The organism is Aquimarina agarilytica ZC1 (assembly GCF_000255455.1).
Lineage (GTDB): Bacteria > Bacteroidota > Bacteroidia > Flavobacteriales > Flavobacteriaceae > Aquimarina > Aquimarina agarilytica.
Map to the genome: position 1 here is coordinate 170640 of NZ_JH621246.1, position 57671 is coordinate 228310.

General features: G+C 34.5%; 46 protein-coding genes and 2 tRNA genes (2 of these 48 cut by a window edge). 22 read left to right on the forward strand and 26 right to left on the reverse strand.

All coding sequences use genetic code 11. From position 1 onward, the window contains the following. Positions 1-854: the 5' portion of a polyprenyl synthetase family protein gene (locus KQA_RS0200740; RefSeq protein WP_010177251.1), read on the reverse strand. Its footprint begins 124 nt before the window's first position; the window shows 854 of its 978 coding nt (coding positions 1-854); its start codon is at positions 852-854; its stop codon lies beyond the left edge, outside the window. A 248-nt stretch (positions 855-1102) separates the two neighbouring features. Here KQA_RS0200740 and KQA_RS0200745 point away from each other — a divergent pair, with 248 nt between their 5' ends. From KQA_RS0200745 to KQA_RS0200765, 5 genes are all read left to right on the forward strand, one after another. Further along, complete coding sequence (locus KQA_RS0200745; RefSeq protein ID WP_010177252.1) at positions 1103-1726, forward strand: TetR/AcrR family transcriptional regulator; 624 nt, start codon at positions 1103-1105, stop codon at positions 1724-1726. Further along, entirely contained in the window at positions 1723-3069 is a 1347-nt protein-coding gene (locus KQA_RS0200750) for a TolC family protein (RefSeq protein ID WP_010177253.1), read from the forward strand. Before KQA_RS0200745 ends, KQA_RS0200750 begins: the two co-directional genes overlap by 4 nt. A 13-nt stretch (positions 3070-3082) precedes the next feature. Beyond that, positions 3083-4240: an efflux RND transporter periplasmic adaptor subunit gene (locus tag KQA_RS0200755; RefSeq protein WP_010177254.1), complete on the forward strand. Its 1158-nt coding sequence runs from the start codon at positions 3083-3085 to the stop codon at positions 4238-4240. A 5-nt stretch (positions 4241-4245) separates the two neighbouring features. Beyond that, positions 4246-7752 (forward strand): efflux RND transporter permease subunit, encoded by a 3507-nt coding sequence (locus KQA_RS0200760; RefSeq protein ID WP_029209393.1) that lies wholly within the window; start codon positions 4246-4248, stop codon positions 7750-7752. 294 nt (positions 7753-8046) lie between these two features. Beyond that, positions 8047-10767, forward strand: coding sequence for an ExeM/NucH family extracellular endonuclease (locus KQA_RS0200765; RefSeq protein WP_010177256.1), 2721 nt, complete (start codon positions 8047-8049; stop codon positions 10765-10767). Between the two features lie 113 nt (positions 10768-10880). On the opposite strand, the gene KQA_RS20875 is transcribed toward KQA_RS0200765, so the two are convergent. After that, positions 10881-11012 carry a hypothetical protein gene (locus KQA_RS20875; protein ID WP_262482114.1) on the reverse strand — a complete coding sequence of 44 codons (132 nt, stop codon included), beginning with the start codon at positions 11010-11012 and terminating at the stop codon, positions 10881-10883. 157 nt (positions 11013-11169) lie between these two features. Between KQA_RS20875 and KQA_RS0200775 the strand changes: the two genes are divergently transcribed. The 3 genes from KQA_RS0200775 to KQA_RS0200785 all read left to right on the forward strand — a co-directional run bounded on the left by KQA_RS0200775 (position 11170) and on the right by KQA_RS0200785 (position 14662). Further along, positions 11170-12060 carry an RICIN domain-containing protein gene (locus KQA_RS0200775; RefSeq protein WP_010177257.1) on the forward strand — a complete coding sequence of 297 codons (891 nt, stop codon included), beginning with the start codon at positions 11170-11172 and terminating at the stop codon, positions 12058-12060. Between the two features lie 238 nt (positions 12061-12298). Beyond that, entirely contained in the window at positions 12299-14059 is a 1761-nt protein-coding gene (aspS, locus tag KQA_RS0200780; protein ID WP_010177258.1) for an aspartate--tRNA ligase, read from the forward strand. Between the two features lie 6 nt (positions 14060-14065). Then, positions 14066-14662 carry a hypothetical protein gene (locus KQA_RS0200785; protein WP_010177259.1) on the forward strand — a complete coding sequence of 199 codons (597 nt, stop codon included), beginning with the start codon at positions 14066-14068 and terminating at the stop codon, positions 14660-14662. A gap of 115 nt (positions 14663-14777) precedes the next feature. Here KQA_RS0200785 and KQA_RS0200790 read toward each other — a convergent pair whose 3' ends face one another. The 3 genes from KQA_RS0200790 to KQA_RS0200800 all read right to left on the reverse strand — a co-directional run bounded on the left by KQA_RS0200790 (position 14778) and on the right by KQA_RS0200800 (position 19493). Next, positions 14778-15686 carry a M57 family metalloprotease gene (locus KQA_RS0200790; protein WP_010177260.1) on the reverse strand — a complete coding sequence of 303 codons (909 nt, stop codon included), beginning with the start codon at positions 15684-15686 and terminating at the stop codon, positions 14778-14780. 556 nt (positions 15687-16242) lie between these two features. Beyond that, positions 16243-18609: a hypothetical protein gene (locus tag KQA_RS0200795; RefSeq protein WP_010177261.1), complete on the reverse strand. Its 2367-nt coding sequence runs from the start codon at positions 18607-18609 to the stop codon at positions 16243-16245. A gap of 302 nt (positions 18610-18911) precedes the next feature. Then, a complete protein-coding gene (locus tag KQA_RS0200800; RefSeq protein WP_029209394.1) occupies positions 18912-19493 on the reverse strand; it encodes a GNAT family N-acetyltransferase in 582 nt (193 codons plus the stop codon). Between the two features lie 225 nt (positions 19494-19718). Here KQA_RS0200800 and KQA_RS0200805 point away from each other — a divergent pair, with 225 nt between their 5' ends. Together KQA_RS0200805 and KQA_RS0200810 are read left to right on the forward strand one after the other, a co-directional pair. Beyond that, positions 19719-21497: a chloride channel protein gene (locus KQA_RS0200805; protein WP_010177263.1), complete on the forward strand. Its 1779-nt coding sequence runs from the start codon at positions 19719-19721 to the stop codon at positions 21495-21497. A 12-nt stretch (positions 21498-21509) separates the two neighbouring features. Next, entirely contained in the window at positions 21510-21767 is a 258-nt protein-coding gene (locus tag KQA_RS0200810; RefSeq protein WP_010177264.1) for a hypothetical protein, read from the forward strand. Positions 21768-21982: 215 nt separating this feature from the next. On the opposite strand, the gene KQA_RS0200820 is transcribed toward KQA_RS0200810, so the two are convergent. From KQA_RS0200820 to KQA_RS0200830, 3 genes are all read right to left on the reverse strand, one after another. After that, positions 21983-25819 carry an FG-GAP-like repeat-containing protein gene (locus KQA_RS0200820; protein WP_010177265.1) on the reverse strand — a complete coding sequence of 1279 codons (3837 nt, stop codon included), beginning with the start codon at positions 25817-25819 and terminating at the stop codon, positions 21983-21985. Between the two features lie 316 nt (positions 25820-26135). Further along, positions 26136-27632 (reverse strand): sodium/proton antiporter NhaB, encoded by a 1497-nt coding sequence (gene nhaB / locus KQA_RS0200825; protein ID WP_010177266.1) that lies wholly within the window; start codon positions 27630-27632, stop codon positions 26136-26138. A gap of 121 nt (positions 27633-27753) precedes the next feature. Further along, positions 27754-28824: an anhydro-N-acetylmuramic acid kinase gene (locus tag KQA_RS0200830; RefSeq protein WP_010177267.1), complete on the reverse strand. Its 1071-nt coding sequence runs from the start codon at positions 28822-28824 to the stop codon at positions 27754-27756. Positions 28825-28912: 88 nt separating this feature from the next. Here KQA_RS0200830 and KQA_RS0200835 point away from each other — a divergent pair, with 88 nt between their 5' ends. The 4 genes from KQA_RS0200835 (at position 28913) to KQA_RS0200850 (ending at position 31266) form a co-directional block, all read left to right on the forward strand. Then, entirely contained in the window at positions 28913-30055 is a 1143-nt protein-coding gene (locus tag KQA_RS0200835) for an acyl-CoA dehydrogenase (protein WP_010177268.1), read from the forward strand. A 90-nt stretch (positions 30056-30145) separates the two neighbouring features. Further along, the gene (locus KQA_RS20970; protein ID WP_394330912.1) at positions 30146-30520 is read left to right on the forward strand and encodes a DUF2752 domain-containing protein; all 375 of its coding nucleotides are present in this window, start codon (positions 30146-30148) and stop codon (positions 30518-30520) included. A 15-nt stretch (positions 30521-30535) separates the two neighbouring features. Continuing rightward, positions 30536-30703 carry a DUF2367 domain-containing protein gene (locus KQA_RS19760; protein WP_081483219.1) on the forward strand — a complete coding sequence of 56 codons (168 nt, stop codon included), beginning with the start codon at positions 30536-30538 and terminating at the stop codon, positions 30701-30703. Positions 30704-30717: 14 nt separating this feature from the next. Beyond that, complete coding sequence (locus KQA_RS0200850; RefSeq protein ID WP_010177270.1) at positions 30718-31266, forward strand: YfiT family bacillithiol transferase; 549 nt, start codon at positions 30718-30720, stop codon at positions 31264-31266. A gap of 4 nt (positions 31267-31270) precedes the next feature. On the opposite strand, the gene KQA_RS0200855 is transcribed toward KQA_RS0200850, so the two are convergent. Continuing rightward, positions 31271-31750 carry an Lrp/AsnC family transcriptional regulator gene (locus tag KQA_RS0200855; RefSeq protein ID WP_010177271.1) on the reverse strand — a complete coding sequence of 160 codons (480 nt, stop codon included), beginning with the start codon at positions 31748-31750 and terminating at the stop codon, positions 31271-31273. A gap of 230 nt (positions 31751-31980) precedes the next feature. On the opposite strand from KQA_RS0200855, the gene metE reads away from it, so the two are divergent. Next, positions 31981-34299 carry a 5-methyltetrahydropteroyltriglutamate--homocysteine S-methyltransferase gene (gene metE / locus KQA_RS0200860; protein ID WP_010177272.1) on the forward strand — a complete coding sequence of 773 codons (2319 nt, stop codon included), beginning with the start codon at positions 31981-31983 and terminating at the stop codon, positions 34297-34299. A 122-nt stretch (positions 34300-34421) separates the two neighbouring features. Here the strand turns inward: metE and KQA_RS0200865 are convergent, their stop codons facing one another. The 4 genes from KQA_RS0200865 to KQA_RS0200880 all read right to left on the reverse strand — a co-directional run bounded on the left by KQA_RS0200865 (position 34422) and on the right by KQA_RS0200880 (position 36910). Beyond that, on the reverse strand, positions 34422-35198 hold the full coding sequence (locus tag KQA_RS0200865; protein ID WP_010177273.1) for a zinc ribbon domain-containing protein: 777 nt from the start codon (positions 35196-35198) through the stop codon (positions 34422-34424). Between the two features lie 3 nt (positions 35199-35201). Beyond that, positions 35202-36317, reverse strand: coding sequence for a Nif3-like dinuclear metal center hexameric protein (locus KQA_RS0200870; protein ID WP_010177274.1), 1116 nt, complete (start codon positions 36315-36317; stop codon positions 35202-35204). 64 nt (positions 36318-36381) lie between these two features. Next, positions 36382-36675: a type II toxin-antitoxin system RelE/ParE family toxin gene (locus tag KQA_RS0200875; protein WP_010177275.1), complete on the reverse strand. Its 294-nt coding sequence runs from the start codon at positions 36673-36675 to the stop codon at positions 36382-36384. After that, positions 36665-36910, reverse strand: a complete 246-nt coding sequence (locus KQA_RS0200880) for an addiction module protein (protein ID WP_010177276.1) — start codon at positions 36908-36910, stop codon at positions 36665-36667. The genes KQA_RS0200875 and KQA_RS0200880 overlap by 11 nt, the downstream gene beginning before the upstream one ends. Positions 36911-37360: 450 nt before the next feature. On the opposite strand from KQA_RS0200880, the gene KQA_RS20425 reads away from it, so the two are divergent. After that, positions 37361-37756: a hypothetical protein gene (locus KQA_RS20425; protein ID WP_010177277.1), complete on the forward strand. Its 396-nt coding sequence runs from the start codon at positions 37361-37363 to the stop codon at positions 37754-37756. Positions 37757-37898: 142 nt separating this feature from the next. Next, on the forward strand, positions 37899-38909 hold the full coding sequence (lpxK, locus tag KQA_RS0200890) for a tetraacyldisaccharide 4'-kinase (RefSeq protein WP_010177278.1): 1011 nt from the start codon (positions 37899-37901) through the stop codon (positions 38907-38909). Positions 38910-38938: 29 nt separating this feature from the next. Here lpxK and KQA_RS0200895 read toward each other — a convergent pair whose 3' ends face one another. From KQA_RS0200895 to KQA_RS0200925, 7 genes are all read right to left on the reverse strand, one after another. Beyond that, positions 38939-40342 (reverse strand): response regulator, encoded by a 1404-nt coding sequence (locus KQA_RS0200895; RefSeq protein ID WP_232285829.1) that lies wholly within the window; start codon positions 40340-40342, stop codon positions 38939-38941. Positions 40343-40447: 105 nt separating this feature from the next. Beyond that, positions 40448-41446, reverse strand: coding sequence for a type I glyceraldehyde-3-phosphate dehydrogenase (gene gap, locus KQA_RS0200900; RefSeq protein ID WP_010177280.1), 999 nt, complete (start codon positions 41444-41446; stop codon positions 40448-40450). Positions 41447-41458: 12 nt separating this feature from the next. After that, positions 41459-42334, reverse strand: coding sequence for a lipoyl synthase (lipA, locus tag KQA_RS0200905; RefSeq protein WP_010177281.1), 876 nt, complete (start codon positions 42332-42334; stop codon positions 41459-41461). 128 nt (positions 42335-42462) lie between these two features. Continuing rightward, positions 42463-42597 (reverse strand): hypothetical protein, encoded by a 135-nt coding sequence (locus KQA_RS20880; protein ID WP_262482115.1) that lies wholly within the window; start codon positions 42595-42597, stop codon positions 42463-42465. A 4-nt stretch (positions 42598-42601) separates the two neighbouring features. Beyond that, the gene (locus KQA_RS0200915) at positions 42602-43171 is read right to left on the reverse strand and encodes an RNA polymerase sigma factor (RefSeq protein WP_040395936.1); all 570 of its coding nucleotides are present in this window, start codon (positions 43169-43171) and stop codon (positions 42602-42604) included. Between the two features lie 8 nt (positions 43172-43179). Further along, positions 43180-44247: a glycosyltransferase gene (locus KQA_RS0200920; protein ID WP_010177284.1), complete on the reverse strand. Its 1068-nt coding sequence runs from the start codon at positions 44245-44247 to the stop codon at positions 43180-43182. A 9-nt stretch (positions 44248-44256) separates the two neighbouring features. After that, positions 44257-44460 (reverse strand): hypothetical protein, encoded by a 204-nt coding sequence (locus KQA_RS0200925; RefSeq protein ID WP_010177285.1) that lies wholly within the window; start codon positions 44458-44460, stop codon positions 44257-44259. A gap of 1002 nt (positions 44461-45462) precedes the next feature. Between KQA_RS0200925 and KQA_RS0200930 the strand changes: the two genes are divergently transcribed. After that, complete coding sequence (locus KQA_RS0200930; protein ID WP_157366555.1) at positions 45463-48087, forward strand: galactose-binding domain-containing protein; 2625 nt, start codon at positions 45463-45465, stop codon at positions 48085-48087. A 110-nt stretch (positions 48088-48197) separates the two neighbouring features. On the opposite strand, the gene murB is transcribed toward KQA_RS0200930, so the two are convergent. The 6 genes from murB to proS all read right to left on the reverse strand — a co-directional run bounded on the left by murB (position 48198) and on the right by proS (position 52706). Further along, positions 48198-49208 (reverse strand): UDP-N-acetylmuramate dehydrogenase, encoded by a 1011-nt coding sequence (murB, locus tag KQA_RS0200935; RefSeq protein ID WP_010177287.1) that lies wholly within the window; start codon positions 49206-49208, stop codon positions 48198-48200. A gap of 28 nt (positions 49209-49236) precedes the next feature. Further along, complete coding sequence (locus KQA_RS0200940) at positions 49237-50430, reverse strand: pyridoxal phosphate-dependent aminotransferase (RefSeq protein ID WP_010177288.1); 1194 nt, start codon at positions 50428-50430, stop codon at positions 49237-49239. Between the two features lie 128 nt (positions 50431-50558). After that, positions 50559-50807 carry a 30S ribosomal protein S20 gene (gene rpsT / locus KQA_RS0200945; protein WP_010177289.1) on the reverse strand — a complete coding sequence of 83 codons (249 nt, stop codon included), beginning with the start codon at positions 50805-50807 and terminating at the stop codon, positions 50559-50561. A gap of 31 nt (positions 50808-50838) precedes the next feature. After that, positions 50839-50910 (reverse strand) — tRNA-Glu (locus KQA_RS0200950). A 67-nt stretch (positions 50911-50977) separates the two neighbouring features. Continuing rightward, positions 50978-51049 (reverse strand) — tRNA-Glu (locus tag KQA_RS0200955). 178 nt (positions 51050-51227) lie between these two features. After that, positions 51228-52706 (reverse strand): proline--tRNA ligase, encoded by a 1479-nt coding sequence (gene proS, locus KQA_RS0200960; protein WP_010177290.1) that lies wholly within the window; start codon positions 52704-52706, stop codon positions 51228-51230. Between the two features lie 100 nt (positions 52707-52806). Here proS and KQA_RS0200965 point away from each other — a divergent pair, with 100 nt between their 5' ends. The 4 genes from KQA_RS0200965 to KQA_RS0200980 all read left to right on the forward strand — a co-directional run. Continuing rightward, on the forward strand, positions 52807-53802 hold the full coding sequence (locus KQA_RS0200965) for a hypothetical protein (RefSeq protein ID WP_010177291.1): 996 nt from the start codon (positions 52807-52809) through the stop codon (positions 53800-53802). 14 nt (positions 53803-53816) lie between these two features. Further along, positions 53817-55391 (forward strand): OmpP1/FadL family transporter, encoded by a 1575-nt coding sequence (locus KQA_RS0200970; protein ID WP_010177292.1) that lies wholly within the window; start codon positions 53817-53819, stop codon positions 55389-55391. Positions 55392-55550: 159 nt separating this feature from the next. Continuing rightward, entirely contained in the window at positions 55551-56228 is a 678-nt protein-coding gene (gene folE / locus KQA_RS0200975; protein ID WP_010177293.1) for a GTP cyclohydrolase I FolE, read from the forward strand. A gap of 394 nt (positions 56229-56622) precedes the next feature. Next, a protein-coding gene (locus KQA_RS0200980; RefSeq protein WP_010177294.1) for a zinc-dependent metalloprotease crosses the window boundary here: on the forward strand, positions 56623-57671 show its 5' end (the start). It continues 1294 nt past the right edge of the window; 1049 of the gene's 2343 nt are visible here — the first part of the coding sequence; the start codon lies at positions 56623-56625; its stop codon lies beyond the right edge, outside the window.

The following is a 57671-nucleotide window of genomic DNA, read 5'->3' on the forward strand; positions in this document are numbered from 1 at the left end:
GTAGCTTCGGCTGCATTAGTTTCTATAAATAATTGCTTTGCATTTTCTATTTTACCAACAGCCCCCCCATCAAATGCATCTGAAAACAAGTATAATAATTCTTTTTTCTGCGAAGTCGAACCTAGCTCTATCGCTTTTAAATACAGATAGGTTTTTTTATTCTCAATAATATCACCTCCCACTTGCTTCCCAAAAGTTTCAGGATTTCCAAAAGCATCTAAATAATCATCTTGTAACTGAAATGCAATTCCTAATAATTTTCCATATTCATAAATGGCTTCCTGCTCTTTTTGATCTCTTTCGGCTACAATGGCTCCCATTTGAAATGCCGCCCCTACTAAAACTGCTGTTTTAAAGGTAATCATGTGCAAATACTCATCTTGTGTTACATCTGACCTGGTCTCAAAATCCACATCGTACTGCTGCCCCTCACACACTTCCAAGGCGGTCTTTGAAAACAATTTAGCCAATTGCAAAAATAATTCAGGCGCATAGGCCTCAAAATTTTGATAAGCCTGAATCAACATGGCATCACCAGATAATATCCCGGTATTTATATCCCATTTTGTATGTACTGTTGCTTTTCCTCTTCGCAAAGGAGCGGCATCCATAATATCATCATGTACTAACGAAAAATTATGAAATACCTCAACCGCTAATGCTGCCGGCAAAGCTTCTTCGGGCGTAGACCCAAAAATATCCGCCCCCATTAAAGTCAATATTGGCCGAATTCGTTTACCTCCTAAATTTAGAATATAATGTATGGGTTCATACAAATTAACGGGTTCTACTACTCGATTATTTTGAGCTAAATATTCTAAAAATTGTTGTTGGTACAGAGAAAGTTTATCCACAAAAAATATGTTTTCGTCAAAAATAAGCTATTTGTTTAGTCCTATGCAAACAACAAACTACAATGCTTCAAATTCAATCCCTAAAATCTGGCTTTAAAAATGTCAAAATTAGATTTTTGACCATACAAAAGCCTAATAACTGTCACTTTAAGCATGTTATATGAACACTAGCTTTTGGTAACGTTAAATTTTTATTAAAACTTAGGAAACTTTTATTGTTTTTTAAGTTTCCACTGTATGTTTGTACTATGAATTTAGAATCAAAACTACATCATCAAATTATTGAAAAAGCCGCTCAACTATTTCTAAGTCGTGGTTTTAAAAGCGTTACCATGGATGATTTGGCTAGTGAAATGGCTATTTCAAAAAAAACGATTTACACTCATTTTAGTACCAAAACAGATTTAGTTGCTAAGGCTTCTGAATTTACATTCAATTTAATTTTAGAAGGAATCATCAACATTAGAGCCCAGGAACTTGATCCTATAGAGGAACTGTACGTGATTAATGATTTTGTGCACGAAAATTTAAAAAACGAAGTTTCGGCTCCAGAATATCAATTATGTAAATATTATCCTGATATTTTTCACGAGTTAAACCAACGCAAATTTGAAGCCGTACATGATTCTATTATTACCAATTTAAAAAGAGGTATAGAAAGAAAAAGTTACCGAAGTGATTTACCCATTGAAATTGTAGCTAGGCTTTATTTTTTAAATATTACAGGTTTATGCAATCAAGAAATTTTCCCCAATGAAACCTACAACCCCAATTTAATTAATCATGCCTATTTAGATTATCATATTAGAGGAATTGCCACAGAAAAAGGGATTAACATATTAACCAACATTCAAAAAGAACGAAACTTATGAGACAAAAAACAAAACTGTTTTGCTTACTCTTTATCGCTTCCTTAGTAATGAATGCCCAGCAAAAAAAGTATACTTTTTCCTTACAGGAAGCCATACAATTTGCGCTGGACAGCAGTTACACTGCTCTTAATGCAAACAAGGAAGTCGCAAAAGCTTTAAAGCAAAAATGGGAAACCACCGCAATTGGGTTACCTCAAATTAATGGCGAAGCCACCTACACTAATCAATTAAAACAACCGGTTAGCTTAATTCCTGCTGAAATCACAGGAGGACCTGCAGGTACTTTTATTCCTGTCATTTTTGGAGTAGAACAACAAACTTCACTCACCGCTACACTTAGTCAATTAATTTTTGATGGGTCCTACCTCGTTGGACTCGAAGCCGCTTCCGTTTTTGTGGACTATACCAATACACAAAAGGAAAGTCAGGATTTAAAAATAATTGAAGGAATTACTAATGCCTATGGAGCCGTTTTGCTTACGCAAGAAAGTATAAACGTATTAAACCGAAACATTTCCAACCTGGAATCAAACCTAAACGAAACTCAAAAAATTTACGAAAATGGTTTAGGAGAAGAAGAAAGTGTTGAGCAACTCCAAATCACGCTATTACAGGTAAAAAATCAATTAAACAACACCCAACGTACCGAAGATATTGCTGTAAAAATGCTTAAACTCGCCTTGGGCATCCCCATTGAAAGCGAATTGCTTTTAACAGACAATTTAGAAAGTATTGCCACCATAAAAGCGACATCGGATACTGCTTTTAAACCATTCAATATCATTGGTAACAACAACTTTAAATTATCTGAATTACTTGTAGAACAACGCAGATTGGAATTTAAACTCCAAAAAGCTAAGAGATTACCATCGGTAGGCGCTTTTGTAAACCTCGGTACTACTGCATTTAGGCAAGGCTTTAATTTTTTAGATAGCGATCAACGTTGGTTTGCATCCTCGGTACTTGGGGCAAGTGTTAAAGTTCCTATTTTTACTTCGTTCAAAAATTCGGCGAGCACAAAAAAAGCTAAACTGGCTTACCAACAAGCACAAATTTCGCATACCGAAAACACCGAACGTATTCAATTGGGCTACAAACAAGCAAAAAGCAATTATGAATTTGCCATTGATAATTTAAATACACTAAAGCAAAACTTAGCTTTAGCCGAACGTATTGAAAAGAAAAATCAAATCAAATTTAACGAGGGCTTAGCCTCTAGCTTTGAACTAAGGCAAGCCCAAACGCAATTGTATAGCGCACAACAACAATACCTCCAAGCCCAATTAAAAGTAATTAAGGACAACGCCACATTACAATCCATTTTAAATGTATTCAACTTATAGCAAACAACGAATTATGAAAAATTTAGTATATCCATTCCTTTTCCTACTCGTAATAGCTTGTGGAAAAAAAGAAACCACCGTTGCCGATACTATTGCCTCAAATGACATTAAAAGTATTCGAGCAAAAAAGAAAGAGTTAGCTACACAACAGCAAAACATAATTGCTCAAATAAAGCAATTAAATACTGCTATTGAAAAGCTTGATCCAAACAAAAAAGTTCCTTTAGTAACTACATTTACAATCAAGGACACCTTGTTTAATCATTACATTGAATTACAAGGAAGTTTGCAAACCAAACAAAATTTAGTACTCACCCCTGAATATGCAGGAATTCTATCGCAAGTTTTTGTTAAAGAAGGTCAATATGTAAACCGCGGGCAAGTTCTAGCTCGTATTGATGATGGAGGTTTATCGCAGCAATTATCTCAAATGGAAATCCAAACACAATTGGCCAAAACCACTTTTGAAAGACAAGAGCGCTTATGGAATCAAAAAATTGGTAGCGAAATTCAGTATTTACAAGCAAAAACTGCTTATGAAGCCCAGGAAAAAGCTGTAGATCAAATGAAAAGCACCATTGCAAAAACAAGTATAAGAGCTCCTTTTAACGGACGTATTGACGATGTAATTACCGAAAAAGGTGCTGTAGTTGCTCCAGGACAAACCCAAGTTTTTAGAATTGTAAATCTAAGCCAAATGTACGTTGAGGCCGAAGTCCCTGAACGTTATGTAAGCACGATAAAAAAAGGCACTAGTGTATCTGTGGATATTCCTGTTATTGGAAAAACGCTTAACGCTAAAGTCCGTCAAGCGGGAAGCTTTATAAATCCTGCCAACCGAACTTATAAAGTAGAAGTAGCCGTACCAAATAAGGAGAAGAATATTAAACCCAATTTAACGGCTAAATTAAAAATCAACGATTACACCAACCCAAAAGCCTTATTGATTCCGCAAAGTTTAATTTCGGAAAATGCTGCTGGCGATCAATATGTTTTTGCTGTAAACAAAAACAACAAAAACGAAACCATTGCAACGCAAAAAACAATCATTACAGGTCTTACACAAGGGAGTTTAGTTGAAGTAATGCACGGTATAAAAGCTGGAGACATATTAGTTAGTGAAGGTGCACGAAGTGTGAAAAATCAACAACCTATCGAGGTTTTAAACTAAAAACTATGAATAAAAAGAAAAACGTCCACAAGGAGTTTATACTCTCATCATGGGCCATAGATAACAAGACTGTTATTTATGTGATCATGTTCTTATTCCTAGTATTGGGACTTTCGGCTTATTTTGGTATGCCGAGAGAAAATTTTCCTGAAATTATCGACACTAAAATTTTTGTTAGTTCGGTATATCCTGGAAATACTGCTGAGGATATTGAAAAATTGATTACTGACCCGCTCGAAGATCGTTTAAAAAACGTGAGTAATGTGGTAAAAATGAAATCCACATCGCAACAGGATTACGGTATTGTTGAAATTGAATTCGATGAAGGTGTTACCATTGAACAAGCCAAACAAAAAGTAAAAGACGAAGTTGATCAAGAAACCTCAAAGGAAGATTGGCCTACCTTTAATGGTGCTAAGGTGAAACCTACCGTTTTCAACTTAAGTATTTCCGAGGAAACTCCTATTCTTAACATTAATATTTTAGGAGATTATCCTGTTGAAAAATTAAAAGAATACGGTGAATATTTAGAGGATCATATTGAAGACCTGCCAGAAATTAAACAGGTAGATATTCGAGGTGCACAAGAAAAAGAGGTGGAAATTGCTGTAGATATTTATAAAATGATGGCGGCCAAGGTGAGTTTCGACGATGTATTAAATGCTATTAGAAATGGAAATGTAACCATATCGGCTGGTAATATTATAAGCAGTGGCCAACAACGAACCATGCGTATTTTAGGTGAAATTCAAGACCCGAAAGAATTAGAAAATTTTGTAGTAAAAACACAAAATGGTTCTGTGTATTTAAAAAACATTGCTACTGTTGATTTCAGAGAAGAAGATGCCACTACTTATGCCAGAGAATATGGAAAAAGTGTGGTGATGCTCGATATCAAAAAACGTTCGGGTAAAAACATGGTCGAAGCCGCTGAAAAAGTGCAAAAAATTGTTGCCGATGCCAAAGAAAACGTATTTCCATCTAACTTAAAAGTTAGTATTACAAACGATCAATCATCAAAAACAATCAATCAAGTAGATGACTTGGTAAACAATATTATTTTCGGAATTATCCTAGTTGTTGGTGTATTAATGTTCTTTTTAGGTTTCCGAAATGCCTTATTTGTGGGCTTTGCCATTCCCATGTCCATGTTTATGTCATTCATGATTTTAAACATGTTAGGCTATACCATGAATACCATGATCCTTTTTGGATTAATAATGGGACTTGGTATGTTAGTCGATAACGGAATTGTTGTAGTTGAAAATGTATTCCGTTTAATGGAAGAAGAGGGGATGACACGTATTCAAGCAGCTAAAAAAGGAATTGGTGAAATTGCTTTCCCTATTATAATCTCTACCTTAACCACGGTAGCTGCCTTTGTTCCTTTGGGGATGTGGCCAGGAGTTATGGGACAATTTATGATTTATTTCCCTGTTACACTTTCCGTAGTATTAGGCTCTTCCTTATTTGTTGCCATTTTTATCAATTCCATGTTGGTATCTGCCTTTATGGAAACTGGGGAGCGCGAAATAAAATTAAAAAACCTCATCATTTTAACGCTAATTTTAGTTTCTCTGGGGAGCCTTATGCTCATTATTGGCGGCCCTATTGGTGGCTTAGGTAGCTTACTTATTTTTACTGCCATTATGTTTTGGCTGTACAAATACATTATTAAAAAACTAGCCAATGGGTTTCAAAATGTAGTATTGGTTTGGCTCGAAAATTCATATAAAAAATTCGTCTCCTTCGCGCTAAGCAAATGGTGGCCTATTGTATTTACTGTAGGTACTTTTGGGTTGTTATTTTTTGCCTTTGGTGCTTTTGGAAATTCGATTGCAACCAAACGGACAAAAATTGAATTTTTTCCAGACAATACCCCTAATCAAATTTTTGTGTATATCGAGTACCCTCAAGGAACCGATATTGAAAAAACCAATCAAATTACGCGGAGTATTGAAAAACGAGTTTCTAAAATTATCAATAGTTCCGAGTACTTACTTGATGGTGAAAATGTATTGGTGGAGTCTGTAGTTTCTCAAGTTGGACAAGGAGCCGGAAACCCACAAACCGATGGAGGTTCCTCTGCCGAAATGCCTCATAAAGGAAAAATAACAGCATCCATGCGCGAATACAAATTCCGAAATGGAAAAGATTCTGAACTACTACGGGCTAAAATCCAAACTGCTTTAAAAGGTATTTATCCTGGAGTTTCTATTTCTGTAGAAAAAGAAGCTGTAGGCCCGCCTGCTGGACCACCTATTAACATTGAAATTGCAGGTAATGATTACAATCAATTAATACAAACTGCCGAAAAAATGCGTCAGTTTATTAATACCAAAAACATAGCTGGTATTGAAGAATTAAAAATTGATGTAAATAAAGACAAACCTGCCATGCAAGTTATTGTCGATCGTAAAAAAGCTGGGGAATTAGGTGTAAGTAATGGATTAATTGGTACTCAATTGCGAAGGTCTATTTTTGGAGAAAAAGCAGGAGTCTACAAATTAGATGGCGAAAATTACGACATCAACGTCCGTTTCAATAAAGATAATCGCTATAGTACTAGTGCATTGTTTAATCAGAATATCACATTTAGAGATCCCGCTACCGGACGCTTAAAAGAAATTCCAGTTGCTGCTTTTGCTACTCAAAAAAATGCCTCTTCCTATAGCGCCATTAAACACAAAAACGCCAGACGTGTAGTTACCGTATACTCTAGCTTAAAACCTGGATTTACCGATGCTGGCGCTATTGTAAGTCAAATAGAGGATGAAATGAGAGATTTCCCTAAAGTTAAAGGAGTTACTTTTGATTTCACTGGTCAAATTGAAGAGCAAAACAAACAACAAAGCTTTTTAATGGGTGCCTTTTTTGCTGGATTAGGTTTAATCTTTTTTATTCTGATTTTCCAATTTAGCTCTATTTCAAAACCTACGATTATAATGATTGCTATCTTTTTAAGTTTTATTGGTGTATTCGGAGGTTTAGTAATTACCGGAGCTCCTTTTGTTATTATGATGACCATGATGGGAATTATTTCCTTGGCAGGAATTGTGGTAAACAATGGAGTAGTACTCTTGGATTATACCCAATTACTCATAGACCGAAAAACAGTGGCAAAAAATTTAGAAATCGGTACACTTTTACCTAAAAATGATGTAAAAGAAGCTATTATTGAAGGCGGACGCGCTCGTTTGCGCCCCGTAATTTTAACCGCCATTACTACCGTACTTGGTTTGATTCCATTGGCTACCGGATTTAATATTGATTTCTTTTCTCTTTTTGCCACTGGTGATCCTAAAATTTATTTTGGAGGAGACAATGTTATCTTTTGGGGACCTTTAGCCAAAACAGTAATCTACGGGCTAATTGTAGCTACTTTTTTAACTTTAGTTATTGTTCCTGTATTATTTTATTTGGTACATCGCTTTAAACTGAAATTAAAAAGTTGGTTTGGTAAAAAAACTGTAATTGACGAAAACCTAATTGCAGCGAATACAAACCTGTAATCCTATTTAAACTAAAAGCAACACTCCACTGTTAAACTAATTTAATAGTGGGGTTTTACTTTTATTATACACTAATAAAACAATTCATTAACCTCGGTTTTAACACATAACTACGGTTACAAAAACATAAAGCACAGTAACAAAACAACTTAACACTTCTCTCGTTATTAAATTAATTCAATTTATATGACATTCAAAAACATGGATTTAGTAACACATTCCTAATATTAACTTATTAAAACCACAAAACTAGTTACTTAAATTGTATATCTTAATTGTTAACCAACTCGATTCATGATTACAAAAAAAATTAGCCTGTCATTTATTAGCTTATTACTCTACTCTGGGTTCATTCAAGCTCAGGATACTTCAAACTCGGTATTTATTAACGAACTACAAATTAACACCTCTGGTCTGGATTGGGAATTTATAGAACTACAAGGAATTCCTGGTACTGACTTATCATCATTTAGTATTTTAAGTATTGAAAGTGACAGTGGCAATAGTGCAGGAACTATTGACCAAGTAATTAGCCTTAATGGTCAAAGCATACCCGAAGACGGTTTTTGGGTAGCTATGAGTCCTGCTGCTGCAAGTGAATATGGAGTAACTGGCGATATGACTATTGATAATAATAGCTTTGAAAACAGTACTACTAGCTTTTTATTAGTCAGTGATTTTACAGGTCTTATTAATGACGACCTTGACAATGACAATGATGGAGTGCTTGATATTACTCCATGGAATAGTATTTTGGATAGTATTACTCTAAAAGATAATGGAGCAAACGATGTTGCCTATTCAAATACTGTACTTGGCCCATCTGGAAACTTTTTGCCATCTGGAGCTTTTAGGAATCCAGATGCACCTAACGGAAATTTTAGCACTACTTTTTTAAATTTTGCATTATCCGATGGAACACCCGGAAAAAGCAATACAGGCACCCCCACAGATCCCTCAACTCCAATAGGAACTATCCCTATAACTGCAATTCACAATATTCAGGGCAATGGAAGTAGCAGCCCTATGGAAAATAAAGTGGTCACTATTGAAGGGATTGTGGTTGGTGATTTTCAAGAAAATACCGTGAATGGTTTTTATGTACAAGAGGAAGATACAGATGCCGATACGAATGAAAACACTTCTGAAGGAATTTTTATTTTTTCTAGAAACAGCGATGTAAAGGTCTCTGTTGGAGACAAAGTAAAAGTTATTGGAAAAGTCAGTGAATTTTTTGAGCAAACGCAATTAAATGAAATTTCATCAATCGAAATTTTAGGTAAATCGGATGCCCTACCTACTATTACCACTGTAAAATTACCTGTCGCAAGCCCCACTTTTCTAGAACGTTATGAGGGTATGTATGTTAGCTTTACTCAAGACTTATTTGTAACTAATACCTTTCTTTTAGGAAGAGGAAATGAATTAACCTTATCAAGCGGATCATTTTTATTACAGCCTACTCAAATTGCTTTTCCGGGTATCGAAGCGACAAAACAATTAGAAGCAAATCAACTCAATCAAATTATTATTGATGATGCTAACCGAAGTAATAATTTAAGTCCCGTTATTTTCCCAGCCCCACAGCTTACATTTGACAATGAAATTAGAGCTGGATACAAAACCTCGGATGTTAAAGGAATTTTAACTTATAATGATGCTGGTTTTGAACTTGGAGGAAATTCCACCGCTGCTTACCGTGTATATGTTACCGAAATCCCTAATTTCAATTCGGCTACCAATCCGCGTACATCAAAACCTTCCGATGTGGGAGGCTCTTTAAAAGTAGCTAGCTTTAATGTATTAAACTATTTTAATGGTGATGGCTTAGGCGGTGGATTCCCATCATCGCGAGGCGCGGATACGCCTGCTAATTTTAAAAGACAGCGTGATAAAATTATTAGTGCTATTGCTGCAATTGATGCCGATATTGTTGGTTTAATTGAAATTGAAAATGACGGTTATGGAAACGAAAGTGCTATACAAGATTTAGTCAATGGCTTAAATGACAAAATAGGATCTAATGACTATAGCATTGTGAATCCTGGTGTTGCCCAAATTGGTACCGATGAAATTACTACAGGTTTCATCTACAAAAACACCACAGTTAGCTTACAAGGAGCTGCGGCTATTTTAGATGCGAGTATAAATCCAAAATTTAACGATAGAAAAAACAGGCCTTCATTAGCACAAACTTTTAAAGAGTTGGCCACCGATGGTTTAGTTACCATATCGGTAAATCATTTAAAATCAAAGGGATCTAATTGTGATGCCGAAGGTGATCCGAATACAGGTGATGGACAAGGAAATTGTAATTTAACGCGCAAAGCGGCAGCACAAGCCATAGCCGATTGGCTTGCCACTGATCCAACTTCTAGCGGAAGCGATAATTTTGTAATTATTGGAGATTTAAATGCTTATGCAAAAGAAGACCCTATTGTTGCCCTTGAAAATGCTGGCTACACCAACTTAGTGAGTACTACTTTTGGAAATGAAAGACACGGGTATCAATTTGGATCTCAATTTGGTACGCTCGATTACGCCATGGCCAATGATGCTTTATTACCCAATATTACAGGAGCTGATATCTGGAATATCAATGCCGATGAACCTGTATCATTTGATTACACCACACGCTTTAAATCTGAAGATCAACTCACCTCATTTTACAGCGACTCCCCTTTCCGTTCGTCTGATCATGATCCTGTAATTTTTGGTCTTGATTTAAGTGACAATACGTTATCAACTCCAAAAAACACTGCTAGTAACATAGCCAATGTTAGATTATTCCCTAATCCAATGAGTAGCGAATTAAATATAGTTTCTAATACTTTTAGTGGACCAACTGAAATTCATATGTACAACCTTGCTGGAAAAAAACTACTATCACAAAGTGTTGACTTTAAAAATACTACAACTAACCAGCTTAACGTATCTGAGTTAGCATCGGGTGTTTACTTGCTTTTAATTACAAACACTACACAATCGCACTACCAATTAATTACAAAGCAATAAAATACATTTTTTTTAAAACCTCGTTAGACTTTTAGTTTAACGAGGTTTTACATATTGCATCATTTATCGTTTAAAATTACAGTAACTAATTATAGTATTCTTGTTCTAAATTTTTAAATGGCAACAGTTACTTTTTCTTTCAAAAAACCAATCCACAACACACCTCCTTTTTTGTAATTACCTAACTCAAAACACTTCAACCAATTACTACTAATTTCTGCACCTAAACTTAGATTTTTTCTCATATTTAAAGCCTAATGTTTTTTCCTTACATTAATTATTCTGTAAGAAAAAAGAGTTTTTAGTAAGTTATTAGAAATTAAAGCGACCTTCATTTTAATTATTTACATTTTTTTAACTGAAACTCACACAAATAGATTACTAACTTTTAAAATCATAAAAATGAAAACATTAAACATTTTAACCAGCCGTAATGTAAAATTATTGGCAAGTCTTTTTGTAGGCTCACTAATGAGCTTTAACGCATTCGCATCAACAAATGAAGTTGCAATTGACGAAAATATTGCCGCTGTAAACAACTTTAATCCAGACAGACAATACACCATAAGAAATGTAGGGAATGATCAATTGGCTTCTACTGCATTTAATTCAAGATTTATTTTTAGTAGTCTTGTATACGCAAACAATCCAGTTATTGGAGAAGGGCAAGGTTTTCAAGTAAGAACGGCTCCAACAAGACCTCAAAGAATTTTGGATTTTCAAAAATGGCGCTTTGTAAACCTTGGAAACAATATTGTACAAATTATAAATATTCGTTCTGGAAGAGCTGTGGATGTTGCCAATGCTAATGCAACACCAACACAACAATCAATAAATGCTATTGACCGTGGTCAACAATGGAGAGTTAGCAGAGTAGGTAGAGGCGTAAGCTTTAGAAATGTACTTACAAACAGAGTATTATCGGCTAGCGGTAATGATCTTGTACAAGCAAATGCTTCTAGATTTAACAGAAACCAACAATGGAATGTTAGTATCACAGAATCATCTGCTCCTGCTGAGTTAGATGCAGTAGTTTTAAATCTAAGTTTTTCACCAAATCCTGCTAACAACGTTTTAAATGTTGTGGTTGATAGTCCTGTTAATGATGCTAATGCATTTATTCAAATTAGACAAAGAGGATTCCAAAATATTAGAAATTTCCCAATCAACTTAAGAAGAGGAAGAAATGAATTGACTATTGATGTAAGCTACTTACCAGTTGAATTCCATACAATAGCACTTAATACACAAGGAGCAGTTAGAAAAGCATTTACTTTTGCTGTAGCTCGATAACAATTAAATTGTAAAACCCTTAACTCAATTACTAAGGGTTTTATCCCTGTGAGAAAGAAAATAAAAAATGTAGTATTGATAATTAAATCCAAGATTTATTAAAATCTTGGATTTTTTTATGCTCCTAAGTTTGTACAAGATTACCTGTAGTAAATATTTTAAGAATAGAAAAGAGTATGCATTTCAATAAAACTGTTGTACTTAATTTAGTTAAATTTGCTGCATAATTTATTCTTTTATGTACAGAAGTCACACTTGCGGAAATTTAACTTCCGCCGATATTAATAAAACAGTCACTCTTTCTGGTTGGGTTCAAAAAACTAGAGATAAAGGTTTCATGATTTGGGTCGATTTAAGAGATCGTTATGGGATTACACAATTAATTTTTGACACCGAACGTACTCCAGCAGCAGTTATTGAATTGGCAAAAACCCTAGGGCGCGAATTTGTAATTCAAGTTACAGGAACAGTTATTGAGCGTGAATCCAAAAACCCTAACTTACCCACTGGTGACATAGAGGTATTGGTTACTGACTTGCAATTATTAAATGCTTCAAAATTACCTCCATTTACTATTGAAGATGACACAGATGGTGGCGAGGATATCCGAATGAAATATCGCTACCTAGATATTCGTCGTAACCCAGTTAAGAATAGCTTAATTTTTAGGAGTAAAGTAGCTAATGAGGTTCGTAATTATTTAGCAGAACAAGAATTTATTGAGGTAGAAACACCTTATTTAATAAAATCAACTCCCGAAGGAGCGCGTGATTTTGTAGTGCCTTCGCGTATGAATGAAGGGGAGTTTTACGCCCTACCACAATCACCACAAACTTTTAAGCAATTGCTTATGGTAGGTGGAATGGATAAATATTTTCAAATTGTAAAATGTTTCCGTGACGAGGATTTACGTGCCGATCGCCAGCCCGAATTTACTCAAATTGACTGTGAAATGGCTTTTGTTGAGCAAGAAGACATTTTAAACATATTTGAAGGTCTAACAAAACACCTATTAAAAAAATTACACAATTTTGATATTGAAAACTTTCCACGTATGACCTTTGATCATGCCATGAAAACTTATGGTAATGACAAACCAGATATTCGTTTTGGAATGGAATTTGGCGAATTAAATACGGTAGCACAACATAAGGATTTCAAGGTATTTAATAGCGCCGAATTAGTCGTTGGTATTGCTGTCCCTGGAGGTGCCAGTTATACACGTAAAGAAATTGACAAATTAATTGATTGGGTAAAGCGCCCACAAGTTGGTGCTTTGGGAATGGTGTATGTAAAATGTAACGAAGATAGCACATTCAAATCATCAGTTGATAAATTTTATGATCAAGATGATTTAGCCAAATGGGCTGAAGCTACTGGTGCCAAAGCTGGTGATTTAATTTGTGTACTTTCTGGCAACACTAATAAAGTACGTGCACAACTTAGCGCTTTACGTATGGAATTAGCAGAACGTTTAGGCTTACGTAAAACTAATGAATTTGCTCCATTATGGGTTATTGACTTCCCATTATTGGAATTGGATGAAGAAACAGGTCACTACCATGCCATGCATCACCCGTTTACCTCTCCTAAACCTGGTCAACTAGAGTTATTGGACACTGATCCTGGAGCTGTAAAAGCCAATGCTTATGATTTAGTATTGAATGGTAATGAAATTGGAGGTGGTTCCATTCGTATACACGATAAGGAAACACAAGCTATTATGTTTAAACATTTAGGCTTTACGCCAGAAGAAGCCGAAGCGCAATTTGGCTTTTTAATGGATGCTTTCCAATACGGTGCACCTCCACATGGTGGCTTAGCCTTTGGACTAGATAGGTTAGTTGCTATACTAGGTGGACAAGAAACGATTCGTGATTTTATTGCCTTCCCTAAAAATAACAGTGGCCGAGATGTTATGATTGATGCCCCTGCTGCTTTGGATAAAGAACAATTAAATGAATTGAGTATTGCTTTGAATATTCAAGAGAAAGCATAAGCTACTATGGAAAAACTAATCTTAGTCTTTCTTTTTCTTACTTCCTCAATTGGGTGTGCTCAATTTAATAGTGATATCCTTTATTTTATTGATGGAGATTCTATTGAGGGATTTGTAGAAATTAAAAAGAATAAGATCAAATTTAGTTTGTCTAAAGAAGCGCCCGCTGAAACTTGGGATTATTTAAGTGTTGAAAAAGTTAAAATTTGCAGTTTTAACCACTGTAATTCTTTTGAATATGTTCAATTAAAAAAAGGGGCTAAACCCATTTTAATTGAATTAAAAGAAAAAATTGGAGGCATTTCCTATTACCAGAGAGAAAAACGTATTTTGAAACCAATTGATACTGATTCAAATTCGGATTTTGTGAATATCGCCGACTTAACTAATGTGGATATTAAAATAATTGAGTATTTAAAAAAAGAAGGCCAATTATACCCAACTTGTGTTGACTGTGGTGTTCTTAAAAATTGGAAACGCTTTATGCTTAAGTATTTTTCGGATTGTGAATTTATTCAAAACGAAATTAAAGCCGATAATTTAAAGGAACACCAAATCATTGAAATTCTCGATTTTTATAACGACACTGATTTTTGTCCTTAACGCAATTCGGTTAACACTTATATTATTCATAACATACTTCTAAATCACATATTAAAAAGAGCCTTATAAACTAATTAAAGTGCATAAGGCTCTTTGTTTTCAATATTACTATTTTTTAACGCTTATATAAACTTCTTAAGGCTTTTTTATCTTCTCCTGTAAGGTTATACTTTCCTCTATAACATGTAGTCATTATAGAATTTTTAAAATTACCGTCTTTTGAAGTCCCTGGTATGTGCCAAGGAAAACCATCTATCGCATTTTGATCTCTTCTAGCCCTATTGCCTTTTGGACAACTAGAACCTGTTCTAAAATCAGAATGTACAATTCCTACTGAATGCATTATTTCATGCAGTAAAGTACCTCTAAATGTATTATTCCCAATATTTTTTCTAATTTGAATTCTTTTCTGAGGATTTCCATTTTTTGGACGATAAGCTGTTCCTAAAAACTCAAGTCCTCTAACTGCTTTAACTAACAATTGATTTCGACCATTCACGGCTTCTGGTTCAAAAAAGTCTCTCCCATTAAGTCTTATTTTTTTTGACTTTAGTTTCCTTGCTTTAAATTTTATTTTTAAATTCAAGCTATTAATACTGTTAATTGCCTGCTTTAAAATATTAAATTGTTTGTTGCTAAAATTTTCTGCAACTAATTCCAGATTGCGCACTCCTTTTTTAGGAGTCGAAAGTATTCCTCGAAACCTATAAGCCTTTGCTTCAATTTCATCTGTTGGCGGATTTTCAATTTCGGAAAGATGATCTTCCGGTATAATCAGATCGCCATCAATCCATGCTTTAGTGATGCTTCCATCTGGATTTTTTTGGTCATAACTTTCTACCGTATTGGGATTAACCCCAATAGCCCACATTTTTTTTGCTGTAACTGCATCAATTCCATTACTCGCTGTTATTTCAGACTCCTCTGACGAATTTCCTGCTGCATTTTCTACTGCTTCTTTTTGACATGATAATAAAACAGCACTAATTAATACACTCGTTGTGATTAACTTTAAATTTTTCATAATTATTTTTTTTAGCTATTTCCTTATTCCCCCTTTTCAAAACATAAAAAATCCTAGTTATAGCAAAATCAAACCATATGAATAAAAACTAGAATACAATACGCTTTGTTAAAAACAAGCAATAAAGAAACACCTCGTTAGTGTCTATAAAACATGTTAAATTAGATTTACCCTAGTCTAAAAAATTGTGTGCTATTTTTATTAAGATATCATTTGTACTATTTTAAATCTCAAAAAAAACTCCTGTAGGATTTAAATAAATCCTACAGGAGTTTTTTGATAACTGCATAAAAAGCAAACAACTAATTCAGACTGACCCGTTTTATTAATATTGCACTCTAAATTAAGCTTTACAGTCCGTAGAAGTAAAAAAAATGAATGACTATTCAAAATACTTTAACTATGAAATTAACCTTATTACATAACCTCCCTAACTTTTTATACTTAGGATAACTTCTTACATAAAAAAATAAGGCAACAAATTAAATTTGCTACCTTATTGTTCTTACTTATTGTAATATTTGTGTGAAATTGTCACATTTTTTTAAACCAAACTTTATTCTTGTTTCGCTTTTGTTTCTAATTCTTTACCAAACCTACGAGTGTATAGTCCCGAATTAATTTCTTTGGCTTTTTTAATCATAGGTGGATAAGGAATATCTGTAGTGGATACAAATCCTACATTGTAATTTTCACCATCATGCGCCCTACCTGTTAAAGGTGAATCCAGGTATTGAAACCAATGACAACCTACTAAGTAAGGATTATCAATCACAGAATTTGCATAGTCTTCCCACATTAGTGCTCTATCATTTTGATCCTTTGCATGTATTAAACCAGAATGCAACAATCCAGAATCGGGTGCTCCCATATGGTATTCACCAATTAAGGTTGGCATATCCACTTCTTCCAAAAACTCCCAATATTTTTTCCCAATACCTTCCTTATAATAATTGTAACTAAATACATCAACAAATTTAGCGGCAGACTTACGTACTTCGGGCGTTACACCCCAAACAGCAAAACGACAACCTAAATACATATGATTGGGCATTTTCTTTTCTAAGGCATCATGTACCACTTGGAAATACTTTGTAGCAAAAGCTTCTAACAATACTGAAAAATCAGCAATCATTTTTTCTCCAAAAACTTTTCCTTTTTTATAATCAACTCCTTTTTCTAAAGCTTCCCATGATTCGATATTTGTTTCCCAAGCCGTATTTAAACTAGCAATAGTTTTATGTTTTTTACGCAATATTTTCATAAACTCCTGCTTTAGGTAGCTATTTTTATCTTTTGATAAACCATCCAACACTAAACCATAATGTGTTCGGTGTGAACTTGGCGACCCCCAGCTTCTTTCATTATCAACAAACACTCCAATACACCATGGGTTGTTTTTAACTTCTTTAGATACTACATCAATAGACTTTTTTGCTCTTCGTTCAAATTCCGGATCAAAAGGGTCTGGCATTGGTCCCCAATAATCTACACCAGAATATACTTTTTGGAAATCTCCTATAATCCAACCATTAGCAAAATAAGGCAAATTATTTCTATCATAAAATGCTGGATCTATCCAATTTCCAAAAGAAGTGAACCCCCAATTACGCATTCTATTCTCAGTTACCTCCAACCATTTATCATTAAAAGAATTCGGATACTGCTCTCCGTATCTTCGTTCCAAATTAGCGCGATAAAAACTAAATGTTTCCCCATGCTTCACTGGTCCAAAATGAGACTCTCTCCTATAGCTATAATGATTAGCTAAAGGATCATCATAGGATGGCAAACCAATAAACATATCATTACGTAATTTATTAGAAACAAACCCAGTTTTTCGAATAGCATTAGGTATAGCTACAATCCCCTTAGAATCCTCGGGTGTTACATCCTCTGGATCTCGGTGTTTAATACTATCATCGGTATAATCAATTCCTGTAAATGTAGTAGAGTTTGCCATACGCACATTTGCCAATCCTATGGAAAAAAATAGGTTTCCTTCTGGATCGACTAACGCCCATTTTCCATTTACTTTTTCTTTACGGAAAAAACCTGTAGCTTTTAATTTTGGCCCATTTTTCCATCCTCCATATTGACTTCGGTCTGGCATTAAGGTGTATTCTGCCAAAGACTTCAACTCTTCATCCGCAATACGCTTTAGCTCCTCATCTGAAGATACTTTAATAGGAAAGTCCATTTTTGCATTTTGACCATATTTATCCACAATTCCTTTTAAAAAATTTGGATCACGATCAGGGCTTTCCATAATGCGAATATTATCTAAAAGTATCTTTTTATCATGTAATCCTTGTTCTTTATAAATTTCTATTGAAGCTACCTTAGTATAACTAGTTTTATACAACAGTCCACTAACTTTCATTTGTATGGCATCAGTTTTCCAAGCTTTAGGAGTATCTCGAAGTCCACTAGCCACATCTTGCTCTTGTACTGTAAATTCAAGGTAATACGATTTTAAGGCATCGGGATGAATATTTACTATTTTTCTAATCGTATTCCCCTTTTCATTAGCCATTCGAACAGCAATAAAAGTCGATTTACCTCCTAAACTTTTCGCATCAAAAACCAAACTATATTTTTTATTTGGATCTAATGTTAGTGAATCATTGGGTTTTATTTTTATGCCCGAAATTTTTTCATCCTTATAAAAACTAAGCTCCATTGCTTTACTAGCTCCATTGGGTACTATAGTATATTCGGATTTTACTTTTTCAATGCCATTTCCTGTAGCTGCGGATTCAAAATCATAAAGCATAACTTCTGAATTTGATTCCCAAACCTTGGCTATTTCTTGCTTAGGGGCTTCTTTTTTACCTGAACAAAAAGTAAATAAATTGACTCCAACCAATGCTATTGAGTAGCCAATAAAAATACTTCTCTTTCTCAACTTGTTTGCTTTCATAATTTTTTAAAAAAATTTATATAATTACAATAGTTCCCTAATAAAACAAGGAAACAACTAAAATAACGAAGGAGCTAATTTAAAAGGAATAAAACAACTTATAATTATTTATTTTCTTAATTATTTTATAATAACTAAATAATTTAAATATTTTTTACCGACAACATTAAAGTATTTTACAAAAAAGACTAAATTTATTAATGCGCCATTGAGAAATGGCAACATTAACTAATACGATTTACTGATAAGAATTTCGCATAAAATCGTATAATTAAACAACGAATAGTACCTATCGCCTCAACTTAATTCATTCTCAAAAAATACAAAGGAAAATCTTTGGTTTTAATTTCTTTAAACACCTCAAAACCAAAACGCTTGTACATTTTTAAATTTTCATCGGTAGTGGTTTCAATAATCACAGGCAATTCATTATCCGAATAATAATCAATCAATTGCTTAATTAAGCGCACTCCTATTCCAAAACCACGTACTTCATTTTTGGCCCCCATAATTACAGGATGAATATAGGGATCCTTAATATGATGCTTTTTTAATGTAGCTTGCCTTTTTAACACCTTATATACCCCACCTAAACCAATACATTTAAATGCTAACTTTACCTGCCATAATATATAATTTAGTGTCAATTTTTGTTTGTGCGGATACTTCAATAAAATACACGCATTTTTATTATCCGATAATAACACTTCGCCAAAAGCCATACAATCATCAAATAAATATTCCATGAGCACTCTAATGCGTTCACTACGCTTAGCATCTTGTTTAACAATAAAATTGATTGAATTAGGGTCATGAATAGGCTCAAAAGCAGAATGTAGAATAGCTACTATATGTTTTTTATCTGAATATGTCGCTTTGATCATTGGGGCAAATCTTGCTTTATTAATTTTTAAAATGTTGTTTTGACTCTTTTTCACTAAAAAATCAAACACGCCTCAAAAAAAGCTTCAATTATACAGCTTTTCTTTAAAAAAATAACATTCTAACACCTGTTTGTATGAAAATACAACAAAAAACTAAGGCCTTTCGGTGAAACCAGCTACAATTACTTTAAATTTGCGCTATTCTTTACAAGAATAAACTAATTTATGGCGAAAAAAAAGTACATCACCAGATTCTTAAAATGGAGGTATCGTCATATATCAGATAAAAATTTAATCTTTATTTTAAGTATTCTTGTTGGTTTTTTAGCGGGCTTGGTATCGGTGTTTCTTAAAAATTTTACGCACTTTATACATTCATTTGTTGAACGTGATGATTTATTTTTAGGGCAATCAGTTTATTTTATTTTACCTATTGCTGGACTACTCATTGTATTTGCATTAAACAAATACGTATTCAATAGATTCCCTAGGCATTCTGTACCAACAATTTTACATGCGCTTTCGCGAAGAAATGGTATTATTAAACGAGTGAAAATTTGGTACCCTCTAATTATAGCACCAATTACCGTAGGTTTTGGTGGTTCTGTTGGTTTATTAGGTCCCGCCATTTTATCGGGTGCTACCATAAGTTCCAATTTAAGCACCCTATTCCATATTGACAGTAAAACACGCACCCTACTTTTTGGATGTACCGCTGCCGCGGCTATTGCAGCCGTTTTTAACTCGCCCATTGCCGGAATTATTTTTGCTGTAGAAGTATTAAGCTTAGACCTTACTTTGACTTCATTACTCCCACTTTTACTGGCGTCACTTTCGGGAGTACTAACCTCCTATTTATTTTTAGGTGATCAAGTATTATTTCGTTTCAACGTTTCCGAAACTTTTAAAATCGTAGACCTCCCTTTTTACATTTTATTAGGCATAGGTACCGCCTTTGCTTCGGTATACTTTACAAAAATGTACTTTGGTATTTTTAAGTTATTCAATAAACTAAGCAATAAATTTCACCGATTTATGATTAGCGTAACCGCAATAGGAATACTCCTGTATTTTATCCCTCCTTTATATGGTGAAGGTTTTAGTTTTATTAATAATTTACTGACCAATAACCATCTAGCTGCCCTAGGTAAAACACCTTTTGACAATCATATTACTAGTGTTTGGGTGGTTATCGCCTTACTTTTTGGCATCACCGTTTTTAAAGCCATTGCCATGACCTCAACATTAGCAGCTGGTGGCGCTGGCGGAATTATAATTCCCACCTTGGTTATGGGAAGCGCCTTAGGCACTATAGTTGCCAAACTTATAAATCATTTAGGGATTGGCTTTCATGTTTCCGAAAGCAACTTTACCCTAGTAGGCATGGCTGGTCTTATTGCAGGAGTACTGCATGCCCCACTTACCGCAATTTTCTTAATAGCAGAAATTAGTGGGGGTTATGAACTTTTTGTTCCCTTAATGGTCACCGTAACTATATCATTTATTATTACCAAACGTTTTATTGAGCATTCTATTTACACACAAGAACTTGCCGAAAAAGGACAACTCATCACTCATAATAAAGATGAAATGGTATTGTTGTTAATGAAATTAGATCCTATTATTGAAACTAACTTTATATGCATTAAACCCGACGAAACCTTAGGGGATTTGGTACACAATGCCGTGGCAAAATCAACCCGAAATATTTTCCCCGTTGTGGATAATGAAACTAAATTATTAGGAATGGTACTATTGGACGATATCCGAAATATTATGTTTGATCAAAGTTACTACGATAATACCACGGTTCAAATGCTTATGAAACAAGTGCCCGAAATTATCACATACGAAACCGACAACATGAAATCTGTAATGAAAAAATTTCAAGATACTGGCGCCTGGAATTTACCCGTAATTAAAGAGGGTATGTATTACGGTTTTATCTCAAAATCCAAATTATTAACCGCTTATCGCCGAAAGTTGATTAGTTTTACAAGGTAATAGTTTAAAATAATGAAATACATAGTTCGCATATTAGTTACAGCTGAAATTATTGGATTAATTACAGGTTCTTATTTACTTAATACGGGTAATGAAGTATTAGGTAATAAAGTTATTGGATTTAGTGCGCTAGGCCTGGCTTTTATTGTTATGCCAGCATTTATTATTTATCGATTTAGTAAAAGTGATAAGAGTAAATCTATTTTTTCGCCTACAGAACAAAATGAAGAATTAGAAGATGTAATTAAAGGAAACAAGACTATCGATTAATTTTGCGATGATGGACGTGGCGGCGCGATTATTACTTTTAACAGTCCCAAAGCCAGTAGCGATGGTATTCTTAAATCAAAAAGTGTATGTAGCTCAAGTATCATTTCGGGGACAAAACATCAAAAAAACTTTTGCTTTACGTTAATTTAAGAAAACTAAAAAAGCATCATAAAAAATAACTTATGATGCTTTTATTTATAGTTCAATTACTACGATCATTCTTTTACCAAACTAAATATTTTTTTTGAAGATTCGTTTTCCAATGTAACAGTTACAATATAAAAACCACTAGGTAATGATGCTATTGAAATAGGTGTAGCTCCTTTGACCTTTGTAGATAATAAGTTTATCCCACTCAAATTACTTATGCTAACTAAACTAGTTAAGTTATCAATTCCTGAAAAGCTAATATATGAAGAAGCTGGATTAGGAAACATCGTGATCTCTTTATTGTCCACATCAAGACTAGCTACCGATAAAGTCGTAGCTACAATAGTTATTGGAGATACTGAAACCGTTTTTTGTTCCCCTTTACTATTTGTGAATTGCGCTAGTAAAAAATAAAATTCATTATTAGTTAAATCCGCACTAGGAGTTAACCCACTTAAAGGAATCGCTACCGATGACACCCCAGATTCGGTTCCTATAACTCCCTGATCGGTCACTACAATATCACTTATAACATTAAAGTCTTTATCTAAATGACGTAAAAAATAACGTACTCCTTGATCTGGAGTAGCCACTATGGTATTGCCCGTACCAGCATGATAATTAACTGACACATCCATATTTCCATTTACACTATAAGCGGTATTCGTATATATATCACGATCATCAAATGTAATACTTGCCGCAGTAAACCTCGCCACGGTAATAGTAGCTTCATCTTTAATTAATGAATCTGATGTTAATGCCGCAGTAATAATAGCGGTACCATCGGCTATTGCACTTACCAATCCATTTGTATTTACAGTTGCTACGGCTTCATCACTACTTGTCCAAGTCAATGCTTTGTCATCTGCATCGGCTGGTAATACCATAGCATTTAGTGTACTCGTATTTCCTTCAACAACAGTAACAGCTTCCACATCCAATACAACCTCATTAGCACTAATTGGAACAAAAGCCACTACATTTACTGTGGCAGTGCCAACAACACTAGTATCAAGCGTACTTGTTGCATTAATAGTCGTAGTACCCCCTTCTAAAATACCTGTTACTATACCATTTTGATCTACTGTAGCTACCGTTTCATCATCAGATGACCATATCACATCTCTATTTGCAAATATAGGAGTAACGCTTAAATCGGCTATACTTGTTGCTCCTGCCCTTACCTCAATTACATTTGGCGTAACTTCGATACTAGTAGGATTTATCTCATCGGTATTAAAAATTTGGTTTACTGCTTCATTAGTAAATGTAGCCTCTTCTCCATTTCGCCAGCGTACAGTTATAGTATCAATTGTTGTCGCATTTCCCAATCCAAAATGTACTATATTTAGTAAACTTTGTGAAAACACAGCTCCGCCAGAAGCGACTCTTTTGTACTGTGTCCCATTGGTTGTCGTAACGCTAACCTCAGCCGATATAGGATCTATATTTGATACTGGAGAATACCCCACCTTAACTGTAGCAAAATTTCCACTATTCGTATTTTCATTTCGATACAAATACCAGCTTCCAAATTCATCATCTCCATTTAAAATATCTACATCACCATCATTATCAAAATCGAAGGCTTGTCCCATATCTCCATGAGAAATTGTACCTCTACTATTTGCATCATGATTAGTAGACACTTCAAAACCGTTTCCGGTATTTAACAAAAGATAGTCTGATCTTCTACTTCTTATATAGGCATATCTATGTACCAATAGATCTTGCAAACCATCATTATTAAAATCACCTGTAATAGCTCCAGTATGTGTACCTCCTTTTGGGATATTCCAAGCTTCGGAAACATCTACCAACCCACCTCCGGTTGAAATGTCGTTTCTTAATAAAACATCTTGTATATTTCTATTACCTAAAGCTGGAGTTGTTCCAACAAGTTCGGCTACTCCCGCTAACGAAAAAGTAAGATTGAAAAATATATCTCCATTTCTTACGGTTTCAAATTTCCAATTATCATTTCCTAAATAACCAATGTAAATACCATTTTCGGTACGATCCACATCATCTGGAAAACCAGCTGCATTGGATTGACTAATTACTAACTGTCTTCCCGGATCGTCTGCTGCTAAAACATCATTTTCAATGGTTTCAACAGTATTTCTAGCTTTAGCACTTCCTAAAAAAATTGGATATTCCCCCGCAAATCCACCTTTACGCAATACATCAAAATCATAAAAACGCAAATCTCCATCGGCTTTAAAATCTATGGTTAATGTACCATCACTCCCCGAAGTTCGAGCATCTAAAATGGTAGTTTCTGGTTCAAAATCTAAAGAATTTCGATCGGCAATAGCGAATACGCCTAAACCTCCGGCAATGTATAAATCAAGATCGCCATCATTATCAATATCTAAATGTGTTGCTGCAAGGTTATTAAATCTATTGCGAATTTGACCTACAAATGGACTTGAAGCTGGTAACCAGTCTGCGGACATATCCGTAAATGAATAATCCCCGTTTCCTTTCCAAACTGTTAAAGGACCTATCATTAGTACATCGTCAATATGATCATTGTTTAAATCAGTAATCAACACTCTTTCTGCAGTAGCGTCTTCCAAACCTGGTACTGCTATAGGTGTAAATCTTGGTGATGCCTGGTCGCCATTATTTACATAAAATACATGACGCGTCGTATTAGGGTCTAAAGGTGTCGCATTAAAAAAGGCTAAATCTAAATCACCATCTAAATCAAAATCTACCCACCTAGGTGAACGTCCTCTTCCCAGTAAAGTAACCCCAATTTCCTCCGCAGAACTTTCTGTATAACTACCCTTGTTATTTGTATAAATAATTGGCGGAGTTGGATTTGCTCCATTTCCTCCTCCATTTGCTATAGCAATATCTAAATCTCCGTCATTATCATAATCTGCCGCTGCAGATCCGTGTAAATCATGTAATATAAACTGAGACAATTCCTGACTTCTTGTTACCGTTCCATCTCCATTATTCAAATACAGCACATTAGGTGCAAATTCATGTGCATTGTGATTATTTAATATAAAATCATAATCCCCATCATTATCAACATCTGCTATTGATGGCCCTCCATATTTAATACTATCTGGCTCATTCAAACCTGTATCATTATTGGCATTAACAAATGTCGGAAAATCAATTGCTACTGTATCTTCAATAGTAATACTGTTTAATGTAACATCATTACTTCTTACAAAAATATCAATAGAAGTATTTCCACTAGCAGGAAAGTTTACAATGAAATTGAGACTTTGCGGAATTCCCGAAGTGATATCAACATGATCAATTAAAATGCTATTCCCAACGGACATTCCAAAATTGGCATAGGGTCCATCTGCATCTACTTCAATAGTTACCTTTTTTAACAAACTCCCCGAAACAGCATAATCCAATGTAAAAGGAGTCATTATTCCTATTGCAACTGGAGCATTTAATAACCCGGAATCTCCTCCTGAATTTCCGTCTGTATCTGGATCATCCACCAAAAAATCAGACTGAATCTGACTAAGTGTTACGGCGGGTGTCTCATCTGTGGTTAGTTGCGTAAACCAAGTAGCTGTTTCTTCATCTGTAAGCACACCTCCTCCAAAAAATCCCCAACCCAATTGTGTAATATTGAATTCCATAGTCTCGGCTGTAGCTGTAAAAGGATTTCTTGCAAAACCAGCAAACTGTCCGTTTGTTGAATTTCTTAACTGATTAAATAATCTATAATTTTCACCGACTACTAAGTCTGTAAGTCGAACTACAAAATCAGTAGTTGATACTATTTGACTTGGTGGCATTGTAGTTCCTATAGCATCTGAATCTACAGTAGTTGGCACTGAAGTATGCATTGCTACTTGAGCCGCACTTATCATACAGTTGAGTGTGGTCAATAATAAAATAATTTTTTTCATATACATATTTAGCTTTGGGTAAAAGTATATTACTAAATCGTTTTCGCATTGTACAAAATACTTTATTTTTAATACAAATGTTTAATATTATACTATTGCTATTTTAACAAAATGAAAGTAACTCTCTAAATATAAGAATAATACTACTTTAAACAAGAAAAATTAAAAAAAAAATTAATTTCATCTATATTTTATAGCTTAACATCAAATAATTAACGATTTAAACTCCCAAGTTAAATTATAAAGAGCCTAAAAAAAAGTCATCAATTTACAAATTGATGACTTTTATATAGTTATTGTTTTTTTTCTAAATCAATTACAATATATAAAGTACACCCAATATACCTACACCTCCTAAAACAATAGTGTATGGCAATGCCATTTTAACCATTTTACCATAGGACAACCCAATTAATGGTGCAAGAGCTGAAGTTAATAAGAATAAGAACGCTGCTTGTCCATTTGGTGTAGCAACACTTGGTAAATTTGTCCCAGTATTAATAGCAATAGCTAATTTTTCAAACTGTTCTCTACCAATAACACCATTATCAAAAGCTTGTTTTACTTCACCTATATAAACAGTTGCCACAAATACATTATCACTAATCATTGATAATATTCCGTTGGCTAAATAAAACATTGAAGGTTGTTGAGAAGGCTCCAAAGTTAATGCCCAATCAATAATTGGCTTAAACAAATGTTGATCATGGATCATGGCAACTACTACAAAAAATACGACTAATAGCCCTGTAAATGGAAGTGCTTCTTCAAAAGCTTTTCCTAATTGATGTTCTTCGATAATTCCTGTAAAAGCAGTCTGGAAAATAATAAGTGCTAGCCCAATAAATCCTACTGGAGCCACATGCGTTGCCAGACCAATAATTAACAATATGGCAGCTACAGCTTGAACTTTTAATGCAAATTTTTGATTTGGTGTTCTTTTTTTATCTTCTTCAACCGTATAATTCTCAATAATTCTTCGTGCTACATCTGGTAGTTGATCTCCAAAACCAAAGCTTTTAGTCACCTCCAAAATAATAGTTGTTAAAATACCGCAAAACAGAACAGGAACGGTAATAGGCGCCATTCTTAAAAAGAATTCAATAAAATCCCATCCCATTTTTTCACCAATCAATAAGTTTTGAGGCTCACCTACAAGTGTACATACACCTCCAAGAGCTGTACCAACAACCCCGTGCATAATCAAGCTTCGTAAAAACCCTCTAAATTGTTCTAAAGTTTCACCACTTAACTCCTTACGATCTACTACTCCATCCTCATCGTAGTCCGAATCTACTTTTGAATGTATTTTATGATATACCCCATAAAAACCTACAGCAACACTAATTAATACTGCCGTTACTGTTAACGCATCTAAAAATGCTGAAAGTACCGCTGATAAAAACACAAATAGCACTGACAATACAATTTTGGAACGTATTTTAGTAAACACTTTACTAAATATGTACATCAATAACGGTTTCATAAAATAAATACCCGCCACCATAAACACCAATAACAATACGACTTCTAAATTTTGAGCCACTTCATGGTACGCATTATGTGGTGTAGTCAAATTCAATACCAAAATCTGTATAGCTAATAAACCTCCTGATTGTAGTGGATAGCAATTTAATGCCATTGCAAGTGTAAAAATAAATTCGCCAATAAAAAGCCAAGACACTATTACATGAGCTGTATGCACATCCATAAACATAGGAAGCATAAAATACAATACCATATTAAGTATTAAAAAGCCAAGCATGGTAAACTTAAACCACTTTGGGCTATTACCTAGGAAATTTTGTAACATCAGTTTTTATTTAAGTTAGATCACAAATATATGGAGGCTGTTACTATAAAAAAATAGCTGATGTATATTTATCATTTTTATAATATAAATTATCCATTTAAATACACTCCGAAATACTAGATTATGGTTTAAAAATGTTCCCCGATGAATGATCTCTTTTTGCTCCCGTCACACTAGCTAACACATTTACTTTATTTGTCAACTTTAATACCCCCAACAAGCCAAAAATTAAAGCCTCTTTATATTCTACCAACTGAGGATTCGGTATCACAATATTGGCCGATGTATATTTTTTTATCTGGTTTACTAAAAAGGTATTGTACACTCCACCACCGGTGATCAATACTTTTGTTTCACTTGCGTTAGAAGCTATATCGAGTGATTTTCCAACACATTGAGCAATATGTTCCGTAAACGTACGCAATACATCCTGCGGTGCTAAATGATGCGATTCTAGTAAAGGAAAAACTATAGTATTCACCCATTCAATACCCAATGATTTTGGAGGTGCTATTTCATAAAAAGGTAATTGATTTAAAGCTTTCAATAAGCTTTCATGCACTTTTCCAGATTTTGCCAAATTCCCTTCGGCATCATAAGCTTGACCTAATTTTAAGGCATAAGCATTAAGTACCACATTTACAGGGCAAATATCATAAGCGATCATTTTTCCTTTTTTCTCAAAAGAAATATTTGCAAAACCACCAAAATTGATACAATAATCATAATCAGCAAACAGTAACTTATCCCCAATAGGTACCAACGGAGCCCCTTGCCCACCAAGTGCCACATCTGCAACTCTAAAATCACAAACTACTTTTTTTTGTAATAGTATTACCAATTCTGGCAAATTTCCTATCTGTAGTGTAAATCCATGATGAGGTTGATGTAAAATGGTATGACCATGACTACAAATCGCATCTATTTCTGTTACGTTATATTCATTAATAAACTGATCAATCACCGATGCCAAATACAAGGTATACTCCCTATTAAGTACCTCCAATTCCTTAGAAGTTAAACTCGCCGCTCCGCGTAATCGATCCTCCCAGGATTTGGAATACCCATAAGTTTTACAAACTCCTAACTCAAAATGCCAATTATTAGTAGTTTCCGAAAAAGTAATTTCGGCCACATCAATACCATCCAATGAGGTTCCCGACATTACTCCTATAACATGCATTGCTTTCATTTTTTAAAAATACATTTTTGAAACAACTTTTCCGTAACTTTAGAATTATTCATATATTATGCATGCATAATAAAAAATAGTACTTCCTATGAATTTCGAATTAACAGAAGAACATCTAATGATACGTGATGCAGCCCGAAATTTTGCTCAACAAGAACTTGAGGCTGATGTTATTGAAAGAGATACACAACAAATTTTTCCTACAGCACAAGTTAAAAAAATGGGCGAATTAGGCTTTATGGGAATGATGAATGATCCCAAGTATGGCGGTGGCGGAATGGATACCCTGTCCTATGTAATTGCCTTAGAAGAACTTTCTAAAATTGACGCCTCGGCTTCGGTCATTATGTCCGTTAACAATTCACTGGTTTGCTGGGGTCTAGATGAATATGGCACACATGAACAAAAAGAAAAATACTTAACACCACTTGTAACTGGTGAAAAGCTGGGTGCTTTTGCACTTTCTGAACCCGAAGCTGGTAGTGATGCTACTTCACAAAAAACAACTGCCATTGAAAAAGAAGATCATTACCTTTTAAATGGGACCAAAAATTGGATTACTAATGGCGGTAGTGCCGATTATTATTTGGTTATTGCACAAACCCATCCAGATTTGAAGCATAAAGGCATTAATGTATTTATTGTAGAAAAAGGTTGGGAAGGCTTTGAAATTGGCCCAAAAGAAGACAAACTTGGTATTCGAAGTAGTGACACCCACTCACTTATTTTTAACGATGTCAAAGTTCCTAAGGAGAACCGCATTGCGGAGGATGGTTTTGGATTTAAATTTGCCATGAAAACCCTTTCGGGAGGAAGAATCGGAATTGCTGCACAAGCACTCGGCATTGCACAAGGTGCATATGAAAAAGCCCTTGCGTATTCCAAAATTAGAAAAGCCTTTGGTACAGAAATATGTAACCACCAAGCCATTGCTTTTAAATTAGCCGATATGTATACCCAAATCGAAGGAGCTCGTATGTTAGTGTACAAATCTGCCATAGATAAGGACAACGAATTGGATTATGACTTATCAAGTGCTGTTGCAAAATTAGTCGCCTCCCAAGCTGCAATGGATGTAACCATCGAAGCCGTACAAATACACGGAGGTAACGGGTATGTAAAAGAATACCATGTAGAACGTTTAATGCGAGATGCTAAAATCACACAGATTTACGAAGGTACTAGCGAAATACAAAAAATTGTAATTTCAAGAAAAATTCTTAATGATTAAATATTTAAAAAAATAATAAGCCACTTTTAAAATATGGAAATCGCTTTATTGCCTCAGTGGCTTATTAAACATATTTCTAGAAATAGAAACATGCAAAATGACTGGAACATTTTAATCAGCACAATACTCCTTCTTTTACTATTTATAATTTTAAAAAGTGAGCTCATTTCTCTTTTAAATAACATTCCTCATTTTTGCCTTTTTGACAAACTAATAGGAATGCAATGTCCTTTTTGTGGTACTACTCGGGCTTTTTGTGCTATTTCTGAAGGCTCATTTAATCAAGCCATTACTTTTAACACCTCCAGTATTATTCTTTTTATTTATTTTTTTATTCAAATACCCTTACGAATTGCCTCATTAACCCAACAATCATCAAATATTCTTTACCATAAATTATCTACATATTTTGGGAGAGGTATTTTAATATTTATTTTATTAAATTGGATTTTCAATTTAAACTAACTTAAAAATAAAACTATGGCACAATTATCTTGTCCTAAATGTGAAAATCTAACAAAAAGAGGAGGCTTCAGAGCTTGGCAAATTATTGTGGCTATTTGCTTTTTCCCAGTAGGCCTTTTAGCTCTTTTAGCGGACAGAAGCCCAACACAATGTAATAAATGTGGTCATACTTGGCAAGCCTAATAAAAAACTTAATTATGACTTCAGACGAACTACACCAACTCAAATTCCCTGTTGGGGAATTTACTGCTCCTGCGTACATGCCTTCTAGCTTAATAGCTACTTGGATTGATGTGATTGCAGAATTTCCAACCGCAGTTAAAGAAGTAACACAGCATTTAAACAGCACCCAAAAAAACTGGAAATACAGACCCGATGGTTGGTGTATAAAACAAGTGGTTCATCATTGTGCCGACAGCCATATGAATGCTTTTATTCGGTTCAAATTAAGCCTTACCGAAGACACACCAAAAATTAGACCCTATTTTGAAGACAAATGGGCACTGCTCATCGACTCACAAGACGATCATTTAGAAAATTCCATCTTACTCCTCACGGGACTTCATAATAAATGGGTACAATTACTTAAAAGTCTCCAACATTCCGATTATGAAAAACAATTTATGCATCCCGAACATGGCACTCATTTTAGATTAGATGAAACCATAGGCACCTATGCTTGGCATTGCCAACACCATTTAGCGCATATAAAATTGGCTTTAGAAGCGGAAGGGAAATATGATTAACACACTACAACGGCACCGCCGTTGTATGTTTAATTTCGCCCATTACAAAAGTACTATGCGCACTCCCTACATTATTGACTGAACCTAAACCATTTAGCACAAAATCTTGGTAATGCTTCATATCTTTTACTAGAATTTTTAGTAAAAAATCATAGTCTCCCGAAATGTTATAGCATTCCGTTACCTCTTTTATTGCTTTTATATCCTGTACAAAAGCATTCCCAATTTCTTTGGTGTGTTGCGAGAGTTTAATGTTGCAAAACACCGTTAAACCCTTATCTAATTTATCGGCATCTAAAATAGCTACATATTGTTTTATATATCCCGATTGTTCTAACCTTTTTACCCGTTCAAAAACGGGTGTCGATGATAAATTCACCTTATTTGCTAGCTCTTTTGTAGTCAAATTTGAGTTGTGCTGTAATAATTTTAACAATTTAACATCAATTGCATCAACCTCTTTTGTAGAAAATTTTTCTTTCATCACTATGTCTTATCATTTTAAAAAGATAGTATACCTATAAAAATAATCATAAATAGTTATTTAATCCATAATTATTCCGAATAATAGATAATATAATTTTCATTCTCAACTTTGCAAAGGATAAAGCACCTGGAAACAAGCTACGAGCTATCTCAACAAAATTGAACGTTAATTTCAAGCTAAGCCTAGGAGGAATAAACCCTTTGGTGACGCCAATAAAAACCAGCAACATGAAAACAAATATCTTAGGCTTTCCAAGAATTGGAGGACACAGAGAATTAAAAAAATCCCTTGAAAAATACTGGAAAAAAAACAGTTCTTACAATGAGCTACAACAAACAGCTAAACTAATAAGGCAAGAAAACTGGAAATTTCAACAAGAACTAGGCGTTGATTTAATTCCATCAAATGACTTTTCATATTATGACCAAGTTTTAGATGCCTCTTTGGCCTATGGTTGTATCCCGGAGCGGTATACCGAATTAAAAAATAATGGCACCACTTCTGATTTATATTTTGCTATGGCACGAGGTATTCAGACCGACAAGTATGACATTACCGCTATGGAAATGACTAAATGGTTTGACACAAACTATCATTACATTGTACCCGAATTTTCAAAAGACCAAAATTTTGAATTATTTTCCAGTAAAGCTGTTGACGAATTTAAAGAAGCTAAAGCACTAGGGATTCTAACTAAACCTGTATTAATCTCGCCAGTTACTTATCTTTTAATTGGAAAAGAAAAAGAAGCAGGTTTTGATCGTATTGACTTATTAGATAAGCTACTCCCCGTTTTTTTTCAGCAATTAGTACAACTAGTTGTTGCTGGAGCAGAATACATTCAATTAGACGAACCTTGTTTGTCACTGGACTTAAACGCTAAAGAAAAAGCTGCGATTACAAAGACTTATAAAAAAATAGCAGCCGAATTTCCAAGCTTAAAAATCATACTAACTAATTATTTTGGCTGCTATGGTGATCATTTAGCTACAGCATTACAACTACCTGTTCATGCACTCCATATTGACTTATCACGTTGTCCGGAGCAATTAGACACAATTTTAAATGCTAAATTTTATAACCAAAAGCAGATTCTTTCTCTTGGAATTGTTGACGGACGCAATATTTGGAAAAATGATTTTGAAGTTTCATTAATTCAATTAGGAAAAGTCTTAAAAAAACTTCCAAAAGAAAATATCTGGATTTCAACCTCATGCTCATTATTACACAGTCCTATTGATCTCAATTTAGAAACAAATGAACAAACTCTTCCAAAAGAGGTGAAACAATGGTTAGCTTTCGCGAAACAAAAAGTGAAAGAAGTCTGTCTTTTAAAAAAGCTATTAAATGGCGATGTATCCGATGCATTACTTGAAAAAGTAGCGGCTAATAAACTAGCCAATCAAAACCGAAAGACTTCAACACTTATACACCACAATCCCACTAAAAAAAGAGTCGCTCAACTTACCAAAAATGATAGCCAACGTGCTGCTACATTTACATCGCGACAACTAGTACAACAAAAAGCACTTAATTTACCATTATTCCCAACTACAACCATAGGCTCGTTTCCACAAACAAAGGAAGTACGCAAATGGCGTTCACAATTTAAGAAGAATGAAATTTCACAAGCTGTATATGATCAATATATTGCAGATGAAACCGAAGAAACTATTCGTTTTCAAGAATCGACAGGAATCGATGTATTAGTTCATGGGGAATTTGAACGTAATGATATGGTTGAATATTTTGGCGAAAAGTTGGAAGGTTTTGCGTTTTCAAGCTATGGCTGGGTACAAAGTTATGGGAGCCGATGTGTAAAACCCCCAATTATTTATGGTGATGTATATCGTTCTGCACCTATGACTGTAAAATGGTCCACGTATGCCCAATCGCTTACTCAAAAACCTGTAAAAGGAATGCTAACAGGTCCTGTTACCATTTTGCAATGGTCATTTGTACGTAACGATCAACCACGTGCTACTACTTGTCAGCAAATTGCATTTGCCATTAGGGATGAGGTGGTTGACTTAGAAAAAGCAGGCTTACAAATTATTCAAATAGACGAACCCGCTATTCGAGAAGGCTTACCGCTCAGAAAAGCCGCATGGGAGACTTATTTAAATTGGGCTATTGAAAGCTTTAGAATTTCGGCAAGTGGTGTTAAAAATGACACTCAAATTCACACACACATGTGTTATTCCGAATTTAATGACATTATTGAACATATTGCCGCTATGGATGCCGATGTAATTACTATTGAAACATCTAGGTCCAAAATGGAATTGCTAGATGCTTTTGTCAATTTTAAATATCCTAATGAAATTGGTCCTGGTGTATATGATATTCACTCGCCTAGAGTTCCTGGAACCGATGAAATAGCACACCTATTAACCAAAGCAAACGATGTACTCCCTACTCGTAATATTTGGGTAAATCCAGATTGTGGTTTAAAAACAAGAGATTGGCCCGAAACCAAATCAGCACTAATCAACTTAGTCAATGCAGCCAAAAAAATGAGAGCAAAAGTTAGTGTTGAAGCTTAATCTTTTAGTTGACAGTTCTCGGTTGTGAGTTGTCAGTTCTTTACTCCTTAAATTATTTTTATAAGAAAACCCCTGAAAACTTTCGTTTTCAGGGGTTTTCTTATAAGTATGAAATCTATTTACTAAAACTTAGCAAACATTTTTCTCATTTTTTCACCTTCTTCAGTAGCTAATTCTAAATCAACTAAAATACGACCACTGTGCTCATCAGTAATAATTTTTCTGCGTGAAGCAATTTCTGCTTGTACTTGTGGTGGAATAGTAAAATACGAACCTCCAGAAGCACCTCTTTCTACAGGTACCACAGCTAAACCATTTTTAACATTGGTACGAATTCGCTTGTAAGCCGAAACTAAACGATCTTCGATTTTCTTTTCAAAATCTTCAGACTTTTTCAATAAAGCTTGTTCCTCTTTTTGAGTTTCAGCCATAATATCGTCTAATTCTGATTTTTTATGCTCTAAATGCGTTGAACGATCTGAAATACGTTGCGTTGTTTGCGCAATTACTTCTTTCTTTTGAACGATCTGCGCTTTAAATTCCTTGATATGCTTTTCAGATAATTCAATTTCTAGTTCTTGAAATTCAATTTCCTTACTCAAAGAGTTAAATTCACGATTGTTACGTACGTTTTTCTGTTGTTCTTGGTACTTAGTAATCAATTGTTTTGACTCATCAATAGCAATCTTTTTTGCTTTAATAGAATCATCAACTGTACTTAGATCGCTTTTTAACTTTTCCAATCTAGTTTGCAAACCTGCTACTTCATCCTGTAGATCTTCAACCTCCAAAGGAAGCTCCCCACGGATAGCCGTAATTTCATCAATTCTTGAATCAATAAGTTGCAAGTCGTATAATGCTCTTAGCTTTTCTTCAACAGTAACTTCTTTCTTAGCCATATATTAAAAATACTTAATAGGATTGGTGTTTGTATCCGATAATATGATATTGCCTGAATTATAGGCAGGTGCAAAATTACTGATTTTTTCCGTAAGAATCGATACAATTAAGTTTTTTGTGTACTGTTCCGACTCATAATGTCCAATATCGGCTACTATCAGCTTGGCTTCGGCCTGATAAAACTCATGATACTTAATATCTGCCGTAATAAACAGGTCAGCACCAGCGGATTTAGCATTCCCTATTGCAAAGGCTCCACTACCGCCTAGCACCGCTATTTTTTTTATCGGTTTTCCTAAAAAAGCACTGTGTCGAATCCCTTTGGCATTAAAGCGTTCTTTTACTAATTGTAACGCCGCTGTTTCCGAAAGTGCTTCGGGTAACTCCCCTAGCATACCCATGCCTATTTTTTGATTCACGTTTTCTAAAGTAGTAATCTCATACGCTACTTCTTCATACGGGTGCGAAGTTAACATCGCATTTACTACCTGCCCTTGTAAGTGCGCTGCAAAAGTGACTTGTAATTGCACTTCAGGTGCTTCAATAAATGCTCCTTTTTCGCCTACAGTGGGGTTTGAATCTATTCCTCCTTTATAACTCCCGGTGCCCTCAACATAAAAACCACAGTCTTCGTAATTTCCAATACTTCCTGCCCCTACATTAAATAATGACCTTCTAACTTCTTCAAAATTTGTTTTTGGCACATATACATTCAACTTTTTTATGGTTTCCTTTTTAGGAATTAAAATACGCTGATTTGTCAAACCTAACTTATCACAAATTTGTCGATTTACTCCTTGCCAATGATTATCCAATGCCGTATGCATCGCATAAATAGCTATATTATGTTGTATAGCTTTGATCACCACACGTTCTACATAATCCTTGCCTGTAATTTTTTTTAAGCCCTTAAATACAATGGGGTGAAAACTAACAATTAAATTACACTGTTTCGCTATCGCCTCATCAATCACACTTTCTAGGGTATCCAAAGTAACCAGTACATTTGTTATTTTTTGTTGTGCATCCCCAACCAAAAGACCTACATTATCAAAGCCTTCGGCATAATGCACAGGTATTTCTTGCTCAAATAATTGTATAAGCTGCTTTACTTTCATTTTTTTCAATTCCTTGCTAAAATCAAATTTCCATTAAATCCATTTCAAAAACAAAAATCAGCTGCTATTTAAGCTTTTTAATTGGATTTTGGTAAGTATTAAATACTGAATAAACGATGATGTCATTGTTTATCTTCTCATAAACTATAACGTATGGAAATCGTTTTAATGGCAACTCCCTAAAAACAGGTTTTCTTTTAATTTCAAAGTCAGGATTACCTGTAATTAAAGTCTCAAAATATCCTCCTATATAATCTAAAAACTCTTCTCCTAATCCATCCTGTTTCGATTCATACCAGTAAATTGCATCTTCAATTTCAAGCTGAGCTTCTTGCTCAATTATTAAATTAAAAGCCATATTTGTCCTTCATCCCCTTCTTAACCTCTTCCCAAGACTTCCCTTTGGATTCACCTGACAAATGTTTTCTTCTTCTTTCTTCTACGATTTTATAATGTTCCTCTGGTATTAATGAAGACGAGTCAAAAGTGTTCATAGAATCAAACACCCCCTCTAAGGTTACTAATTTAGTATCGTCTTGTATTAAACGATTAAAACGATCAATCAAATTATTTCTTAATTCTATAGTTCCCATATAATAACCTCTTGTATACAAATATAATCAATTCAAAAGCTATTCCATAGTATCAATTAATTAATGAAAGTTACCTAGTATAGGCAAACAAGCCTAACGCTACTTCTCGTTTATAACTAGTCCTTATATGACTTGAAACAACAACAGCTACTCTTTTTTATTGAATAGCTCTGCTTGAATTACTGCATTTCACTCTCTTTATTAGCACCCCGTCACAGACGGTCGTCAACTCGAACGTGGATTAGTAAGGAATAAAATCTAAAGACTTGCTATAAACTTTTTTTAAAATAATCGATCAACTACACTTGGTAATAAGAATCGATGCACGTTATCGATTAATTTTTATAAACATTAAAAGAAGCTGCATTAAAAAGCAAATTAATTTACCTTTAATCAAACACTAGCTGAATACAGGTAGTTGCTACATTAGTATCAATTTAAATTAGAATTATGAGATTATTTTTAAAATTTGCTTTAATCACATTAATGTTTTTTGCTGGTTCAACAACAACTCTACTAGCTCAACAAACAAAAACTACAACAACTAAAGCAAAAACTAAAAAAAACACTCCAACTAAAAAAAACACAAAAAAAGTAAGTTCATCAACTAAGACTTCCAAGAAAAAAGTTAGTTCAAAGAATACAGCTACAACAAAAAAGAAAAGTAGCACTACAACTAAAAAAACTACTCCAACCAAAAAAGCAGCAACTACTAAAAAGGTTTACAATAAATCTAAAGACAAAGCGATTGGTAAAGACTCCAAAGGAAGAACAATTTATCAAGGACCTAGAGGCGGTAAATATTACATAAATTCCAAAGGAAATAAATCGTATTTAAAGAAGTAATTCTTTTACAAATGATTTAGATATATTCATATTATTCTAAATCGAGGCATTTTTAACGGATATAAAAAAACCAAAACATTCTTGAAAGCTAAATTAGCTATAATCATTTTACAACATCATTGAATTATGTACTTTCGTACTCATGAAGTTTTCGAGGAAGTTTTTATGGCCTTTTGTTCCCTTTTATTATTTGGGCAGCTTGACTATTAAAAAATTATATGACTGGGGTATTTACAAAAGCCGGTCTTATGATTTTCCGGTAATATGTGTTGGCAATTTAAGCGTTGGAGGCACAGGAAAATCCCCTTTTGTGAGCTACTTGATTGAATTGCTCCAAAAAGACAAACAACTTGCTACTTTGAGTCGCGGCTATAAACGTAGTACCACTGGTTTTCATATAGCTACTGCTAATAGTACGGCGCTAGAAATTGGTGACGAGCCTTTACAATTTAAAGTTACCCACCCAAAAACCATAGTTGCGGTTGATGCCGACCGAAAAAACGGCATTCACCAACTGCGCACTCAAAAAACACCTCCCGAAATTATTATTTTGGATGATGCTTTTCAGCACCGAAAAGTACAAGCAGGATTTCAAATTTTACTTACCGCTTACTATAATAGATATACCAACGATTGCATGCTACCTGCCGGAGATTTACGTGAACCCACTTCGGCAGCTGCCAGAGCTACAATAATTATTGTAACCAAATGTCCTTTGGATTTAAGCGATACGGCTCAACAAAAAATTATTGAACAGTTACAGCCTTTAGCCCATCAAAAAGTATATTTTACAGGAATCGCTTACGCAGAAGACATTTATGCAGCCAACACAAAAATCAAATTAACTGCTTTTTTACAGGACTCCTTTTGCTTGGTTACCGGTATTGCCGAACCTGCTCCCTTGGTTTCGCATTTAAAAAATTTAGGTGCAAAATTTACGCATTTGAATTTTCCAGATCACCATGTATTTTCGCAAAAAGAATTAGATAAAATTAGTACACACAAACGCATTTTAACCACTCAAAAAGATTTTATGCGCTTACAACACGTAACTGCTTTAAAAAATAAACTCTTTTACCTTCCTATAAGCATTCATTTTTTAAATGCTGAAAAAGATTTTATACGACAAGTTTATGATTTTACATCGGATTAGCTTCGCTGCCAAAGTGCTCCTCTAAAAAATTACGAATCCATGGCATATTCGCCTCGAAATGCTTTTTGGAGTTTTAAGAAAAATTCTTCGGTTTTGTATGGTTTTGGTATTACATCGGTAATTCCATTAGCATAAAATTCATCCATATGATCGGCAAGCGTTACTGCCGTAAGTGCTATAACTGGTGTTCGCATATCAAATTTTCGAATACGTTTAGTCGCTTCAACCCCACTAATACCAGGCATGTGAATATCCATTAAAATCAAATCATAACTAAAATTCTCTGCCTTTTCAACAGCAATTTCACCATTATCTGCCACCTCACAAACGATCTTATTTTTCTCTAAAATTTTTCGTGTAATTAACTGATTAATTTTATTATCCTCTACAATCAATACTTTTTTCCCTTCCATCTCCTCAAAATTCACTTTAGCCAATACCTTTTTCTTTACCGATACCTCAGTTTCTTCGAACAATCCAAATTCCAATTCAAAGAAAAATTTAGAACCCTTACCCACAGTACTATTCAACTGTATTTCACTTCCTAATAAGGATAATAAATTTTTAACAATGGAGAGTCCTAAGCCTGTTCCTCCATATTTTCTGTTTATTTCTAAAGATTCTTGATTAAAATTTTCAAAAATATCATACTTTTTTTTCTCCGAAATCCCTACTCCATTATCCTCTACCTCAAAATATAATAAAATCTTATGAGCGTCAATATCCTTAGCTTTCAATACATGAATATTGATTTCTCCCGATTTAGTAAACTTTATAGCATTCCCTATTAAGTTTATTAATATTTGAGAAATTTTAAGCGGATCACCTTTAAGTGTTTTAGGAATATTGGAGTCAAAATTCAAATTCAACACATTACCACGATCTTCTGCTGCTTTGTTCAAAGCAATCAACACATCCGAAATCCGCTTTTTTAAATTAAATGAAGTCACTTCAACCTCCACCTTATTAGCTTCAAGCTTATTTAAATCCAGAATATTATTAATTAATGATAATAAATACTCCCCCGAAAAGCGCAATGAATTCAAGTGTTCTTTTTGATTTTCTGTGGGGTTTTCTTCCAGAAGTAAATGTGTTAAGCCCGTAACCGCATACAAAGGTGTCCTTAATTCATGCGTAATTGTTGACAAAAACTGTGCTTTTACCGCGCTTGCTTTTTCGGCGCGCTCTTTTTCGGCAAGCAACTCTGCATTTTTTTGTTTTAGCAATTTATTTGCTCTCGCTCTTAGCTTATTATTTTTATATAATGCTAGTGTTAGTAAAGTTAAAATAGTAATTAAGGCAATACTTAACACGGTGGTTATCTTCCCTAATTTTAAGTTTTTTACATCTTCAATCTCCGAATTTTTATCCTCTATTTTTTGAGTAAGTTCAGCTTCGGTATACAGTAAAGAATTTGGTACTTCGGTCAACATACTTACCGAGCTTGCCGATAGTAAACTAACATTTAAAACACATGAAAAAAGTAGGACTAGTAACGTTCGCACCATCAAAATATTGCTTATCTCCAATAAATATACTTAAATCACAGCGATTTTCTTAATTAATTCAATTAATCTTGAAGAATATCCAATTTCATTATCATACCAACCTATAACTTTTACCATTTTCCCAATCACCGAAGTCATTCCCGAATCAAAAATACATGAATGCGTATTTCCTTGAATATCCACAGAAACAATGGGATCTTGCGTATAGGCCAACACCCCTTTATACGTGGTGTTTGCCGCATGCTCAAAAGCTTGATTTATTTGTTCTATTGATGTTTCCGAAACCACATTAAATGTAATATCTGTTAATGATCCATTAGGCACAGGAACACGAATACCACAACCCCCTAAGGCCGTTGTTAATTCTGGAAAAATCCGAGTCAAAGCCTTTGCCGCCCCTGTAGTTGTAGGTATAATAGATTGTCCTGCGGCACGTGCTCTACGCAAATCACGATGCGGTTGATCATGTAAACTTTGATCACTGGTATAACTATGCACCGTAGTAATATACGCCTGCTCAATACCACACAACTCATTGATTATTTTAATCATTGGTGCAGCATTATTTGTGGTGCAGGATGCATTAGATATTATCACATCGTTCTCATCAATAATAGCATCATTTACGCCCAATACAATAGTTTTTATACTATGATCCTCTGGAGGCGCACTCACAATTACCTTTTTTGCACCGGCGGCAAGATGGCCTTTCGCCTTTTCATAACTCTTGAACTTACCTGTTGATTCCACTACAATATCAACTCCATTCCAATCGCACTCTGATGGATGATCAAATGATGAGAAAGCTATTTGAGTTCCATTGACAATAATATGATTTTCATTACAGCCAACAACACCCGAAAATAAGCCATGAATACTATCATATTTTAACAAATGACTTAATGTTCGTGTATCCGACAAATCATTAATAGCTACAACTTCAATATCCGAATCCTTTTCCAATAACCTAAATAGGCTACGACCAATTCGACCGAAGCCATTTATTGCTACTCTAATAGGCTTAGACATAAATGTAAGTTGTTATGTTAAATGTTTTTGTGCTTTGTATGAAGAACGTACGAGTGCACTACTCTCTACATGACGAAATCCCATTTCCAAACCAAGCTTTTCATATTTTTCGAATTGCTCTGGCAAAATAAATTGTTTTACTGGCAAATGTTTTTTGCTAGGTTGTAAATACTGTCCAATGGTAAGCACATCCAAATTTACAGCTCGTAAATCTTCCATAGTTTGAATCACTTCGGCTTCCGTTTCACCCAAACCTAACATAATACCACTTTTAGTTCTGTGAATCCCTTCCGCTTTTAAATAACGTAACACCTCTAAACTTTGTTCATATTTAGCTTGGATACGCACCTCGCGCGTTAGCCTTTGAACAGTTTCCATATTATGCGAAACCACCTCTGGAGCTTCGGTTATAATTCTATCAATATTTTTCTTTTTACCCATAAAATCCGGAATCAACGTTTCTAAAGTCGTTGTTGGATTCATACGTCGAATGGCTTGAATAGTTTCGGCCCAAATTATAGAACCTCCATCGGCCAAATCATCTCGGTCAACCGAAGTTATTACAGCATGTTTAATGTTCATAATTTTTATGGATCGCGCTACTTTTTCAGGCTCTGCCCAATCCACCGTATCTGGTCTACCTGTTTTTACCCCACAAAAACCACATGATCGTGTGCAAGTATTCCCTAAAATCATAAAAGTTGCTGTTCCTTCACTCCAACATTCACCCATATTTGGGCAACTACCCGAAGTACATATGGTATGTAAATTATATTTATCCACTAAACCTCGGAGTTCCGTATATTTTTTTCCTGTCGGAAGTTTTACACGTAACCATTTCGGTTTAGGAGTTCTTTTGGTTTTTACCGCTGGAGCTTCAATACTCATAAAAAATATTTTTTACAAAATTACGAATCTAATTTATAATGTAGCGCCCTGTTAAAAGAAGTTAACACCTGTTTGGGTATTTTTTTATCCGCTACCGATCACAAACAAATACCAAACACCAAAAGCTATTAAAAAACCGACACCCATAGCCACCCTGTTCCAAAAGTAGCCCCCGCTTTTGTAGCTTGCACTAAATGTGAAACACCTATAGCAGCCCCAGCAAAAATCAGTCCTGGACCTAATTTTTTTAATGAAGAAAACATCGTTTTATTTTTTAGCTGCATTTAAACTTGTTAAAAGCAATTTTTTTGCACGTAATAATTTCACCTTAATATTATTCATAGGCTCATTTAACTCCTCGGTCATTTCCTTGTAACTCATTTCCTGAAAATAACGCAACTGAATCATTTCTTGATAATGAGGCTTTAACTGCTTAATATGCAGTAATAATTCCGCTAAATTTTGCTTGGTAATCAATTGATCTTCGGGAGTAGGCGCATGATCCAACACCGTATTAGCCATACTATTCTCCTGTGCTTGGGTAGCAATTTGCCATTTATTTTTTTGCTTTCTTATTTGATCAATATGGGCATTTTTTGAAATAGCTAACAACCAACTCCTAAAACTGTATTCCGGATTAAAGCTATCAATTTTATCAAAAGCACTTGAAAAACTTTTTATAGTAATCTCCTCGGCTTCAAAATCATTTTGGGTTCTTCTTAATTGAAATTGATATACATCATTCCAAAAAGTATCTAGCAAAAAACTAAATGAAGCTTGCATTCCTTGCTTTGCATTTTCGATATGAGAGAGTAATTGCTCGCTATTGATCCCCAAGATTGTGCCTACTTTGAAAAAAGATTCTTTATAAATATAGGTATTTGTAGACAAACACTTAACAACTCCCACAAAGGAAATAAATAAAACACCTCTTTTTCCGAAAATTTAAATGCTGCTTTTCCTATCACTAAGCCCACTATTACAAAACGAAGACCTATAAGCATATAAATTAAAGGTTCGTGAAATAAAACCCCACTAATAATAGCTAATATCCAAAACAACAGTTGCGAAAAATACAATAAGCCTAATGTAAATTTAGCTGTAGATGTATAGTGTTTTAACTGATTACTACGTTCGACAATCCATTCTTTTAAACTGGAATCCACTCTAATTGCCATAGTTGGCGATGTCGCCAAGGCCACATTTTTAGTGGTTACCGCCTGTCTAACAAACAAATCCTCGGCGCCAGTTTGCTCACTCATGTGGGTTGAAAATCCATTGTTTTCAAAAAATAAATCCGAAGTATAGCCTAAGTTATTTTCCCAAGCTACATAGGGTTTATACATGGATGCCCAACCAAAATTACACAAATTGGTAATCAATCTACTGTATCGAAGTATCTTATTGGCAACACCCTTGGTCTTCTTAAAATTCACATAGCCCAAAACGAATTGTTTGTCTACACTGTATAATTTAGACATTTCATTAATCCATTCTGGTGATGTAATTTCCACATTTGGAGTGGTAAAAAGTAAATTCTTATACTTTGCCTTTTTAATCCCTAAGGTCAGGGCATATTTTTTGCTTCCCCAAAAGGCTTCATTATTTTTAACGTCTACTATAGTTACATGGCTATTATCTTTAGCATAAGCCTCCAACAGCTCTAACGTATTATCATACGAAGCATTATTTATTAAAACAAGTTCATAATTAGGGTGCGATTGTTTTTTAATTTGTGTTAGAAAATTCTCAAGCAGTTCTTCTTGGTTTTTTACGCAGACCAATACAGACACCTCATTAACTAATGAAGCACCTTGCTGATGTTTAGAAAACACAAACTTAGAAAACACAAGGTAATAGACTATATTTACAACACAGACTACTCCTAAAGAAATCAAAAAATACTGATACATAAATGAGTCTTATGAATGTTGAGGCTCACTACAGTTTTCATATTGATCTGGGGTTTTCCCACACAAAGAACAAGATTCCCCATCTTTATTTAAAAAAGGACTTTGACTTGCACATGTTCCTGCAAATTTTCCATCTTTTTTTGCCCAAATTTTAATTGCAATTCCAGCAAAAGCAATTCCTAACAAACCAATGGTAATGAATAACAGTTTCATAATAAAGAAAATTATAAGACTACAAATTTACAAATTCAAAATGACGAAAGCCGTATTCACGCTTTTTTCTTTTTCAAATACTTTTCTATGTATGCTTAAAAAAATCCATTCACCCATGAGCTACCTCATAAACTAACGTAAACTATATTTTTTAACTTAACCTTAGCAATTCTGCACTAAAATTAAGAAAACACCAATATTTAACACACATTACAGACTTTTAGTTAAATTCTAACGCAAAATTCAAATTTAATCCATTAGTAAAAATTCAAAAAAATGCTATTTTTATCATATAAAACAAAATCCTGCTCGCTAAAAAAACAGTATTTTTCGACTAAGTATACCTATAGGATGTGAATCTATTTTAAATAAAATAGTTTGCAGGAAAAAACCATTTTGAATCCACATAATGATGAAAACTTGTATTTTTGATACAGCTCAAACGTACAGTAATTTTTTTTAATTACAGAAAAAAAATAACAACTGCTCAAAGCAATCTCAACAAAGCTTGCTAAATCAACCAACCATGTCACTAATTAATTGTGACATGGTTTTTTTTATAAAAACTCTAAACAATCAATATTTTTGACGCTTCCTAAAACCGTAATCCCGGATTATGCATTAAAACTTGGTAGTGAATATTGAAAGCACAATAAATAAAGAATTTTCTTGATTTCAACATAGCACCATTATGTTTAAATCAAAAAATACAGCGAAGTGTTTGATTTTGTAGAGATTTCAATACAGAATAGATTTTTTAATGCATAATCAAGGTTAAAACAAGATTTTAACACGTAAAATAAATCTAAACAACAATACTTTTAAAACCACTTCCTTTTAAATGTTTTTTTTCTTCGCTCAAAAACACAAAAATTAATAAAAAACCCTACACCATATTCCTTTGAGAGAAATAACGCTATTCAATTTAACAAAATCAACTTTTACTTATTTTTATTTCTTACAACAAACAACTTAAAAAAAATGAAAACAACTAAAAATTTAATGAGTCTCATAATCGCTTTTTCGTTTATGTGCATCTCTTTAAACGCTCAAATTTTTACATTAAATGGAGGCTATCAATCATTCCCAGCTCAAGAAGCCGGAACACCTGGCTCAACCAATGGAAATGTGCTTGTCCGTAAAGCACCTAGACCTACCGGAAATGTCAATCGGTTAAAACAACTACTGAATTCAGCAACTATTCCCGATGTTGTTATTCAATCAAGACTTACCGAAGGCCCATTAGCAGGTTATATTGCTCAAATGCCCGCTGTAATTTCCACAGCAAACGAGCTTAATAACCGCCCCAATACGGCTAATGCTGCCAATGCGATTATTATTAACAATACAGCTAGTCTAAATGCTAACAGAGACAGAATTAGAAATGATCAAAATGCAACGTTTATTTTTAGAGGAAATGTAAACGTAAATGAACCTATAGTAGTAGGTTCTAACAAAACCTTTTGGATTGATGGAGTCGTTACCTATACTGGTCCTAAAAGACCTTTAGCTAACACCGATGCACTTAGTCCTATTCCTATTATTAGAGATGGTATTTTTAGAATAGTAAGAGAAAGAAACGTAAGTATCCGAGGAACCAAAAGAGGCTTGGTAGATTGTAAATCCGAACTTCCTTTTGCATATACTTTAAATTCAAGAGAAATTACTATTGTAGACAATGAAGTAATTAACGGATTTAATACTGTTTTTATTCACCAAACAAGAGATGTTACCATTGAAAATAACTTTTTTTACAACAATGTAAGAAGAGCTATGCACCTTATTGCCGTTAATGGTTTTTCGGTAAAAAATAATTTATGTTATGCTAGTCATTTGGACGGTATTGATGTAGATGCGTTTTGTCAAAATGGAACTGTTGACCTTAACGTAGTACTTGGAGCTACTTTTAGATTTATGCTTTGGACAGAAATTGATGCTCATGACAATGTAATGAACAATAATGTAGCTATCCACTTACCAGGTAGAAGAAGCAGAGGAAGAGGAGGAATGCAAGAAAATGGTACCGAAAACTCTAGAAGAGGTGTAGGCAACTTTCGTGGAAGCCGAAATAATGACTGGATAAATAATCACGTATTTTACCCTGACACTTTTAGAGATGGAATTGTAATGCGTAGAGATCGTTTTATACAACACGGTACTATTAAGTTTGAAAATAACTATGTATGGTCTGAAGAAGGCAATGGACAAAGACACAATCCTAAGCCTCAAAACAATAATACTACTGATGTTCGCTTTTTAACTCTTAATACTCCTGCTGCTGGAACAAGACCTAGACCTACAAATCTTTTTCCAAATGGCGGACCAGAAGTTCTTATAAATAGTTCTCCAGCTAATTTAACTGGCGCTCAAATAAGAGTTACTCCTGGCCTATTTGGCGGAAACGCTACACCAGCTCCAAACCCAACCCCGGATCCAACACCAACTCCAACACCAACACCAACTCCTGCACCGCCAACAAATGGAGGGAATACAAATTTAGCTGTAGGCAAAACAGCATCTCAGTCAAGTAATTACCAAAACAATAATGACTTTAATGCTCAAAGAGCTGTTGATGGAAATACAAATATATTTACGCATACCAATAATGATGCTAATGCTTGGTGGGAAATTGATTTAGGAAGTGTATCACAGATTACTACTATTCAAGTATTCAACAGAGCGGATTGTTGTCAAAACAGATTGCAAGGATTTCATGTATTAGTATCAAATAACGCTTTTACTTCCAAAAATTTAAACCAAACAATTAATCAGTCTGGGGTAGGTAACTTTTTTACTGCTGGAGAAGCTGCAAGTCCAACAAATATTACTATAAACAGAAGCGGACGTTATGTAAGAGTACAATTAGCAGGAACAAACTTTTTACATATTGGTGAAGTTCGTATTAATGGTTCGGCCAATACCGGCGGCGGTAATAATGGAGGAACTAATAATCCAACATTTGTTTTAACCAAACGAAATGCATCTGGTTTTTCTATTGATGGCAACAACGGAGGAGCTAATCAACAAAACGTGTATTTGTGGAGTAGAAATACAGGAAATATTAACCAACAATGGGAAGAAATTGATAGAGGAAATGGTTTTTATAGCTACAGAAAAAAGGACACTAATTTTTGCCTAGATGGAGGTAATGGTGGCGCTAATGGGCAAAATGTAAAATTATTTACTTGTGGAGCGAATAACCAAAATCAACATTGGCGAAAAGTGACTATAAATGGAAGTTTCCGATTAGAAAAACGTAATGCACCAGGTTTTTCAATTGATGGTGGTAATGGTGGAGCTAGAGAGCAAAATGTATACTTGTGGGCTAGTAGTAACACCAACCAAAATCAGCAATGGAGTTTTACAAGTGTATCAGGAGCTAAATTGCTAGACAATAACCAGCCTGAGATTACTTTTTACCCAAATCCAGCGCAACATACCGTATTTCTAGATAACATAGAAGAATTTAATACTGTTACTATTTACGATATGCAAGGAGCAAAAGTATTAAGTAAATCACTAAATACAAACGACATAGATATAAGCAAACTAACTAACGGAGCATATATACTAGAGTTTAAAGGTGATACTTTTAAAAGAATAGAACGAATTGTTATTCATCACTAGAAGTAGATTATAATTTCAACAAAAAAGAGACTGTTCAAAAGGGCAGTCTCTTTTTTGTTGTATTTAAAAATTTTGATTATACGATTTACTGATAAGCAAAATCACCACCCTTAAAAAACATTTACTTCTGCCTCCAAGTCAATTCCATACAGAGATTTTATTTTTTTTTGAATCAACTTTGCTAATTCCCATATTTCTGCTCCAGATGCTTTCCCTGTTTTATTAATTAAAACTAACGCTTGTCTATCATGTACTCCCGCATTTTTATATACATAACCTTTAAATCCTGCTTGATCAATCAGCCAACCAGCAGGCACTTTTACCAGATTATCCGAAACAGGATAATGAGGAGCATTAGGGAATTTTTTAAGTAACTCTGAATATTGATTTTTTGGTATAATTGGGTTTTTAAAAAAACTACCACTATTTCCTAACACATTGGGATCTGGAAGTTTGCTTTTTCTAATAGCAATTACAGCCTGAGCCACATCTTTTAAAGTAGGCGTTACCACATTTTTTTTCGCTAACTGATCTTCAATAGCTCCATAACTCGTATTCAACCTATGGTTTTTTATTGTCAATTTAAAAGTAACCTCCGTAATAATATATTGATCTTTTACTTCTTTTTTAAATATAGAATTTCGGTATCCAAATTGACAATCTTCTTTTACAAATAAGCGTTCTTGAAATGTTTCTCTATGAATAGCTTTACAACTCACAAAACAATCCTTAAGCTCCACTCCATAAGCCCCTATATTTTGTATAGGTGCACTCCCTACACAACCTGGAATCAAAGATAAATTTTCCAGCCCTCCTAAATTTTCCTGAATACAAAACTGCACAAATTCATGCCAATTTTCACCCGCTTTAGCAGTAACCAAAGCATAATCATCAAAACGCTTCACCACAATACCCAAAGTATTTATATGAACCACCAAAGCATCAATCGCTTTGGTCAATAACATATTACTCCCCCCACTTATTACAAACAATGGAGCTGTATTTTCTTTTAAAAGTTGCAATAAATCCTTTTCATTATTAATGCTTACAAATTGTGTTGCTTTCACATCAATACCAAAAGTATTGTACTTTTTTAACGATACATTTTGTTGAATATTCATTATTTAAATATAATAGACCAAGTTGACATCACCTAGCAAGATACTCTTTTAACGCCAATCCTAAAATTTCAGTAGCACGTTTTAAATCTTCTTTTTTTAGCACGTAAGCAATTCGTATTTGATTACGCCCTGCGTTTAAACTCGAATAAAAACCTGCCGCAGGCGCCACCATAATTGTTTGATTTTGATCAGCAAAAGACTCCAACATCCATCGCGCAAAATCTTCCGAATCATCGATTGGCAATTCAACTATACAGTAAAATGCACCTCGCGGCACAGATACTTTAATATTTGGTATCTGTTGCAATCCATTCACCAACACATCTCTCCTAGATTTATACTCGGCCACTACCGCCTCATAATAAGAATCGGGCACATTCAAAGCAGCCTCACTTGCAATTTGCGCATAAGTAGGCGGACTTAATCTTGCTTGTGCAAATTTCATTGCCGTAGCAATCACTTTTTTATTCTTACTTACCATACAACCAATACGTGCTCCACACATACTGTATCGCTTAGAAACCGAATCCACTACTATTGCATGATCTTTTAAATCTGCTTCCTGAAGAATAGAATAATGCTCCGTATCGTCATATACAAACTCCCGATATACTTCATCTGAAATTAAAAACAAATCATATTTTAATGCTAGAGCTGCCAGTTGTTTAATTTCCTCCTTACTATACAAATAACCCGTTGGATTCCCAGGGTTACATATAAGTATAGCCTTTGTTTTTTTAGTAATCAATTTTTCAAAATCTGCAATAGGCGGCAATGCAAAATCATCTTCTATTTTTGATATTACAGGTACTACAGTTACGGTTGATTGTGTAGAAAAGCTGTAATAATTTGCATAAAAAGGCTCCGGAACAATAATCTCATCACCTGGATCGGTGATACTTCCCATAGTAAATATAAGTGCTTCACTGCCTCCTGTAGTTATCAAAATATCTTTTTTAGCAACATGAATGTCATGCTTAGCATAATATGTCGCTAATTTCTCGCGTAAACTAGGATTTCCTGCCGAATGACTATAGGCTATGATATCTAATGTATTATTCTTTACAGCTTGTAAAGCTACATCAGGTGTTTTTACATCGGGTTGACCTATATTTAAATAGAAAATCTCCCTCCCTAACTCCGTTGCTTTTTCGGCATACGGCACCAACTTACGAATTGGAGACTCGGGCATTGCTTTTCCTTTACTTGATATTTTAGGCATTACTACAAATATTAAGATGTATAATTTTAATCAAACTACCCACAAAGTTTATGGCAGTTAGTTTAATCCAAAAAAAAGCCTCACTAAACAAGTGAGGCTTTTTTTTGTAATTTCAAAGAGAATTCGAACTATAGTGCCGACACGTGCTTAGTCAATTTTGACTTCACGTTGGCCGCCTTATTCTTATGAATAATGTTGTTTTTAGCTAACTTATCAAGCATTCCGATAACTGAAGGAAGTAATGTTGTAGCTTCTTCTTTATCTGCTTCACGTAATTTTTTGATCGCATTACGTGTAGTTTTATGCTGATACTTGTTACGTAAACGCTTAGCTTCGTTACTTCTTATTCTTTTTAATGCTGACTTGTGATTTGCCATTTTTTCTCTTCTTTTAATTTCTTTAAAATTGTAGTCCGTAGGGGAATCGAACCCCTCTTACCAGGATGAAAACCTGGCGTCCTAACCGATAGACGAACGGACCATTGTTTATTATAGTTTGCAAAAGTATATTAATTTTTATACTTCCACAAGCATATTATAAAAAATTGTAGTCCGTAGGGGAATCGAACCCCTCTTACCAGGATGAAAACCTGGCGTCCTAACCGATAGACGAACGGACCATTAGCTTATTAGCGGATGCAAAAGTACACTATTTTTTTAGTTACCCAAAAATCTGTTAGATTTTTTTTAAAAAAAATTACAATTAAAACAATCCCACTAAATACAGACCTATTAAAAATAGATCAAAACCTAAGATAAACACAAGCAACACCTACTCCTAGCTACTTGTGTTTATTTTTAATATGCTTTTGCAAAAAGCACACGCTCCGATGATGGTTCACCGGTATACACGCACTTCCCTGGAGCCTTATCCCCTTCAAAAGGAATACAACGAATGGTTGCTTTTGTTAATTCTTTAATTTTTTCTTCTGTTTCAGAAGTACCATCCCAGTGTGCCGAAATAAAACCTCCTTTATTTTCCAATACCTCTTTAAATTCTTCAAAAGAATTCACTTCAGTGATATGCGTATCTCTATAATTTAATGCCTTTTCATATAAGCTTTCTTGAATCTCAGTTAACAAATCCGAAATATGACCAGCTAAATTCTCGTTAGGAACAGTAGTTTTAGTTAAATTATCTCTTCGAGCTAACTCTACTTGACCATTTGCTAAATCTTTTGGTCCTATAGCAATTCGCAAAGGCACTCCTTGCAATTCGTATTGAGCAAATTTAGCCCCAGGTCGATGTGTATCCCTGTTGTCAAATTTTACAGTAATGTTTTTAGCTCTCAAGTCTTTAACAATAGTATTCGCTACTTCAGAAATTTCAGCCAACTGCTCTTCTCCTTTATATATAGGTACAATAACTACTTGAATTGGCGCTAAATTTGGAGGCAAAACTAAGCCTTGATCATCACTATGCGTCATAATCAACGCCCCCATTAAACGTGTAGACACCCCCCATGAAGTGGCCCAAACATGATCCTGCTTTCCTTCCTTACTCGTAAATTTTACATCAAATGCTTTGGCAAAATTTTGTCCTAAAAAGTGAGATGTTCCCGCTTGTAAGGCTTTACCATCCTGCATTAAAGCTTCGATACAATAGGTATCATCTGCTCCTGCAAAACGTTCCGATGCTGTTTTTCGCCCCTGTATAACAGGGATAGCCATAAAATCTTGTACAAAATTGGCATAAATCTCATTCATTTGAGTTGTTTCAGCAATAGCTTCCGCTTTGGTTGCATGTGCTGTGTGTCCTTCTTGCCATAAAAATTCTGCGGTACGCAAAAACAAACGCGTACGCATTTCCCAACGCACCACATTAGCCCATTGATTTACTAATATTGGTAAATCCCTGTAGGATTGAATCCAACCTTTATAGGTATTCCAAATAATAGCCTCGGATGTTGGGCGCACTATTAACTCCTCCTCTAATTTAGCATCGGGATCAGCTATCAATTTTGAGGCATCATTAGGATCTGTTTTTAATCTGTAATGCGTAACTACCGCACATTCCTTTGCAAAACCTTCCGCGTTTTTTTCTTCGGCCTCAAACAAACTTTTAGGAACAAATAAAGGAAAATAGGCATTTTGATGCCCTGTTTCTTTAAATTTTTTATCCAGTTCGGCTTGCATTTTTTCCCAAATTGCATAGCCATATGGCTTGATCACCATACAACCTCTTACTGCCGAATTTTCTGCCAAGTCCGCCTTGACAACCAATTCATTATACCATTTCGAATAATCTTCCGAACGTTTTGTTAAACCCTTAGCCATAATATATATTTTGGCACAACTATTGTGCTATATTTTTAAAATTTGTAGTTAGCACAAAACTAACTAAATTTAGATTGTTCAACAATTAAAACATATAGATATGCGAACTCATAAAATTTCAATTCAAAATACTGGGAAAATCTTGTTTTTCGCACTACTGTCTATATTTACATCTGCCTGCGGTACATACCAAGCCGTAACTTATGATGATGATGGGATTTATTCAAGTAGACAAAACAAGCCTGTCCAAACTACCACAACAAACACCTCACCTCAAAATGCTCCCGCTACCAACAATAGTAATGTAGAGGAAGGCTTCTTTTCAAAAAAACTTAAAGAGTATGAGCAACTCAATAACGAAAACGTTGTTTTTACTGATGTAGAAAATTATTCTAGCGAAAGCTATACCGAAAATTACAACAACCCCAATAATACGCAAAACCGAGAAGTACGTCCTGGATGGGGTGGCAATTATACTCAAGGATCAAACACTAATGTTTATTTAAATTCTGGTTGGGGATTTAACAACTTCCAACCTTTTTGGAATCCTGGATTCAGAAATTTTTATGGCAATAGATTTGGTTACGGTCCATTTTTTAATAATTTCTACCATCCATTTGGCGGTTTTTATAATGGCTTTTATGGCGGAGGTTTTTACGGTAATGGATTTTACGGAGGTGGATTCTACAATGGTTTTTACGGATACAATCGCCCATATGCTTACAATTATTACCGAAGTCGTCGCAATACCAGAACATATAGACCTAGAGCTACCAGAAGTTCAAGTATAAACTCTAGATCATACAATGCTCGTAATTCGAACACTCGAACCTACACCCCAAGATCACAAAGTACCAATAGGACATATACACCAAGAAGTAGCAGCAGCTCTTCCAAAAGAACATACAGCCCACGTAGTAGTAGCTCCAATAGAACTTACACCCCCCGTAGTAGTTCATCTAACAGAACATATACTCCAAGAAGCAGTAGCTCATCTAGCCGTAGCTATAGTCCTCGAAGCAGTAGCTCATCGAGCAGAAGTTACACACCTAGATCAAGCGGAAGATCAAGTGGAGGAAGTTACAGAAGACGATAAAAAACACCTATTATATGAAAAAGTTTCTATTTACAACACTTGGTATATTAGTACTAAGCGCAACAAGTCTGGCCCAAACCACATCGGAAGTTTTTGATTTTGCTAACACCAACAACCTTGGAACAGCAAGATACAATGGACTTAGTGGAGCTTTTGGCGCCTTGGGCGGAGACCTTACTGGTGTAGCAGAAAACCCCGCCGGAGGAGCCGTTTTTACTAATTCCTATGGGTCGGTAACTTTATCACAAGGCGGCAGTAATTTTAATAGCACTTATTTTAATACCACTACCGAAGCTTCTGATGCTAATTTTAATTTTAATCAAATTGGTGGTATTCTGATTTTAAAAAACACTTCTGGTTCCAAATCCATCAATAAAATAAGTTTAGGAATCCTATACAATAGAGACAATAACTATAATAGAGAATATGCCATACAAGGCAATTCCAGTATTGGTAATATTGGCGACTATTTTGCAGGTCAAGCTGACGGATATGATATTCAAGACATAAGTCAAAGACAATTAGTTAATGATAACGGAGTCCCATTGGTAGATGAGGATGGAAATGAAATCTTAGAAGATTTCCTTGATGCCTATATAGATATAGGAGAACTTCCTGGCTTGGAAGCCAGAGGTCAACAAGCTTTTCTCGCGACTACTTCCAACATAATTTCACCAGACACAAATAACAATCGCCTTTATAACTCCGAAATAGTAGGAAGCAACAACTCCCAACAAATAAGTACCATAACAAGTGGAGGAAGCAGTAAAGTAAGTATTAATCTAGCTTTTGAAATTGATGAGAAAATTTACTTAGGTGGTAATTTAAACTTCCATAATTATGACCTTAGAAAAAACACCCTAATTAGTGAGGTTAACAACAACACAACCGACAATATCAGCGAAGTATTTTTTGAAACCCGCTCGCGCACCTTTGGAAACGGTTTTTCACTAAACTTAGGAGGAATTGCCAAAATAGGAGACCAATTAAGACTTGGGCTAAGCTACCAAACACCCACTTGGAGTGTTTTACAAAATGAGCTTGACCAAAACTTAACCACATTTTTAAGAGATCAAGGTCCAGAAAACCCCAGAAATGTAGATCCGGGCTTGGTATTTAGTTACCCAGAATATGACATAAGAACTCCTGGAGAAGTATCGGCTAGTATTGCTTATGTTTTTGGAAAAGATGGATTATTGAGCGCTCAATATTCTCGTAAAGATTTCTCTAATATCAAATACGATGATAATGCTTTTGATTTCGACATTCTGAACAATCGAATTAAGAATACTTTCCAGGCCGTGAATAGCTTAAAAATCGGTGGTGAATATCGTTATGAAAAATGGCGCTTTAGAGGTGGGCTTAGCTACGTTACTAGCCCTTACAAAAATGATCGTATTGCCGGAGACACCCAAGGTTTTTCACTTGGTACTGGATATGATTGGGGAAAATGGAAATTAGATATTGGTTACAATCATTTTGAAATTGACAGTAATGAAGTTCCTTTTGAGAATGACCTATACAATAACGCAGCTGCAATAAACAGAAAAGGTGACGCCGTTTCGGTAACGCTAGGTGTTAATTTTTAAAATAACAAAGCACCATTTTTAACACCGAAATAAACTTCAAATAGGTTCTAATCTATTTCGATTAAAAAATCAAAAAACAATGCCCTAAAAATAGAGTTGAAAGCTGTATATTTGTGGGCTAAAATTAATTGAGCTTTTCAGTTAACGAATATCTTACTAATGAAAGAAAATCAAGATTCGGAATCAGCTGACTTTATTGGAGATAACCATGTAAGCACCAATGCCACTACTCCATTAAGAGAAGACGCGTTTGAATTGAGTGATAGCGAAAAAATCGCTTTAATTAAGGAGGATGTAAGAAACATTATGAATACTCTTGGGCTTGACCTTAATGACGACAGTCTAAAAGGCACCCCAAATAGAGTCGCTAAAATGTTTGTCAAAGAAATTTTTGGTGGTTTATCCCCAAAAAAGAAACCCAAAGCTTCTGTTTTTGATAACAATTACAAGTATGGCGAAATGTTAGTTGAAAAAAACATTACCCTATACTCTACTTGCGAACACCACTTATTACCTATTGTTGGTAGAGCACATGTTGCTTACATATCTAATGGTACCGTGGTTGGCTTATCCAAAATGAATCGTATTGTTGATCATTATGCTAAACGCCCCCAAGTACAAGAGCGTTTAACTATGCAAATTGTACAAGAACTGCAAAATGTACTTGGCACCGAAGATGTAGCATGTGTAATTGACGCCAAACACCTTTGCGTAAACTCTCGTGGTATTCGCGATATTGAAAGTAGCACCGTAACAAGTGAATTTGGCGGTAAGTTTAAAGATCCTGCTATTAAGCGCGAATTTCTAGATTACATTCAACTTGACACTAAGTTTTAAACAAAAAATCTTGAAGTAAACTTACTTCGTCAACATAAAAAAAGAGCTTATCCCAATGGATAAGCTCTTTTTTTTTATGGAATCCGTCAAACCTAAAAACACTTCAAAATCTGTATTTATATAATTTATACCATTACCTATATGAATTTCTTACACAGTAATTTCAAATGGTAAATGGTATAAAACTTCACTAATAATATTTCCACTTATAAAACCCCAACATGCCCCAAGATCATAATAAACTTGGCACCTCAATTACAATTTATTTGACAAAAACCATTAACAGAAACCAACTACAAAAGTTAAAATTCTGAAAAAACAATCACTCTAAGGGTAGGGTCATACAAATTATACTCGTATTTATTATAACACTCATACACAAATCAATTATATCATGAAACAAAACTGCAATTACACGTTAAAATATACCGCATATGGCATTATTTTATTGTCTGGATTAACCCTAAATGCGCAAAGTATTCATCAAAATTTCACAAAAACAGGCCAACAAAATTTACCAAGCACAAAGAAAACTTGCGCTTTAATTCACAAAAACCACAAAAATCTCCTATCCAGCAACAGCATTCCAAAAACTATAAACGAAAAGGAAATCGCTGGAGCCAATTCCAATAACATTAAAGCCAACGCGGAATTCATTCCTAATTTTGGCACCAATAGCCACCAACAATCTCACATCACTATAAATGGAAAAACCAACTCCAAAGATCCAAAGGTTATTGAACTTAATGAAAAAGAAGACCCAAAAAAAGGAAATGATTCTTTTGATACTGCCACAATTTTAAGTTCAGAAAACCGAAACACTTTTTTTGAAATAACTGCCGAAATTGGTGATGGGCCACACGGAATAAATGGCACCAAAAAAGGAGATTTTGACACCTATAAATTTAGCGCAAAAAAGGATCAAAATGTAAACCTATTTTTTGCCTCTATTGACATTAAAAGCGAATTATTCCTTACCACAATAGTCTTAAATTCTAAAAACGAATTAGTAGCAGACGGACAAGATATAAATGGCACAGGAAAGTCACTTAGCTTTACCTCGGAAAATGATGAGGAATATAGAATTTTAATATTTGACACTGACACTGGAGTTAAAGATGGAAGAATCACTTTTAATTTAGATTTAAAACCTGAAGACAGACTAGGCCTATCCACCCAAGATAAATACGAAATATTTGTTGGTATAAGTGATACAGACATTGACTACTATACATTAAATCTAGAAAAAGGAGATATTTTTGACCTTAGGGTTTTTAATGGCACCACCATTAATGCCGAGCTATTTTTGCCGGACAACTCCCTAGCCATAAACAATAACACTATTGGATCACCTACAGATTTTGCGATTGACGAAGAGAAACTTAGCACTATACCGTCTATCGGGTTATCATACACGGCACCCATTAGCGGCCTATATACAAT

Bases quoted from the DNA above. Each gene is read 5' to 3' on its own strand.
- KQA_RS0200745 (WP_010177252.1), top strand. From the start codon at position 1,103: ATGAATTTAGAATCAAAACTACATCATCAAATTATTGAAAAAGCCGCT.
- KQA_RS0200750 (WP_010177253.1), top strand. From the start codon at position 1,723: ATGAGACAAAAAACAAAACTGTTTTGCTTACTCTTTATCGCTTCCTTA.
- KQA_RS0200755 (WP_010177254.1), top strand. From the start codon at position 3,083: ATGAAAAATTTAGTATATCCATTCCTTTTCCTACTCGTAATAGCTTGT.
- KQA_RS0200760 (WP_029209393.1), top strand. From the start codon at position 4,246: ATGAATAAAAAGAAAAACGTCCACAAGGAGTTTATACTCTCATCATGG.
- KQA_RS0200765 (WP_010177256.1), top strand. From the start codon at position 8,047: ATGATTACAAAAAAAATTAGCCTGTCATTTATTAGCTTATTACTCTAC.
- KQA_RS20875 (WP_262482114.1), bottom strand. From the start codon at position 11,012: ATGAGAAAAAATCTAAGTTTAGGTGCAGAAATTAGTAGTAATTGGTTG.
- KQA_RS0200775 (WP_010177257.1), top strand. From the start codon at position 11,170: ATGAAAACATTAAACATTTTAACCAGCCGTAATGTAAAATTATTGGCA.
- aspS (WP_010177258.1), top strand. From the start codon at position 12,299: ATGTACAGAAGTCACACTTGCGGAAATTTAACTTCCGCCGATATTAAT.
- KQA_RS0200785 (WP_010177259.1), top strand. From the start codon at position 14,066: ATGGAAAAACTAATCTTAGTCTTTCTTTTTCTTACTTCCTCAATTGGG.
- KQA_RS0200790 (WP_010177260.1), bottom strand. From the start codon at position 15,686: ATGAAAAATTTAAAGTTAATCACAACGAGTGTATTAATTAGTGCTGTT.
- KQA_RS0200795 (WP_010177261.1), bottom strand. From the start codon at position 18,609: ATGAAAGCAAACAAGTTGAGAAAGAGAAGTATTTTTATTGGCTACTCA.
- KQA_RS0200800 (WP_029209394.1), bottom strand. From the start codon at position 19,493: ATGATCAAAGCGACATATTCAGATAAAAAACATATAGTAGCTATTCTA.
- KQA_RS0200805 (WP_010177263.1), top strand. From the start codon at position 19,719: ATGGCGAAAAAAAAGTACATCACCAGATTCTTAAAATGGAGGTATCGT.
- KQA_RS0200810 (WP_010177264.1), top strand. From the start codon at position 21,510: ATGAAATACATAGTTCGCATATTAGTTACAGCTGAAATTATTGGATTA.
- KQA_RS0200820 (WP_010177265.1), bottom strand. From the start codon at position 25,819: ATGAAAAAAATTATTTTATTATTGACCACACTCAACTGTATGATAAGT.
- nhaB (WP_010177266.1), bottom strand. From the start codon at position 27,632: ATGTTACAAAATTTCCTAGGTAATAGCCCAAAGTGGTTTAAGTTTACC.
- KQA_RS0200830 (WP_010177267.1), bottom strand. From the start codon at position 28,824: ATGAAAGCAATGCATGTTATAGGAGTAATGTCGGGAACCTCATTGGAT.
- KQA_RS0200835 (WP_010177268.1), top strand. From the start codon at position 28,913: ATGAATTTCGAATTAACAGAAGAACATCTAATGATACGTGATGCAGCC.
- KQA_RS20970 (WP_394330912.1), top strand. From the start codon at position 30,146: ATGCAAAATGACTGGAACATTTTAATCAGCACAATACTCCTTCTTTTA.
- KQA_RS19760 (WP_081483219.1), top strand. From the start codon at position 30,536: ATGGCACAATTATCTTGTCCTAAATGTGAAAATCTAACAAAAAGAGGA.
- KQA_RS0200850 (WP_010177270.1), top strand. From the start codon at position 30,718: ATGACTTCAGACGAACTACACCAACTCAAATTCCCTGTTGGGGAATTT.
- KQA_RS0200855 (WP_010177271.1), bottom strand. From the start codon at position 31,750: ATGAAAGAAAAATTTTCTACAAAAGAGGTTGATGCAATTGATGTTAAA.
- metE (WP_010177272.1), top strand. From the start codon at position 31,981: ATGAAAACAAATATCTTAGGCTTTCCAAGAATTGGAGGACACAGAGAA.
- KQA_RS0200865 (WP_010177273.1), bottom strand. From the start codon at position 35,198: ATGGCTAAGAAAGAAGTTACTGTTGAAGAAAAGCTAAGAGCATTATAC.
- KQA_RS0200870 (WP_010177274.1), bottom strand. From the start codon at position 36,317: ATGAAAGTAAAGCAGCTTATACAATTATTTGAGCAAGAAATACCTGTG.
- KQA_RS0200875 (WP_010177275.1), bottom strand. From the start codon at position 36,675: ATGGCTTTTAATTTAATAATTGAGCAAGAAGCTCAGCTTGAAATTGAA.
- KQA_RS0200880 (WP_010177276.1), bottom strand. From the start codon at position 36,910: ATGGGAACTATAGAATTAAGAAATAATTTGATTGATCGTTTTAATCGT.
- KQA_RS20425 (WP_010177277.1), top strand. From the start codon at position 37,361: ATGAGATTATTTTTAAAATTTGCTTTAATCACATTAATGTTTTTTGCT.
- lpxK (WP_010177278.1), top strand. From the start codon at position 37,899: ATGAAGTTTTCGAGGAAGTTTTTATGGCCTTTTGTTCCCTTTTATTAT.
- KQA_RS0200895 (WP_232285829.1), bottom strand. From the start codon at position 40,342: ATGTTGACCGAAGTACCAAATTCTTTACTGTATACCGAAGCTGAACTT.
- gap (WP_010177280.1), bottom strand. From the start codon at position 41,446: ATGTCTAAGCCTATTAGAGTAGCAATAAATGGCTTCGGTCGAATTGGT.
- lipA (WP_010177281.1), bottom strand. From the start codon at position 42,334: ATGAGTATTGAAGCTCCAGCGGTAAAAACCAAAAGAACTCCTAAACCG.
- KQA_RS20880 (WP_262482115.1), bottom strand. From the start codon at position 42,597: ATGTTTTCTTCATTAAAAAAATTAGGTCCAGGACTGATTTTTGCTGGG.
- KQA_RS0200920 (WP_010177284.1), bottom strand. From the start codon at position 44,247: ATGTATCAGTATTTTTTGATTTCTTTAGGAGTAGTCTGTGTTGTAAAT.
- KQA_RS0200925 (WP_010177285.1), bottom strand. From the start codon at position 44,460: ATGAAACTGTTATTCATTACCATTGGTTTGTTAGGAATTGCTTTTGCT.
- KQA_RS0200930 (WP_157366555.1), top strand. From the start codon at position 45,463: ATGAGTCTCATAATCGCTTTTTCGTTTATGTGCATCTCTTTAAACGCT.
- murB (WP_010177287.1), bottom strand. From the start codon at position 49,208: ATGAATATTCAACAAAATGTATCGTTAAAAAAGTACAATACTTTTGGT.
- KQA_RS0200940 (WP_010177288.1), bottom strand. From the start codon at position 50,430: ATGCCTAAAATATCAAGTAAAGGAAAAGCAATGCCCGAGTCTCCAATT.
- rpsT (WP_010177289.1), bottom strand. From the start codon at position 50,807: ATGGCAAATCACAAGTCAGCATTAAAAAGAATAAGAAGTAACGAAGCT.
- proS (WP_010177290.1), bottom strand. From the start codon at position 52,706: ATGGCTAAGGGTTTAACAAAACGTTCGGAAGATTATTCGAAATGGTAT.
- KQA_RS0200965 (WP_010177291.1), top strand. From the start codon at position 52,807: ATGCGAACTCATAAAATTTCAATTCAAAATACTGGGAAAATCTTGTTT.
- KQA_RS0200970 (WP_010177292.1), top strand. From the start codon at position 53,817: ATGAAAAAGTTTCTATTTACAACACTTGGTATATTAGTACTAAGCGCA.
- folE (WP_010177293.1), top strand. From the start codon at position 55,551: ATGAAAGAAAATCAAGATTCGGAATCAGCTGACTTTATTGGAGATAAC.